Origin of the sequence: Acidovorax sp. (genome assembly GCF_016783915.1) — a bacterium.
In the GTDB taxonomy this organism is placed as follows: Bacteria; Pseudomonadota; Gammaproteobacteria; order Burkholderiales; family Burkholderiaceae_C; genus Acidovorax.
In genome coordinates this window covers 1-57019 of the sequence record NZ_JADHVT010000008.1, presented here as the reverse complement: position 1 = coordinate 57019, position 57019 = coordinate 1, and the positions used below count along the sequence as shown (strand labels likewise).

Genomic DNA, 57019 nt, shown 5'->3' with positions numbered 1-57019 from the left:
CCATCGTTCATGGCCAGGGTGCCAGTGATGGCCTTCATGGTGGTGGTCTTGCCTGCACCGTTGGAGCCGATCAGCGAGACCAGCTCGCCTTCGCGCACTTCAAAGTCCACGCCCTTCACGGCCTGGATACCGCCGTAGGCCACCTTCAGGCCCTTGACCTGCAGCAGTACCTTGTTGGATTTTTCGGCCATTCTCAATGTCCTCCGGTGCCCAGATAGGCCTCAATCACTTTTTCATTCTTCTGCACGGTGGCAGGTGTGCCTTCGGCGATCTGCTTGCCGTAGTCCAGCACCGTCACGCGGTCACACAGGCCCATCACCAGCTTCACATCGTGCTCGATGAGCAAGATGGTGCGGTTGTCGTTGCGGATGCGGTCGATCAGCTCGCGCAGCAGCACCTTTTCGGTGGCATTCATGCCGGCGGCGGGCTCGTCCAGCGCAATCAGTTGCGGGTCAGTGGCCAGGGCCCGGGCGATCTCCAGGCGGCGCTGGTCGCCGTAGCTCAGGGTACGCGCCTTGTAGTCGGCAAACTTGCCAATGCCCACGTAGTCGAGCAGTTCCTGCGCACGCTTGGCGATGGCGGCTTCTTCTTCCTTGAAGCCCTTGGTGCGCAGCACAGCGCCCAGCAGGCCGGACTTGGTGCGGATGTGGCGGCCCACCATCACGTTTTCCAGCGCCGTCATTTCTGCAAACAAACGGATGTTCTGGAAGGTGCGCGCAATGCCCGCCTTGGCCACTTCGTGCACGGCCGTGGGCTCGTAGGGCTTGCCCGCGAGTTCGAAGGTGCCGCTGTCGGGGGTGTACAGGCCGGTGATCACGTTGAAGAACGTGGTCTTGCCCGCGCCGTTCGGGCCGATCAGGCCATACACCTGGCCTCGCTCAATGGTGATGCCCACGTCGGAGAGGGCTTGCAGGCCGCCAAAGCGCTTGGAAATGCCGGCAACCCGCAGCACCACGTCGCTGGCCGATTTCTGAATGTTCTCTGCCATGTTCTAACTTTCTGCGGTGTTCAGGTCTTCTGCGTGAGGCTCTTGCCATGGTCGGGCGCAGGCCACAGACCACGGGGACGCATCAGCATGATGATGATCATGGCCAGTGCGATCAGCAGCTGGCGCAGGATGGCGGAGTCCAGGCGGCCGTCCGTCATGGCCTGCAGGGGGCCTGCCACATAGCGCAGCACTTCGGGCAGGGCCGACAGCAGCACGGCGCCCAGGATCACACCAGGAATATGGCCGATACCGCCCAGGACCACCATGGCGACGATCATGACCGACTCCATCAGGCTGAACGACTCGGGCGACACAAAGCCCTGGAACGCACCGAACATCGCACCCGACACGCCGCCGAACGAAGCACCCATGCCGAAGGCCAGCAGCTTCATGTTGCGGGTGTTGATGCCCATCGCCTTGGCGGCAATTTCGTCTTCACGGATGGCCATCCAGGCGCGGCCGATGCGCGAGTCCTGAAGGCGGTAGCAGATGATGATGGAAACCACCACCAGGGTCAGGAAGAGGTAGTAGTACAGCGTGACGGAGTTGATGTCGAAACCGAACACCTCCAGCCGCTTGCCCAGGTCCAGGCCAAAGATCTTGACCGAGTCGATCTGACCCAGACCCTTGGGGCCGTTGGTCAGGTTGACGGGGTGGTCCAGGTTGTTCAGGAAGATGCGGATGATTTCGCCAAAGCCCAGCGTCACGATGGCCAGATAGTCGCCGCGCAGCTTGAGCGTGGGCGCCCCCAGCATGGCGCCAAAGAACGCCGCTAACAACGCCGCCACCGGTATCACGATCCACAGCGAGGTGTGCAGCCCGTTAGGGAACATGGCGGCAAACGCCGCAAAGTTGTCCGCAAGGTGCGGCGAGGCCATCAAGGCAAACAGGTAGGCACCCACGGCGTAGAACGCCACGTAGCCCAGGTCCAGCAGGCCGGCGTAGCCCACCACGATGTTCAGGCCCAGAGCCAGCAGCACGTACAGCAGGGCCAGGTCGGCAATACGCACCCAGGCGTTGCCGAAGGATTGCAGGATCAGCGGCAGCACCAGCAGCGCCACGGCGCCGATGATCCAGTTGGTTTTGGTGTTCTTCATGGTGTGAGGCTCCTCAGGCGCGATCGGCAACACGCTCACCCAGCAGGCCCGAGGGGCGCAGCGTCAGGATGATGATGAGCACGATGAACGCAAAGATGTCGGTGTAGTGGCTGCCCAGCAGACCGCCCGTGAGCGTGCCGATGTAGCCCGAGCCGATGGCTTCGATGAGGCCCAGCAGGATGCCGCCCACCACCGCGCCGGCCAAGTTGCCGATACCGCCGAACACCGCAGCCGTGAAGGCCTTGAGCCCGGGCAGGAAGCCCATGGTGTGCTGCGCCGTGCCGTAGTTAGAGGCATACATGATGCCGGCGATGGCCGCCAGAATGGCGCCGATGATGAAGGTGGCCGAGATCACCATGTCGGGCTTCACGCCCATCAGGGATGCCACGCGGGGGTTCTCAGCCGTGGCGCGCATCGCACGGCCCAGGTTGGTGTGGTTGACCAGATAGACCAGCGAGGCCAGGGCCACCGCCGTCACACCCAGAATCAGGATCTGCGTGGGCGTGATGTACGCACCACCCACCTGGAACGGCGTGCTGGGCAGCAGCGTGGGGTACGGCTTGTAGTTGGGCTTCCAGATGATCATGGCCAACGTCTGCAGCAGGATCGACATGCCGATGGCAGTGATCAGGGGGGCGAGACGGGGACTTGTGCGCAGTGGCTTGTAGGCCACTTTTTCGATCACGAAATTGAGCGTGGCAGCGACCACGCAGGCGATGAGCGTGGCCAGCAGCAAGATGACCCAACCCGGCGCGCCGGGCATGGCAGCCTGCATCATTCCAATACAGCTCCAGCTGGTGAGGGCGCCGATCATGAGCACCTCGCCGTGGGCGAAATTGATGAGTTGAATAATGCCGTACACCATCGTGTAGCCCAAGGCTATCAAGGCGTACATGCTGCCGAGTACCAGACCGTTGATGATCTGTTGCAGCAAAATGTCCATAAGAGAAGTCCTTCGTTTGTGACGTACCCACCGCTTTGGCACCGGAATCGGTACAGCCTTGTGGGCCCGACTGCCATCTAGCAAAAAACCCGCCAGGAATGCAGCTGTGCGGGTTTGTGGACGGGATTGTAGCGAGTAGTCACAACCGCCCCAATCCAAGCCGGGCGGGGTTTTCCCTCGGGTTTTCGTCACATCAGCGCGCCACGCACTGCATAAGGAATTTTGATGCACGCAAGATAATTGATGTGCAAACTTATTACCTTGATCATGCCGAATCGGCATAAAGCGCGCTGCGCAGTGCGTTGGGGCCGCCGCAGGAGGTGCGCGGCCACCTCGCCCAGCCAGCCAGACTACCGATCACGAGGCGGTGTCTGAATCTTGTACGCCAGGCGTGGCCGCTGCGGTATTGCGGTCGCGCAACTCACGCAGCTTCAGTGCGATCTTGATCTCCAGGCCCCGCTCCACGGGCTGGTAGAAGCCGGGTTCCGGCATGCCTTCGGGCAGGTAGTTCTCACCCGCCGCAAAGCCACCCTCCTCGTCGTGGGCGTAGCGGTAGCCCTTGCCGTAGTCGAGCTCTTTCATCAACTTGGTGGGCGCATTGCGCAGGTGCATGGGCACTGGGCGTGTGCCATCCTGTTTGACCCAGGCCCGCGCCGCGTTGTAGGCCTTGTAGACCGCGTTGGACTTGGGCGCCACCGCCAGGTACACCACGCATTCGGCCAGTGCCAGCTCGCCTTCGGGACTGCCCAGGCGCTCGTACACCTCGCTGGCGTCCAGCGCCAGGCGCAGTGCGCGCGGGTCGGCCAGACCCACGTCCTCGGCTGCCATGCGCACCAGGCGGCGCGCCATGTAGCGCGGGTCGGCGCCGCCGTCCAGCATGCGCACCAGCCAGTACAGCGCGGCGTCGGGATCGGAGCCCCGCACGGACTTGTGCAGCGCGCTGATGGTGTCGTAGAACTGCTCGCCACCTTTGTCGTAGCGGCGCATGCGCTCGCCCAGCACCTTGAGCAGCCAGGCATCGGTGATCTCGGGAAGTTTCTCCTGCGCGGCCGCCATGGACAGGGTTTCCAGCGTGTTGAGCAGGCGGCGCGCGTCGCCATCGGCGTAGGCCACCAGGCGGTCAATTGCTATATCTTCTATAGCAGGCAGCGCATGTTCTTTCTGCGCCAGCGCCACTATCTGCTTCAAATCCTGCTCGGACAGCGGCTGCAGCACGTACACCGCTGCACGCGACAGCAGTGCGGAGTTGACCTCGAAGGACGGGTTCTCGGTGGTGGCGCCGATGAAGGTGAACAGGCCCGACTCGACATGCGGCAAAAACGCGTCCTGCTGACTCTTGTTGAACCGGTGCACTTCATCGACGAACACGATGGTGCGCTGCTGCATGAGCCCGTCGCGCGCGGCCTGAGCCTGCTCTACGGCCTCACGGATGTCCTTGACCCCACCCAGCACGGCGCTGATGCTGATGAACTGCGCATCGAACGCATCGGCCATCAGGCGCGCAATGGTGGTCTTGCCAACGCCGGGCGGGCCCCACAGGATGCAGCTGTGTGGTCTGCCGGACTCAAACGCCAGCCGCAGCGGCATGCCCGGGCCCAGCACATGCTGCTGCCCGATCACCTCGCCCAGTGTGCGGGGCCGCAGGCGTTCAGCCAGGGGCTGGTGGGTGGAAGGGTGTACCGAGGAAGGGGCGGAGGCACCGCGTGCTGCCATGTTCGTATCCTGTCTACATCACGCTGATTTTGAAGCCAAACTGGCCTCTAGCGCCCAAAAAACATGCACCAGCAGCTATTCTTTTGAGAGCAAAACCTACTGCTTCACGACATCCGCCCCAGCCGGAGGCTTGAACTGGAACGTGCTGGCAGGCAGCGCCGTATTGGCCTGCATGCCGGTAAAACGAATCAGCGAACGCTGGCCAAAGCTGTCCAGGATGTCCAAGGCCGCAAGCTGCTCGCCCGCAAAGCCCACACGCACGCTCTTGAGCTGGCCGTCCTTGGTCTTGGGGCTGGCCAGTACCCACCGCAGGCCGTCCGCATCGGGCGAGGCCTCCAGCGTGAACTCGGCCTTCAGCGCCGACAGGTCGGGCGCGGACGCCAGCAGTGCTGCGGGCGTGCTGCCCAGGGCCTGGGATTGCGAGCGCTGCGTGACCTGGTTCAGGTCCACGTCGTACAGCCAAAGGGTCTGGCCGTCGGCCACGATGGTCTGCTCGAAAGGTTTTTTGTAGACGAACTTGAAGCGCCCGGGGCGCTGGAATTCAAAGCTGCCGCTCGATGTCTTGGTGCGCGCGGTCTGGCCATCCTTGGGGGGCGAAGTCACGGTCTGGGTGAAATCGGCCTTACCCGTCTGCGTGCCCTTCATGAAGGACTCCAGGCTTTTTAACCCGTCAGCGCTAGCCACGCTTGCCGCAGCAGCTATCAAAATTGCAGTAGCGATCTTTTTCAACAGAAACTCCTGTGGGGTAGGGTCCGGCCTTGCGGTCCGGCCGGTCATTCGCTGCGGTTGGGTACCAGCACTTCGCGCTGGCCGCTGGTGGTCAGGCCACTGACGAGTCCGGCCTTTTCCATGTCTTCCAGCAAACGCGCCGAGCGGTTGTAGCCAATGCGCAGCTTGCGCTGCACGTACGAGATGCTGGCCTTGCGGTCCTTGAGCACCACTTCGACGGCCTGGTCGTACATGGGGTCCTTCTCGCCCCCTTCGCCACCACCGCCCTCCCCTGACAGATCACCCTCGCCATCCACAGTTCCACCTTCGAGCACGCCTTCTATGTAGTCCGGCTCCCCTTGCTGCTTGAGGTAACTGACGACACGGTGTACTTCTTCGTCCGACACAAAGGCGCCGTGCACGCGAATCGGCAGGCCCGTGCCGCTGGCCATGTAGAGCATGTCACCCATGCCCAGCAGCGCCTCGGCGCCCATCTGGTCGAGGATGGTGCGGCTGTCGATCTTGGAGCCCACCGAGAACGCGATGCGGGTGGGGATGTTGGCCTTGATCAGGCCGGTGATCACATCCACGCTGGGGCGCTGGGTGGCCAGGATCAGGTGGATGCCGGCCGCGCGCGCCTTTTGCGCCAGGCGGGCGATCAGTTCTTCGATCTTCTTGCCCACCACCATCATCAGGTCGGCCAGCTCGTCGATGATGACCACGATGTGTGGCAGGCGCTGCAGCGGCTCGGGCTCTTCGGGCGTGAGGCTGAAGGGGTTGTAGATGAACTCTTCGCGCGCCTTGGCCTCGTCGATTTTGACGTTGTAGCCCGCCAGGTTGCGCACACCCAGCTTGGACATGAGCTTGTACCGCCGCTCCATCTCGGCCACGCACCAGTTCAGGCCGTGGGCCGCCTGCTTCATGTCGGTGACCACGGGCGCCAGCAGGTGCGGAATGCCTTCGTAGACCGACATTTCCAGCATCTTGGGGTCGATCATCAGCAGGCGCACATCGCGTGCCTCGGCCTTGTACAGCAGCGAGAGGATCATCGCGTTGATCCCCACCGACTTGCCCGAGCCCGTGGTACCGGCCACCAGCACGTGCGGCATCTTGGCCAGGTCGGCCACCACCGGGTTGCCCACGATGTCCTTGCCCAGGCCCATGGTGAGCATGCTCTTGGCCTCGTGGTAGACCTGCGATCCCAGGATTTCGGACAGACGGATGGACTGGCGCTTGGCGTTGGGCAGCTCCAGCGCCATGTAGTTCTTGCCGGGGATGGTCTCGACCACCCGGATGGACACCAGGCTGAGCGAGCGCGCCAGATCCTTGGCCAGCCCCACGATCTGCGAGCCCTTCACGCCGGTGGCGGGTTCGATCTCGTAACGGGTGATCACCGGGCCGGGCATGGCGGCCACCACGCGCACCTCCACGCCAAAGTCCTTGAGCTTTTTCTCGATGAGGCGGCTGGTCATCTCCAGCGTCTCGGGGGCCACGGTTTCCTGGCGCTGCAGGGGGCCATCGAGCAGGTCTACCAGGGGCAGCTTGCTGTCCGGCATCTCGGTGAACAGGGGTTTCTGGCGCTCCTTCACCACGCGGGTGCTCTGTGGCACATCCACCAGAATCGGCTCGATGATTTGCACGGGCTCGGGGTGGTGCACCTCGCTTTCGGTGCGCTCCTCCAATACCACCACTTCGCGCTCGCGGGCCGCCTTGCGGCCCACGGCGACATCCTTGGCCACCTCGCGTTTTGCCAGGCGCGACTGCACCAGCGCATCAAGGCGCCCGCCGAGAAACTCCGCCACATGGCCCCACGAGAAGCGGAACACCAGGGCCGCCCCCGCCACCGCCAGCACGATCGCCAGCAAGCCGGAGCCCGTGAAACCCAGCCACTTCACGCCAGCCGGTCCCACCAGGTAACCCAGCACACCACCAGCATGCCCAGGCAGGAACGACTCAAACCGGTACAGACGCGACCATTCAAGCGCCGTGCTGGAACACATCAGCACCACCAGACCACCCCAGAACGTGGCCCGGCGCACCAGAGGGCTGGCGGCGCCCGCCACCACTTCGCCCCCGCGCATCCAGCGCGCCAGCGACGACAGCCAGGCGCGCACGCCTGCCGCCACGCACCACCACACTGAAAACCCCAGCGCAAAGTAGCTGCCATCGGCCAGCCAGGCGCCAAAGCGCCCCGCCCAATTGGCAACGGAGCGTGCGTCGCGAGCGCCCGAGGTGGACCAGGCCGCATCCTGCGCCGAATAGCTGACGAGCGCCAGCAGCCAGAAAACCAGGGCCAGCAAGCCCACCACCAGGGCGATTTCGTGGCCAAAACGGGCGGCGCCCGTGCGGGGCGGCGACTTGGCAGCCGCCGATGCATTCAGGGTATTGAGGGAATAGGTCATAAACGTGCGGGGTGAGCTTACCCCATGCGTTGCGCTGGGCGCACCACCCGGCGCAGGGTCCACCCCCCGGCTTTCAGCCCAGCGCGTTCAGCCGGTCCTTGAGCAGGGTGGCACCGCTGGGCAGCGCCTCGATGAAGCCGCGCTCCTCCAGGTCTTTCATCACGCGGCTGACCATTTCGCGGGAAGCTCCGACCATCTTGGCCAGGTCCTGGCGGGAGATTTTGTCCTTGATCAGCAGCTGCCCCTGCGCATCGGGCACCGCAAAGTCCAGCAAGGCATGGGCCACCCGGCCGTACACATCCAGTAACGCGAGTGACTCAATCTTGCGATCAGCATGGCGCAGGCGCTTGACCAGCCCGCGCATCACCACCAGCGACATGGACGCGTTCTCGGTGAGGCAACGTGCAAACTCCGCACGCCCCAGCATCAGCACGTCGGTCTGCACCTCCGCACGCACCGTGGCCGAGTGGGGTTCGTTGTCGATGATGCTCATCTCGCCCAGGTAGTCGCCCTGGGCCAGGGTGGCCAGAATCACCTCACGCCCCCGGCTGTCCGACGTCATGACCCGGGCGCGCCCTGTGAGCAGTATGAACAAGGCATTGGACTTTTGCCCCTGCTCCACCAGAGCCTCGCCACGCTTGAAGCGGCGCTTGATCACCGCACCGCTGATCACCTCGGCCTGCGCCACGGTCAGCAGCGAGAACAAGGGCACCCGGCGCAGCAGGTCCAGGTTGGACAACATCGTCGACATGAAACATCTCCTTTCAGGGCGCGACCCAGCCGGAGCCGCAGCGGTCATGCAGGGGTTATCAATGGGTTCTTACAATCACCGTGATTGAAAACGGGGCCACTCTTGCGAGCGGACGCCGGTTGATACTCGGCGGCTCGACCCCCAGCTTTCCCAACAGCGCCCCATGTAGCGGGCGCAAAACACAGGCTTTTACCATGTCCACCACCCAACACGCGAAAGTTCTGATCCTTGGCTCGGGCCCAGCGGGCTACACCGCAGCGGTTTATGCCGCCCGCGCCAACCTGAACCCGGTGCTCATCACCGGCATGGCCCAGGGTGGCCAGCTGATGACCACCACCGAGGTGGACAACTGGCCTGCCGACGTCCACGGCGTGCAGGGGCCGGAGCTGATGCAGCGTTTTCTCGAGCACGCCGAGCGCTTCAAGACCCAGATCATCTTCGACCACATCAACAAGGTCGATTTCAGCAAACGCCCCTTTACGCTCACCGGCGATAGCGGCACCTACACCTGCGACGCATTGATTCTGGCCACTGGCGCATCGGCCAAATACCTGGGCCTGCCCTCGGAAGAGGCCTTCATGGGCAAGGGTGTGTCCGGCTGCGCGACCTGCGACGGGTTCTTCTACCGCGAGCAGGATGTCTGCGTGGTGGGCGGCGGCAATACGGCGGTGGAAGAAGCGCTGTACCTCTCGAACATCGCCCGCAAGGTCACACTGGTGCACCGCCGCGACAAGTTCAAGGCCGAACCCATTCTGGTGGACAAGCTCAACGAAAAAGTGGCAGCGGGCAAGATCGAGCTCAAGCTCTTCAACACGCTCGACGAGGTGCTGGGCGACAACACCGGCGTGACAGGCATCCGCATCAAGAGCACAAAGGACGGCAGCACGGAAGACATCAAACTTCAGGGCTGCTTCATTGCCATCGGCCACGCGCCCAACACTGAGATCTTCCAGGGCCAGCTGGAGATGGAGAACGGTTACATCATCACCCAGGGCGGGCTCAAGGGTTTTGCCACCCAGACCAGCGTGCCCGGCGTGTTCGCCGCCGGCGACGTGCAGGACCATGTGTACCGCCAGGCCATCACCAGTGCTGGTACGGGCTGCATGGCTGCACTGGACGCCCAGCGCTTTTTGGAACAAGAGTCTTGATGAAAAACTGAGCAGCAGGCTATAATCTGCGGCTTTGCTGAATTCGGCCCGTTTTTGCGGTCCTTCGAAACAGGCAAATCGGGTTACCGCCACCCTTTCTGGCGAGGTGAGGCCGCAAGCCAACCTGGGCAAACAGCCCAGGGCTCAGCGAGCGGCCGTTAATAAGTATCGGAGTGTCCTCATGGCACGCGTCTGCGACGTAACGGGCAAGAAGCCCATGACTGGGAACAATGTTTCCCACGCCAACAACAAAACCAAGCGCCGGTTCCTGCCGAACCTGCAATACCGCCGTTTCTGGGTTGAGAGTGAAAACCGCTGGGTTCGCCTGCGTGTTTCGAGCGCTGCCCTGCGTTTGATCGACAAGAACGGTATCGACTCGGTGCTCGCAGACCTGCGTGCCCGTGGCCAGGCTTAAGGAGTAGCACCATGGCAAGCAAAGGCGGACGCGACAAGATCAAGCTGGAATCCACTGCGGGTACCGGTCACTTCTACACCACGACCAAGAACAAGAAGACCATGCCCGAGAAGATGCTGATCATGAAATTTGATCCCAAAGCTCGCAAGCATGTGGAATACAAGGAAATGAAGCTGAAGTAATTCAGTCTCTTTCTTGTCATCCAAAAAGCCGCCCGGCATCCAGCCCGGCGGCTTTTTTCATGGACGACTCTCACGCGCGACCTGCCGCGCACCCCGCCCCCTGCCGCAGCAGTCCAACCTCCATCGACCACTTGCTCCCCGCCAGCTTTTCGCGCTGAACCCACAGCCAACAAAAACCGCTGAAGGCACAAGGCCCTGCAGCGGTTTGGGGGGAGGTGCGCCGGGGTCAGTGGTCCGACCGGCTGCGCCACCAAGGCGTTACATCAAACCCGTGCAGCGCGCAGACGGATGGAGAACTCGCGCAAGGCCGCCACACCGCTTTCTTCCGCCCGGCGGCACCAGGCTTGCAGGTCCGCAGTGAGCTGCTCGCGGGATTGGGAGGTGTTCAGCCACAACTGACGCAGCTCTTCGCGCATGGTCACCATCTTGTCGAGCGTCGGAGATGCAGCGCGGGCCTGCGCCAGCTGGGGCAAGGCACCTGCTGGCACCTTCTCGGTATCGCGGTGCAGCCAGCGCTTGGCGGCCTTGAGCACCGATACGTCGGCCTGGCGCGCCTGCAGCGCGGCAATCTCATCCTTGCAAGCCTGACGCACGCCGCGCGCATAGCCAGCCATCACTTCGTAGCGGTTGGCGATCAAGGCCTCCAGCGTCTTTTCATCGGCCACGGGCTTCACATCGCCCAGTTGCAGCTTGGGCGGCACCTTCTTCACATTGGCCCAGCCAATTTTCTTCATGAGGCTGATGTACACCCAGCCAATGTCGAACTCATAGGGCTTGACCGAGAACTTGGCCGACGTGGGGTAGGTGTGGTGGTTGTTGTGCAGCTCTTCACCGCCAATGATGATGCCCCAGGGCGACAGGTTGGTGCTGGCGTCCTGCGCCTCGAAGTTGCGGTAGCCCCAGTAGTGGCCCACACCATTGACCACCCCTGCTGCCCAGAACGGAATCCAGAGCATCTGCACCGCCCACACCGCGGCGCCCAGGGCGCCAAACAGGGCCAGGTCCAGGATGAGCATGAGGCCCACGCCTTGCCAGCCGTAGCGGGTGTACACATTCCGCTCCATCCAGTCATCGGGCGTGCCGTGGCCGAACTTCTTGATGGTTTCCATGTTCTTGGACTCGGCGCGGTACAGCTCGGCGCCGCGCCACATCACGGTATCCAGCCCGCGGGTCTGGGGGCTGTGGGGGTCGTCCACGGTTTCGCATTTGGCGTGGTGCTTGCGGTGGATGGCCACCCATTCCTTGGTGACCATGCCAGTGCCAATCCACAGCCAGAAGCGGAAGAAATGCGAGGGGATAGCATGCAGGTCCAGCGCACGGTGCGCCTGCGCGCGGTGCAGGAAGATCGTGACCGCCGCAATGGTGATGTGGGTCGTGGCAAGGGTGTACAACACGATCTGCCACCAGGCCAGGTTCCACAACCCATGTCCCAGCCAGTCAATGGCGGCGTTCAGTACAGCCCAGTCGGGTAACAGCATATTCACAAAAACCTTACTACAGAGAACCCGCTCACCAACGAAACAGGTGGTTAATTTTAGATGGCCTGCCTCTGAACGGATCAGGGGAATCCACAGTATTTACGCTGGTTTAGAGCCATACCCCCAGCATTTCAGTCCTTCTTGGCCCAGATGGCGGCAAAAAACCCGTCGGTCTGATGCAGATGGGGCCACAAACGCAAATAGCTATTGCCCGATGCGCCGCCGCTGCACAAACCCTTGGCGCCCTCGACCTTGAGCTGCTCCAGCAGTTCACCAGCATCCAGCAGCTGAAAGTCGGGGTGTGCGGCGCTGAAGGCCTCGGCAATGGCCTCGTTTTCTTGCGGCAGGATGCTGCAGGTGGCATACACCAGACGGCCGCCCGACTTGAGCAGGCGGGCTGCGCTGTCCAGGATGGCCGTCTGCTTGGCCACCAGCTCATCGATGGCCTTGGGCGACTGGCGCCATTTGAGGTCGGGGTTGCGCCGCAAGGTGCCCAGGCCCGAGCAAGGCGCGTCCACGAGGACGCGGTCGATCTTGCCCGCCAGACGCTTGACGCGGTCGTCGCGCTCGTGCGCGATGGCGGCGGGGTGCACGTTCGACAGGCCGCTGCGTGCCAGGCGGGGCTTGAGCGCATCCAGACGGTGTGCTGACACATCGAACGCGTAGAGGCGCCCGGTGCTGCGCATGCTCGCGCCAATGGCGAGCGTCTTGCCCCCTGCGCCGGCGCAGAAGTCCACCACCATCTCGCCACGCTTGGCGTCCAGCAGCAAAGCCAGCAGCTGTGAGCCCTCGTCCTGCACCTCGATGGCGCCCCGTGTGAAGGCATCGAGCTTGGTCAGCGCAGGCTTGTCGTCAATGCGCAGGCCCCAGGGCGAATACGGCGTAGGGACTGCCTTGATACCGGCCTTGGCCAGCTCCTTTTGCACATCGGCACGCTTGTCCTTGAGCGCGTTGACGCGCAAATCCAGGGGTGCGCTTTGGGCGAGACTTTCCACCAGCGGCCAGAAACCATCGCCCAACTGGTCCTTCAGGGGTTTGACCATCCATTCGGGCAGGTTGTGGCGGTGGCGCTCCATGAGGTCATCGACCGTGACAGCATCGCACTGGTCCAGCCAGTTCTTTTCCTGATCGGTCAACGCGCTCTTGAGGAAGTCGCGCGGGCCGTAGAAGCCTAGGATGGCCAGGCGGCGCTCCTTGGGACCCGAGCCCGACGGAGCCATGTGGTCAAACAGCAGCTTTTTGCGCAGCACGGTGTAAACCGTTTCAGCCAGCGTGGCGCGCTCGCGCGGCCCCAGGCCCCGGTTGTCGCGGAAGAAACGTGACACCACCGCGTCGGCGGGGTGTTCAAACGTGAGGGTGAGCCTGACCAGTTCGGCACAGGCGTCGAGAAGAACTTTGGGATGCATCCCCCGATTGTCCCATTCCCCGCCGCGAGGGCCCGCTCGACGCCTTTTCTTTGGCGGTCCATTGCCCTGGCAGCGCAGCGCCCCAAAGCGCTGCAGAACGGGTATGCAACAAAGTCAGCGCTGGGATTGATCGCTCTTCTTCTTCAGCGTGAGTAGATCGGTTCAAACGCCGAGCGCTCGATCTGCTGCAGCGTCGGCGACTCTCCCGCCCACAGCACCAGCGCGGGGCCGGGCAGGCTCAGGTTGCGCTCCAGCGCGCGGCACAGGTGGTAGCGGCTTTCATCGTCCATACCCGGCAGCTCTACGAACACCAGGTAGGCCCTGCGCTGGGGGTATTCGCGCAGGTTCTTGCGCACCAGCCAGCACCGGGCCAAAGGAGCGCAGCGGGCCAGTTCGGACTGCAGCTCGGCCAGTTCGAAGGAGCTCAGGTCGTGCCGCACGATCTGGCTGAAGAACGACGTGCCCGACAGCTCTTCCCAGGCCCGTTCTTCAGACTCCTGCGCGCGCTCCAGCCGCTTGCGCCACTGCTTGAAGACGGCTGCATCGTGATCCAGCCCCAGGCGTGGCGTCTCCAGCTCGGCCAATGCCGTGCGCGCGGCCCAGTAGCGGTCGCTGCTGCCCGTCTCCCACAACCGGTGCAGCAACTGGAGCTTGCCCTCGCGATCATCATCCGCCAGGCAAGGCACCAGTCCACGCAGGGCAGCGGGGTATTCGGGGCTGCGCTGCAACGCCAGCTCGTAGAGTGCACGCACATCGGCATGCGGGTCCAGGTGGCGCTTGAGGCGGGCCAGCTCCACCAGGTCGGCGGCACTGCTCTGCGCCGTCGATGCACCCAGGGCCTCGGCGCGTGCGCGCACGCGCCCCAGCCAGGCGTGGTGCTGCTTCCATTCGCTGGCGTTGTTGCGGCACCATTGCTTGTCGAAATGCGCCACCCAGCGCTTGGCATCAGGCCCCAGCAGGGCCAGCGCGTTGCCGCGCGACCAATCGGGCAGCGTGGGGGTGGCATCCAGTGCCTCGATGCGGTCGCGCAGGCCGGGGTGGGTGTCGTCCAGATTGCTCAGGCGCTTGAGCGCCTGGCGCAAGGAGTCGTTGGCAAAGGCTGCGTCGGGGGCCTTGGCCAGGGCACGGCGCATGCTGCGGTAGGGCCCCACCGGCAAGGGGTTGCCCGCAGCTGCACACCAGTGGTTGCCCCAGAACTCCGCTTGCAGCCACGCGCCCCGTATCTCGATCTCGGCCAGGGCCGCAGCGGTCACATCTCGGCCCAGCAGCTTGCCGGCAATGCGGTCGGCCTCGTACTCGTCCTGGCGAGCCAGCGCAAAGGTCTTGGCAGAAAAGCGCGGGAAGTACCAGCGCATGAACAGCTGCGTGGCGGCAGCCACCGGCCCCTCGTCATCAGCCAGGCTGTGGTTCAAGCGCATCCATGACAGGCGCGTGCGGTAGATCCAAGCGGCAAAACGGCCATGGTCGCCACGCAGGTGGCCGTATTCATGCGCCAGAACCGCCAGGAAACGCGGCCGGTCCAGCGCCATCAGCAAGGGCAGGCCAATGCTCAGGTGGTTGACAGCGCCGCCCAGCAGCCCAAAACGCGGCAGTTGCTGGATGCTGGCGTTGAACTCGTCGGTCAGCGTGACCTTGTGGATGGGTGGGCCTTTGATCTTGCGGCGGATGCGCGCCAGCGCTTCAAACAGGTCGGGAGCATCCAGCGCTGTGATCTCCACGCCCTGGGGCTCATCAAACCGCACCCACAGCGCACGCAGGCTCACCCACAGCAGACCTCCGGCACCCAGCAGGGCCAACAGCATCGCGAAACGAAAGCGCCCTTGCAGCAACTGGGGCACCACCCACAGCAAAATGCCAACGGACAGTGCCATACACCCCAGCACCCATGCATAACCCAGGGCGGCAAACGCAGCCACACTGCGGCGGTATGCGCGACTGTTCTCGGCGCTGGCATGCTCGCTCATGCGCACCATGTGCACAAAATCTGCCTGATCCACGGGCGTCCCTCACTCTGGTTGTTTTTTTCAGCCGCCATCCTAACCACTCACGCCACCAAAGCACCATGACCGACGACGACCTGCCCGACCTCATCCGCACGCCCCCCGGCCTGTATCGCCACTACAAGGGCATGCTCTATGAAGTGATCGACACCGTGCGGCACAGCGAGACGCTGGAGCCCATGACGCTGTACCGCGCGTTGTATGGCCAGCGCGGCCTGTGGGTGCGGCCGGCCGCCATGTTTGAGGAGCAAGTGCTCATCGAAGGCGTACTGCGCCCCCGGTTTGAGAAATGGGAGGGTGAAGCCCCGCCGCCTGAACCCCGCTGATATCAAGCGACCGTGCGCGGGAACACCGCCGCCACCACCAGCCCACCGCCCGGTGCATTGCGCAGGGAAAGTTGCCCACCGTGGCGCCGGACGATGTCGCTGGCGATGGTGAGCCCCAACCCCACCCCGCCGCTCTGGCGATTGCGCGAAGCCTCGACGCGGTAGAAAGGCTCCATGACCCGGTCCAGCTCTTCGGGAGTAATGCCCGGGCCATGGTCACGCACCTCGATGGTCAGGGCGTCCGCCGCGTCGTGCAGCGTGACCTCGGCGCTGCCGCCGTAGCGCACGGCATTGCCCACCAGGTTGTCCAGGCAACGCCGCAGTGCCACGGCCTGCACGCGCAAGGGGGCAGCCTGCCCCGCCACGGTGACGGCGTGACCCATCGCCACCTGGTCGTCCGCCATGCTGTCCACCAAGGCCTGCACATCCAGATGCACCCAGGCCTCCGCACCCGCCACGCCGCGCAGGTAATCCAGCGTGGAGGCAATCATGGCGTCCATTTCGGCAATGTCGCGCCGAAACAGCTGCTGCGCCTGGGCGTCGCCCAGGCTTTCGGTGCGCAGCCGCAGCCGCGTCAGGGGCGTGCGCAAATCGTGCGACACGGCCGCCACAAAGCGGTCGCGCTCGGCCAGTTGCTGGCGGATGCGCGCCTGCATCTGGTTGAACACGCGGCTGGCGTCGCGGCATTCCAGCGTGCCGTCCTCGGGCAAAGGGGGGCGGTGGATGTCGCGCCCCAGCTCCTGCGCGGCCGTGGCCAGCCGGCGCATGGGGCGCGACAGCCAGCGCGCGGCCCACCACGCCGCAGCCACCAGCGCAGCCAGGCGCACGCTGATGTCCAGCAGCAGGCCCAGCTGCAGCGAGGACGGCGCGTTCCATATGCCTAAGCCCTCAACCGGCCTTGGCGGCGGGAACGAATGCCCATCGGCAGCCACCGCATGCGGCGGCGGGCCCGGTGGAGGCCCTGGGTGGGCGGGGCGCAGCTCGAACATCAGTGTCAGCGCCAGCACATGGCTCACGATGACGGCGGCGATGAGCAGCAGGGCGAGCCGACCGAACAGGGTGTCAGGCATGCAGCGCTGGACTGCAGCGCGCAGCTGCGATTGCGTGGGCGTCAGTGGGGCCACCCTACCTGCCCTTGCAGCGACTGCACGTTGAACAGATACCCGGCACCGCGCACGGTGCGGATCATGGAAGGCGACCGCGGGTCGTCCGCAAGCTTGCTGCGCAGGCGTGACACCAACAGGTCGATGCTGCGTTCGAATGCATCCATGGCCCGGCCGCGGGCCTGCTCCATGAGCTGGTCGCGGCTGAAAACGCGGCGCGGCATGCGCAAAAAGGTGCACAGCAAACGGAACTCGGCATTCGACAAGGGCACCACCATGCCCCCGGGCGACACCAGATGCCGCTCCAGGCTGTGCAGCGTCCAGCCATCAAACCGCACCACTTCATCAGGCCCCTGCCGCACAGGTGCCTCGGCGCCGCGCGTGCGGCGCAGCACGGTCTGGATGCGGGCCACCAGCTCACGCGGCTCGAAGGGTTTGCCCATGTAATCGTCCGCGCCCATCTCCAGCCCCAGCACGCAGTCATACGGGTTGGCGCGCGCGGTGAGCATGATGATGGGCACCCGCGAGCGCTCACGCAGCTCCCTTGCCAGCGTGATCCCGTCAGTGCCGGGCAGCATCACATCCAGCACCACCAGGCCGATGGGCTGGGCGGCCATCTGGGCGCGCATCGTCTGCGCGTCACAGGCCGCGTGGGCGGCATAGCCAAAGCGGGTCAGGTAGTCGGTGAGGAGTATGGTGATCTCGACATCGTCGTCCACCACCAGGATGTGTTGCATGGGCAGGCACAGGCACAAAAGAACGCACCAAGTTTAGGGAGGCTTAGCACCCTGCGCGGGGCAATCTGGCGGGCCTTTGCCCCCCTGTTCATGCCTTGCATCTGCCCTTTGTATCGGCCTTGGTACAAAGCGGACAAACCCTGGAGACACGCGCACCCAAGAATGGGATCGGGCCATGGCTGAGGGCTTCCGCAGTGGAGGGCCCGGCACCGGTCCACCTTTGGAACGAAAGGAACAACGATGACGACCATCAGTAGCGTCAGCAGTGCCTGGTCCAGTGCGAGCGTGCAGCGGGCATCGCGCCCGGGGCCTTCGCCGGAGCGGCTGCTGTCCAAGATCGATACCGACGGTAGCGGCGGCGTGAGCGACACCGAATTGCAGGGCCTGCTGGACAACGTGGCGAAGAAAACCGGCGTCAGCAGCCAGACCAGCGCGGCCGACCTGGTGAAGCAATACGACGCCAACGGCGACGGCAGCCTGAACGCCGACGAGCTTGGCAAGACTCTGCAAAGCGTGCTGCCACCGCCCCCCTCCACCATGGCATTTGCCCAGTCGCGCGGTGGCGAAGGCAGCAGTTCGGCCACCAACGCCACGGGCCAAGCGGGCGACGACCTGTTTGGCAAGGTGGACAGCGACGGCGATGGCGCCGTGAGCAAGACCGAGCTGCAGGCCCTGCTGGAGGCCATGTCCGGCGGCACCGCCAGCCAGACCGGCGTGAGCAGCGACGACGTGTTCAGCCAGCTGGATACCGATGGTGATGGCAGCCTGACGCAGGCCGAGTTCGATGCGGGTCGTCCCTCAGGCCCCGGCGCGGGTGCCGAGGGCATGCAGGCCATGGGCGGCATGCCACCACCTCCGGGTGGTCCGAGGGGGGCAGGTGGCGCTGACGCCGCATCCGACAGCAGCTCGGCGACCAGCTACGACCCCCTGGACACCAACGAGGATGGCGTGGTCTCGGCCGCCGAGCGCCTGGCGGGAGGAACCAGTACGGCCGAGCAGGACGCCATCACCGCGCTGTTCAACGCCATCGACACCGACGGCGATGCCAGCATCAGCGCCAGCGAGTCGAAGGCGTTCATCGACCAGCTGACCAGCCAGGTGCAGTCCACCACCACCAGCACCAGCACCGAGTCCACCGGCCGCAACGACCTGGCGCGGCTGGCCGACTTTGCGCGACAGCAGTACGAACGCGCCGCCAGCGACTGGCGCACGGCGTCGAACACCAGCAGTCTGAGCGCCGTGGCCTGACAAGGTGTGAACGACCAGGCGGCGCCCTCCGGGACGCGCCCCTGATTTCTGGCCGCACAGTGCGATTCGCCCGTCAGTTGACGAGCTGTGCGAGCCAGAATCCGGCCCCGGGGTTGGTGGGTGGGCCCTGGGACACGAAATCTGATTCAAATCGGCCAGATGCGCTAGTGCATCATGCCTTGATAGCTATAAATTTAGCAGCATTAACCCTGTCAGCGAGGGAGCGGTGGGCACGCCACGCGCCCAGCCTGCCTCGCCCCGACCTCCCCCCCTACAGGGAGCGCACCAGCGCCCGCACGGCGCGGGGGTAGATCACATGCTCCTGGGTCAGCACCCGGGCGGCCAGCGTCTCGGCGGTGTCGCCCGGCAGCACCGGCACCACGGCCTGGTCGAGAATGGGGCCCACATCCAGCTCTGCTGTCACCTGGTGCACCGTCACGCCCGCAAACTTGCAGCCCGCGTCGATGGCGCGCTGGTGCGTGTGCAGCCCGGTAAAGGCTGGCAACAGCGAGGGGTGGATATTGATGAGCCGCCCGGCGTAGTGCGCCACAAATCCGGGCGTCAGAATACGCATGAACCCCGCCAGCACCACCAGCGTAGGCTGGTGGCGGTCGATGGTGGCGGCCAGTTCCGCATCGAACGCCTCGCGGCTGGCAAAGGCCTTGTGGTCTAGCGCCTCGGCGGCGATACCGTGCTCGCGCGCAAACACCAGCCCCGCAGCATCCGGTTTGTTGCTGATCACGGCCGCCACGCGGGCGCCATAGCGATGGGCCCAGTTCTCTTGTTGCGCGGTGCGAACGATGGTGGCCATGTTCGAGCCGCCGCCAGAGATCAGAATGACGATGTTCTTCATAAATTGCCCCGGATTATCCCAGCCATGCCTTTTGACCCTGCGACCCGCCCCCTCACCCCCAACGAAGCCCGCGTGCTTGCCACCCTGATGGAAAAGGCGCGCACCGTGCCCGACAGCTACCCCATGTCGCTCAACGGCCTGGTCACGGGCTGCAACCAAAAAACCAGCCGCGACCCGGTGATGAACCTGAGTGACGCCGAGGCGCAGGAGGCGCTGGATTCGCTCAAGCTGCTGACGCTGGCGTTTGAAAGCAGCGGCAACCGCACCACACGCTGGGAGCACAACTTCCAGCGCGGCGTGGGCGTGCCCGAGCAGTCGGCCGTGCTGCTGGGCCTGTTGATGCTGCGCGGCCCGCAGACGGCGGGCGAGCTGCGCATCAACGCCGAGCGCTGGTACCGGTTTGCCGACATTTCGTCGGTCGAAGCCTTTCTGGACGAGCTGCAGGAGCGCAGTGCCGAAAAGGGTGGCCCGCTGGTCGTGCAGCTGCCCCGCGCTCCTGGCGCGCGCGAGCAGCGCTGGGCCCACTTGATGTGCGGGCCGGTGGATACCACCGCCAGCCATTCAGCGCCCGGGAATACGGCAACAGCCGCATCGCCCGCATTGCAGGCCCGTGTGGACGCCCTGGAGGCCGAAGTGGCGAGCCTGCGCAACACCGTGCAGCGCCTGTGCGCCGAGCTAGGCATTTCCCCTGACTTCAGTCCAATGTCGCCACCCGGACAGGAATAAAACGAACGACCGTGCTACAAATGCGTAATCATTAGGAGACGCACCGCATGGATCTCGCATTCACCCCCGAAGAGCAGGCCTTTCGCGAAGAGATTCGCGCTTGGGTTCACGCCAATCTGCCCAAAGAAATCTCTCACAAGGTCCACAACGCCTTGCGCCTGACCCGCGAGGACATGCAGGGCTGGGCCAAGATTCTGGGCAAAAAAGGCTGGCTGGGCTTTGGCTGGCCCACAGAATTTGGCGGCCCCGGCTGGACGGCCGTGCAAAAGCACCTGTTTGAAGAAGAATGCGCCCTGGCCGGCGCGCCCCGCATCGTGCCGTTTGGCCCGGTGATGGTGGCCCCGGTGATCATGGCGTTTGGCAATGCCGAACAGCAAAAGCGCTTTTTGCCTGGCATCGCCAGCGGCGAAGTGTGGTGGAGCCAGGGCTACAGTGAACCCGGTTCTGGCTCGGACCTGGCCTCCGTCAAGACCCGCGCCGAGCGCGTGGGCGACAAGTACATCGTCAATGGCCAAAAGACCTGGACCACCCTGGGCCAGTACGGCGACTGGATGTTCAACCTGGTGCGCACCAGCACCGAGGGCAAGCCGCAAACCGGCATCTCCTTCCTGCTGCTGGACATGAAGTCCAAGGGCGTCACCGTGCGCCCCATCAAGCTGCTGGACGGCGAGTGCGAAGTGAACGAGGTGTTCTTCGACAACGTCGAAGTGCCCGCCGAAAACCTGATCGGCGAAGAGAACAAGGGCTGGACCTACGCCAAGCACCTGCTGAGCCACGAGCGCACCAACATCGCCGACGTGAACCGCAGCAAGCGCGAACTGGAGCGCCTCAAGCGCATTGCCAAGACCGAAGGCGTATGGGACGACCTGCGCTTCCGCGACCAGATCGCCCTGCTCGAAGTGGACATCGTCGCCCTGGAAATGCTGGTGCTGCGGGTGCTGTCGGCCGAGAAGTCAGGCAAGAACTCGCTCGACATCGCAGGTCTGCTCAAGATCAAGGGCAGCGAGATCCAGCAGCGCTATGCCGAGTTGATGATGCTGGCCGCCGGCCCCTTTGCCATGCCCTTCATCGAAGAAGCCATGGAAGCTGGCTGGCAAGGCAACTTCCCAGGCGGTGTCACCGCCAACGCACCGCTGGCATCCACCTACTTCAACCTGCGCAAGACCACGATCTATGGCGGCAGCAATGAAGTTCAACGCAACATCGTCGCGCAGACGGTTCTGGGCTAAGGAGACAAGAACATGGATTTCGATTTTTCTGACGACCAGGAACAACTGCGCGACGCCGTGCGCAAGTGGGTGGACAAGGGCTACACGTTCGAGCGCCGCCGCGCCGCCGTGGCCGCTGGCGGTTTTGACCGCGCCGCATGGAACGAGCTGGCCGAGTTGGGCCTGACCGCCCTCACCGTGCCCGAAGCGCACGACGGCATGGGTCAGGGTGCCATCGATGCGATGGTCGTGGCCGAAGAACTGGGCCGCGGCATTGTGCTGGAGCCGATTGCGCAAGCCTTCATTGCCAGCAGCGTGCTGTCGCACTACGCACCGGCCGACGTACAGGGCGCATGGCTGCCCCGCGTGGCCAGCGGTGAAGCCCTGGTGGTGCTGGCCCAGCAGGAGCGAAAGGCGCGCTACCGCCTGGACGTTTGCGATGCAAAAGCGGCCAAGGCGCAATCAGGATATGCGGTAACAGCTATCAAAAGCGTAGTACCTGCGGGCGACAAGGCCGACGCCTTCATCGTGCCTGCGCAGCTCGACGGCCACATCGCCCTCTTTCTGGTCGAACGCACTGCCAGCGGCGTGACCACGCAGGGCTACGTCACGCAAGACGGCAGCCGCGCCGCTGAGGTGCACCTGACCAACGCCCCTGCCACGCTCATCACCACCGACGGCCTGGCCGCGCTGGAGCTGGCTGTGGACACTGGCATCGCCGCAGCCTGCGCGGAAGCCGTTGGCGTGATGGACAAGACCGTGGCCATCACGGTCGAATACATGAACCAACGCAAGCAGTTTGGCGTGTTCATTGCCAGCTTCCAGGCACTGCGCCACCGCGTGGCCGACATGAAGATGCAGCTGGAGCTGGCCCGATCAATGAGCTACTACGCCAGCCTCAAGCTCGGCGCCCCCGCTGCCGAACGCCGCGCCGCCATGGCCCGTACCAAGGTCCAACTGGGCCAATCGATGCGTTTTGTGGGCCAGCAGGCTGTGCAACTGCATGGCGGCATCGGCGTGACGGACGAATACATCGTAAGCCACTATTTCAAGAAGCTCACGCAGTTGGAAGTGACTTTTGGCGACACGCTGCACCACCTGGGTGAAGTGTCCGCCCGCATGCAAGACACCGCAGGCGTGTTCGCCTGATGTGAACTGACGCAGCCGCGTAACACCCGCAGACGATGCTCGTGGATTCCCCAGTCCACGGGCATTTTTTCTTTTTGGAGACACCCCCATGAATCACGCATTCCTGTTGCCACGCCGATCCCTTTTGCTGGCTGCCGCTGCGGCCGCCACCCTGGCGCTGGCAGGCTGCGCTACCAAGAGCCCCAGCCTGGCCGAGGCGCCGCCCATCGTCTTTGTGCATGGCAATGGCGACACCGCCGCGCTGTGGCAGACCACCGTATGGCGGTTCGAATCCAACGGCTGGCCACGCGAGCGCCTGCACGCCATTGACGTGCCCTACCCCCTGTCGCGTGATGAGGACGCCAAACCGCAGGCGGGCCGCACGTCGGCCTATGAGCATATGGCCTACCTGAAGGCCGAGGTGGACAAGGTGCTCAAGATCACGGGCGCCCGCCAGGTGGTGCTGGTAGGCAACTCGCGCGGCGGCAATGCCATCCGCAACTACATCTACAACGGCGGCGGTGACAAGACCGTGAGCCACGCCATCCTGGGTGGCACCCCCAACCACGGTGTGTGGGCGATCCCGGGGTTCCGCGAAGGCAACGAGTTCTCGGGCACAGGCCCGTTCCTCAAGGCGCTGAACGCCCCCAAGAATGCGGCGGGCGACGAGGTGAGCGGCCCCGTGAAATGGCTGACCATCCGCTCGGACAACAACGACAAGTTCGCCCAGCCCGATGGCCTGTGGATCGGCCAGAAAGGCACGGCCACCAACGTGACCGCCGCCGGCCCCGAACTCAAAGGTGCCACCAACGTGGTGATTCCGCGCATCGACCACCGCGAAACGTCGTACTCGCCCGCCGCGTTTGAAGCCACCTACCGCTTCATCACCGGCAAGGCTCCGGCACGCACCGACATTGCGGCCGAAAAATCCGTCGTGCTCAACGGCAAGGTCACCGGTCTGGGCGTGGACTCTGCGGACCCCAAGACCGGCAACTTCAGCAACAACCTGCCCCTGGCGGGCGCGCAGCTGGAGGTGTACGCCACCGACCCCGCCACGGGCGCCCGCGCGGGCAATGCCTTGCTGCGCAAAACGGTGGGTGCGGATGGCCAATGGGGCCCGCTGGCCGTCCCCACCGGCTCGCCCATCGAGTTTGTGATCGCCGCCCCCGGCTACGCCACCACCCACATCTACCGCAGCGGCTTTCCGCGCAGCAGTGATCTCATCCACCTGCGCCCCGAACGCATCGCCGACGCAGACAAGGCCGCCGAATCCATCGTCACACTGAGCCGCCCCCGTGGCTATCTGGACCCGGCGCGCGACAAGATGCTGCTGGATGGCACCCCACCTGCTGGTGTGCCCGCTGGGGCAGGTGTTGCATCTGCCAAGGTCAAGCCTGCGGGCGGCGTGCGCGCTATCGCGGCAGAGTTCAACGGAGAGCGCTTGGTGGGGCAGACTTGGCCTGCGGCCAGCGGCCACCTGGTGTTTCTCGAATTGACTTACTGATGGAATAGGCGCTGCCCGGTGCCTGTGCTGCACGCAGGACATCACCAAGAGCGGTCAAGATGGCCCCGATGGCTAGGCGCTCCGTCGCAGACAGTACGAAGGGCCTGTCAACCCTCTTTTCGGGGTCGCGAAGGCCCTTGCGGGCGTGCCAATCTAGGCGCGCGACGCCGCGTGCGCTCTTGCACACGTAAGGAGCGGAACGACGAGTGGCGCGCCCGCAGGGGCCTTCCCTTCGGGTTGCCCGGCCTGGGGGCGGTCTGCGGCGTTGCCCGCGCTTGCAAGGTGCCTACCTTGCTGCGCACAGGCGCCTTGCATCCCGCCCCCAGGTCGGGAAACGCGATCCCCGAAAAGAGGGTTGGCAGGCCCTCACGGCAAGACGGAGCAACGACGCCAGCGGGGCCATATTGGCCGCTTCGCCAACTAAGCCAACAGTCTGGAAGACTTTGGCACGTGGGCCATCAGGAACTCCATCTGATCGGCAAGGATGCGCCGGTTGCGCAGGATGAAGTCTTCCCAGAGGCTCGGCACATAGGGCGCATACAGCAACGGCATGTGCGCCTGCTCAGGCGTGCGAGGACCTTTGCGGTGGTTGCAGGGGCGGCACGCCGTGACCACGTTCATCCAGTGGTCCTGGCCGTTGCGGGCAAACGGCACGATGTGCTCGCGCGTGAGGTCTTCTTCGTGAAAATGCCCGCCGCAGTAGGCACACACATTGCGGTCGCGGGCAAACAGCTTGCTGTTGGTCAGGCTGGGTTTGAGCTCAAAAGGGTTGATGCTGGGCACGCCCTTGGTGCCGATGATGCTGTTGATGGCGATCACCGATTGCTCACCCGTGATGGCGTTGTGCCCGCCCCGGAACCGGGCGATCTGGGCACCGGACTCCCAGCGCACCTCACCAGCGGCGTAGTGAATCACCGCCTGTTCGAGTGAAATCCACGATTGGGGCAGCCCTTGGGCTGACAGCTTCAAGACCTTCAAAACACGCCTCCTGGAACACAAAGTACACAAGGATCGGAACGCAGATGTCTCGCGGGCAGCCCTGCGCGAGGCCAGCCGTGGGTCACAATATACTCCGTTTTCATGACAAATTGGCGTCCTGCGCTTATTGCGCTTGCACAGACCGCTATCAAAAAGATAACAAACCGATGAAGATCTTTCGCGGATTCCACCACCCTGGCATCGCCGATGCGTGTGCGCTGACCATCGGCAATTTCGATGGCGTGCACCGGGGTCACCAGGCCATGCTGGCCCTGTTGAACAGCGAGGCAGCACACCGGGGAGTGGAAAGCTGTGTCCTGACTTTCGAGCCCCACCCACGCGACTACTTTGCCGGGGCCCACCACAAGCCCGAACTGGCACCAGCCCGGATCGGCACCTTGCGGGACAAGCTCACCGAACTGGCCCGCTGCGGCGTGCAGCAGACCGTGGTGCTACCGTTTGACGCGCTGCTGGCAGCCCAGTCGCCCGACGCTTTCATCGACGAGGTGCTGGTGCATGGCCTGGGCGCACGTTACGTGCTGGTGGGCGACGATTTCCGCTTTGGCCGCCAGCGCGCGGGCGACTACGCCATGCTGGACGCTGCCGGGCAAGCCAAGGGCTTTGACGTAGCGCGCATGAACAGCTACGAGGTGCATGGGCTGCGCGTGTCCAGTTCCGCCGTGCGCCAGGCCCTGGCCGCAGGCGACATGGAGGCGGCCGCGCGCCTGCTGGGGCGGCCCTACACCATCAGTGGCCATGTGGTGCATGGCCGCAAGCTCGGGCGCGAGCTAGGCGCCACGGCAGAAGGCGCGGGCGATGGCTTTCGAACGCTCAACTTGCGATTTGCCCACTGGAAGCCTGCCGCCAGCGGCATCTTTGCCGTGCTGGTGCATGGCCTTGCTGGCGAGCCCTTGCCGGGAGTGGCCAACCTGGGCGTGCGCCCCTCCCTGGACCCCAATGACGTGAACGGCGGCCGCGTACTGCTAGAAACCCATTGCCTGCACTGGCCTGCGGAACTGGGCGCCGAAGGGGCGTACGGTAAAATCGTGCGTGTGGAACTGCTGCACAAACTGCACGACGAACTGAAGTACGACAGTCTGGACGCCCTGACGACGGGCATCGCGAAAGACTGTGCGGATGCGCGCGCCTACTTTGCATCGGCCCACGCCGCCCCCAACCACACCGAGACCCGGCGCCAGACCACGCGCGACCGAATTTAGGGGGCTGCCTGCGCAGCGCCTGCCCTGCAGGCCCGACACCTCCCGCGTTTCGCTCCCTCTTTCCCCGCATTGCCCCGGGCCTGCCCCGGAATGCCCCGTTTTAAGGCTCCTTCATGTCCGACAACGCCAGTACCCCCGCATCCACCGCCCCGGACTACCGCAGCACGCTGAACCTGCCTGACACCCCCTTCCCCATGCGCGGCGACCTGCCCAAGCGCGAGCCGGGCTGGGTCAAGGACTGGGAAGACCAAGGCATCTACAAGCGCCTGCGTGATGCCCGTCGGGGTGCGCCCAAGTTCATCCTGCACGACGGCCCGCCCTACGCCAACGGCCAGATCCACATGGGCCACGCGGTCAACAAGATCCTGAAGGACATGATCACCAAGGCGCGCCAGCTCGAAGGCTTTGACGCGCTGTACGTGCCTGGCTGGGACTGCCACGGCCTGCCGATCGAGAACGCCATCGAGAAGAAACACGGCCGCAACCTGAGCCGCGACGACATGCAGGCCAAGAGCCGCGCGTTCGCCACGGAGCAGATCGCGCAGCAGATGGTGGACTTCAAACGCCTGGGCGTGCTGGGCGAATGGGACAACCCTTACAAGACCATGAACCCCGCCAACGAAGCGGGCGAAATCCGCGCCTTCAAGCGCGTGATGGAGCGCGGCTTTGTGTACCGTGGCCTCAAGCCCGTGTACTGGTGTTTTGACTGCGGCTCGTCGCTGGCCGAGTTCGAGATCGAGTACCAGGACAAGAAGAGCACCACGCTGGATGTGGCCTTCAAGTCGCACGACCCCGCCAAGCTGGCCGCCGCCTTCGGCTTGCCTGCCTTGACCAAGGAGGCGTTCGTCGTCATCTGGACCACGACCGCCTGGACCATCCCCGCCAACCAGGCCCTGAACCTCAACCCCGAGATCAGCTATGCGCTGGTGGACACGGGCGAGCGCATCCTGCTGGTGGCCGAGCCGCTGGTAGCCTCGTGCCTCGAGCGCTATGGCCTCACCGGCAGCGTGCTGGCCACCACCCTCGGCAAGAACCTGGGCGGCATCGAATTCCAACACCCGCTGTACGACGTGGCCAGCGAGGACGGCAGCTTTGGCTACCGCCGCCTGTCGCCCGTGTACCTGGCCGACTACGCCACGGCCGACGACGGCACCGGTATCGTGCATTCCTCGCCCGCCTACGGTCTGGAAGACTTCAACTCCTGCCGCGCGCATGGCATGGCGCTCGACGAGATCCTGAACCCCGTACAGGGCAACGGAACCTACGCGGCGGACTTCCCGCTGTTTGGCGGCCAGCACATCTGGAAGGCCGTACCCGTCATCATCGAAGCGCTGCGCAACGCAGGCCGCCTGATGACCACCAAGGACATCACCCACAGCTACCCGCACTGCTGGCGCCACAAGACGCCGGTGATCTACCGCGCGGCGGCCCAGTGGTTCATCCGCATGGACGAGGGCGAAGGCGTGTTCACAAAGCCCGGCATGAAGCCCGCCAAGACGCTGCGCCAGATCGCACTGGACGCGATCGAGCACACCAGCTTCTACCCCGAGAACGGCAAGGCCCGCCTGCACGACATGATCGCCGGGCGGCCCGACTGGTGCATCTCGCGCCAGCGCAGCTGGGGCGTGCCCATCCCGTTCTTTTTGCACAAGGATTCGGGCGAGCTGCACCCGCGCACCATGGAGATCATGGACCAGGCGGCTGACATCGTGGAAAAGGGCGGCATCGAAGCCTGGAGCCGCGTGACGACCGAAGAGATCCTGGGCGCCGAAGACGCGCCGCACTACACCAAGAGCACCGACATCCTGGAAGTGTGGTTCGACTCCGGATCCACCTTCAGCCATGTGCTGCGCGGCACGCACCCCGAGGTGCACCATGACACCGGCCCCGAGGCCGACCTCTACCTCGAAGGCCATGACCAGCATCGCGGCTGGTTCCACAGCTCGCTGCTGTTGGCCTCGGCGCTGGAAGGCCGTGCGCCCTACCGCGGCCTGCTGACCCATGGCTTCACCGTGGACAGCCAGGGCCGCAAGATGAGCAAGTCGCTGGGCAATGGCATCGACCCGCAGGAGATCAACAAGAAGCTCGGCGCCGAGATCATCCGCCTGTGGGTGGCCGCCAGCGACTACTCGGGCGACATCGCGGGCGACGAGAAGATCCTGGCGCGCGTGGTGGATGCCTACCGCCGCATCCGCAACACGCTGCGCTTCTTGCTGGCCAACGTGAGCGACTTCAACCCCGCCACAGACGCCGTGCCGTTCGACCAGATGCTGGAGATTGACCGCTACGCGCTCACCCGCGCGTCCGAGTTCCAGGCCGAGGTGCTGGCGCACTACAAGGTGTACGAGTTCCACCCCGTGGTGGCCAAGCTGCAGCTGTACTGCTCGGAAGACCTGGGCGGCTTTTACCTGGACGTGCTCAAGGACCGCCTGTACACCACGGCACCCAAGAGCCTGGCCCGCCGCAGCGCGCAGACCGCGCTCTACAACATCACGCACGCCATGCTGCGCTGGATGGCGCCCTTCCTGTCGTTCACGGCCGAAGAGGCATGGAAGGTGTTCGGCAGCTCCGATTCCATCTTCCTGGAGACCTACGGCAACATCGCAGGCGTGGGCGCTGGCGCCGACGAGGGCTTGCTGGCCAAGTGGGCGCGCTTGCGTGAGATCCGCGACGCAGTGAACAAGGAGATCGAGGCCCTGCGCGCCGCCGGCCAGGTAGGATCGTCGCTGCAGGCGACGGTCACGCTCACGGCTGCGCCCGAAGACCACGCGCTGCTCGCCAGCCTGGGTGATGACCTCAAGTTCGTGTTCATCACCTCCGCTATCGAATTGGTAGCTGGTAGCGCTTTGCAGATCAGCGTCAAGCCCAGTTCAGATGCGAAATGCGAGCGCTGCTGGCACTACCGCAGTGATGTGGGCAGCGATGCCGCCCACCCCACCATCTGCGGCCGTTGCACCAGCAACCTCCATGGGGACGGCGAAAGCCGGGCGCACGCCTGATGGCCCGCACAGCACAAGCCGGGCGCACCGGCGCGGGCATGTGGCCCTGGCTGGCGTGGGCGGTGCTCCTGATGGGGGCCGATCAGATCACCAAGACGCTGATCCTCAACCACTACCAGCTGGGCGACTCCACGTTCATCACCAGCTTCTTCAACATCGTGCGCGCCCACAACACCGGGGCGGCGTTTTCTTTCCTGTCGGACGCGGGCGGCTGGCAGCGCTGGCTGTTCACCGGCATCGGTGTGGTGGCCACGATCTTCATCGTGTGGCAGTTGCGCGCCCACCCGGGCCAGAAACTGTTCAGCTTTGCGCTATCCAGCATCCTGGGCGGAGCGGTAGGCAACGTGGTGGATCGGCTCATGCACGGCTATGTGGTGGACTTTTTGCAGTTCCACTACGCGGGCTGGTACTTCCCATCGTTCAACCTGGCGGATTCGGCCATCACGGTGGGCGCGGCCTGCCTGATCCTGGACGAGCTGCTGAGAGTGCGGCGCGAGCGCTGAGGCCGCCCCCTGACTTCCCCCCCAATACGGCCCGCTGCATGCGGGCCGTGCTGTTTGGGACACCGCAACGCACCCAGCACCGACATGGGCATCTGCTCCAGCGCTATGGATTCAGGAGTATGCTTATGTGTCAGTTTTATGACAGTCCGTGTGTGCGGTTCTTGCATTGGTCCACGGGGTCTGGTCGTAGCAGGGTTTGCGCCCATCACAAGAAGAAGAAACAACGGTTTTCATGAAGCATCTCCTCAATCTCCTGGCAGCCGTGGCGCTGCTGATCTGGGGCACCCACCTGGTGCGCACCGGCATCCTGCGGGTTTTTGGCGCCAACCTGCGCCAGCTGATTGCGCACAGCGTCAGCAGCCGGTTCACCGCCGTGCTCTCAGGCATCGGCGTGACGGCCGTGGTGCAGTCGAGCACGGCCACCGCGCTCATCGTGTCGTCCTTTGTGGGCCAGGGCCTGGTGGGACTGCCCGCCGCGCTGGCCGTGATGCTGGGCGCCGACGTGGGCACCAGCGTGATGGCCGTGGTGTTCTCCATGGATCTGTCGTGGCTGTCGCCCCTTTTCATCTTTGTGGGCGTGGTGCTGTTCATCTCGCGCAAGGACACCGCCGTGGGCCGCGTGGGCCGGGTGCTGATCGGCCTGGGGCTGATGCTGCTGGCGCTGCGCCTCATCACCGAATCGACCACGGTGCTCACCCAGTCGCCCACCGTGCGTACGCTGCTGGGCGCACTCACCAGCGATCTGCTGCTGGAGATTTTTACCGGCGCCATTCTGGCCATCGTGGCGTACTCCAGCCTCGCCACCGTGTTGCTCACAGCGGCGCTGGCGGGCTCGGGCGGTATTCCGGCGGACGTGGCGCTGGGTCTGGTGCTGGGCGCCAACCTGGGCAGCGGCGTGCTGGCGGTGTTGACCACCATGAAGTCCAACGTGCAGACACGCCAGGTACCACTGGGCAACCTGTTCTTCAAGATCATTGGCGTGCTCATCATGACGCCGCTCACGGGCCTGTGGCTGCAGCATGTGAGGCCTTACGTGCCCGAAACCGCCGCCCTGGTGGTGCTGTTCCATCTGGCCTTCAACGTGGTGGTGGGCATTGTCTGCATCGGCCTGACCGGCACGGTGGCTCGCACCGTGCAGCGTCTGCTGCCTGTCGAAAAGGCGCAGGCTGCTGCGGGCACCCGGCCCCAGCATCTGGACCCTTCGGCCCTCGCCACTCCATCCCTTGCCATCTCATGCGCCGCGCGCGAAGCCCTGCACCAGGCCGACGTGGTCGAATCGATGCTGCTGGGCCTGCACAAGGTGATCCGCACCGACGACCTGCAACTGGCGGAGAACCTGCGCAAGCTCGACGACGAGGTGGACGGCCTGTATTCGGCTATCAAGTACTACATGACCAAGATCTCGCGCGAGGCCCTGGACGAACGCGAGGGCCGCCGCTGGGCCGACATCATCAGCTTCACCATCAACATGGAGCAGATCGGCGACATCATCGAGCGCGTGCTCATCGACATCGAGGACAAGAAGATCAAGAAGGGCCGCCAGTTCTCCGAGGCGGGCATGGAAGAGATCAACGAGCTGCACGCCCGCCTGATCGACAACCTGCGGCTGGCGATGAGCGTGTTCTTGAACGGCAGCGTGCGCGATGCGCAAAAGCTGCTCGAAGAAAAAGCGCGTTTTCGCGACCTGGAACACGCCTATTCGGCCACCCACCTGGCACGCCTGTCGGACAACACGGTGCAGAGCATCGAGACCAGCTCGCTGCACATCGACCTGATCAGCGAACTCAAGCGCATCAACTCGCTGTTGTGCTCGGTGGCCTACCCCATCCTGGAATCGGCCGGTGCCCTGGCGCCCAGCCGCCTGCGCACGCTCAACGAACAAAGTTGAAGCCTTTTGGGCTGCAGGCGCATATTCTCCATACGCTTTCAGCTACATAAAATATAGCAAACTGGCGTCTACGCACTGCGCTGCGCATAGCGCTGCGCCAGCACCGCACACACCATCAGCTGCATCTGGTGGAACACCATGATGGGCAGCACGATGGCGCCCACCGCGTGCGACGCAAACAGCACCTTGGCCATGGGCACACCGCTGGCCAGGCTCTTCTTGGAGCCGCAGAACACCAGGGTGATTTCGTCCTCCTTAGAGAAACCCATGCGCCGCGCGACCCAGGTGGTGGTCACCAGCGCCAGGGTCAGCAGCACGGCGCACACAACCACCAGGCCCAGCAGCGCAGACGCGGGCAGCTGCCGCCACAACCCCTCGACCACCGCCGCACTGAAGGCAGTGAACACCACCAGCAGGATGGAGCCCTGGTCCACCAGCTTGAGCGCGGCCGCCCGGCGTTGCACAAAACCGCCAATCCACGGACGCAGCAGGTGGCCCGCCACAAAGGGCACCAGCAGCTGCAAGGTGATGCGGCCGATGTTGGCCAGCGTGTCATGCTGCGCAGCACCCGCCTGCTGCTGTGCCTCGGGCAGCAGCAGACCCACCAGCAGCGGTGTGATCACAATGCCCAGCAGGGTCGATGCCGACGCGCTGCAGATGGCCGCAGGCATGTTGCCGCGCGCCATGGCCGTGAACGCAATGGCCGACTGCACGGTGGCTGGCAGCACGCACAGGTACAGGATGCCGGTGTAAAGCCCGGGCGTGACCAGCGGCAGCAGCACCGGCCGCAGCGCCCAGCCCAGCAGCGGGAACAGCACAAACGTGGTGCCCACGACCACCAGGTGCAGCCGCCAGTGCGAGAGCCCCGCCACAATGGCATCCCGCGAGAGCTTGGCCCCGTGCAAGAAGAACAGCAGCGCCACAGCGGCGACGGTGATGCCCTCCAGCGCCTGCGCCACCACGCCCGATGCAGGCAACACACTTGCGAGGGTGACGGTGCCCAGCAAGGCCAGGGTGAAGTTGTCAGGGAGAAAACGGGAACGGGCCATGGGTGACAGCGCAGCGGCAGCGCAAAAAAAATGCAAAAGGACATGGGGCACACAAACCCCAAAGACACGCATTGGACCGCAGCCTGATTCCAAAGAGAAATGGATTTCTCTGATGGATTTATGATTCGAGCGCATGAATATCACCCTGCGCCAGCTGCATGTGTTTCAGTCGGTGGCCGCCACCCGCAACTTCAGCCGCACCGGCGATGCGGTGGGCCTGACCCAACCAGCCGTGAGCCGCTGCATCACCGAGCTGGAAGCCCAGCTGGGCCTGAAGCTGCTCAACCGCACCACGCGCGAAGTGACGCTGACCGATGCGGGCCAGCGCCTGTCGGCACGCCTGCCGCGTGTGCTGGAGGAGCTGGAGAACACGCTGCTGGACGTGAGGGAACTGGCCACAGAGCGGCGCGGCCGCGTGCGTGTGGCCAGCAGCCCCACGCTGTCGGCCAACCTCATGCCCGACTGCATCGCCGACTGCCAGCGCACCCTGCCTGGGCTGGAGCTGGTGCTGCTGGACCGCATCCAGAGCGCAGTACTGGCCAGCGTGCTGTCGGGCGAGGTGGACTTTGGCGTGGTCATCGACCCCAGCGAGCGCGACGCGCTGCACTGCGAGACCATCCTGACCGAACCCTTTTGCCTGGCCTGCCCACCCGGCCACCGGCTGGCGGGCAAACGCCAGGTGCGCTGGACCGACCTGCAAGGCGAAGCGCTGGTGCTGCTGGACCACGACTCCGGCAGCCGCCGCCTGATCGACCGCGCCCTGGCCGAGCACGGCGTGACCTGCACGGTGGCCCAGGAGGTGGGCCACCCCACCACCATCTTCCGCATGCTGGACGCAGGCCTGGGCATCTCGGTGATCCCCACCCTGGCGCTCCCGCCAGAAGGCCTGACACGGCTGGCGGTGCGCCCCCTGGTGCCGCGCGTGGACCGCGAGATCATGCTGGTACACCGGAGGCACCGCGCGCTCTCGCCCGTGGCGCAGGCGGCCTGGGACCTGGTGAAAACGGTGGCGGTGCAGCGCAACACCCAGACGCCAGGCAGAAGAATCCAGTGAGAGCAGCCCGCGCGCATGGCCAACGGCCGGCTGCGGGCTTAAAGAAGAGCTCCACACACCGCTGGATGCAGCCGTGCGGGCCACGTTACAGGGCCTGGGCTGCGTCCCGGCCAGCGCGGGGAACGCCTGCAACGCCCACACCACACCGGCGACTACACCCCTAGAAACCCCGCAATCACCAGCCCGGCTTCCAGGGTGAACAAACCCTGGGCCACGCGCTCGCGCACCACATCGAGGGGGAGCAGCTCAAAGTGCTCAACCTCACCGTCCTGGTTGTCGGGCTCCATGCCCTGAGGCACCTGGGCACGGAACCAGTCAATGCGCTCGACCATGAAGCCCGCGCCACCGCCCTCGCGGCTGGGGCGGCTGAACAGCACCTGCCCACCGTGCGCCACGTCGGCCAGCGCTTCCACCCGCAGGCCGGCCTCTTCCCAGGTTTCACGGGCCAGGGCCTGCGGCAGAGAGTCGGCGGCCGAGACCATGCCGCCCATCAGCGTGTCCCAGAGCCCGGGATTATTGGGTTTGGTCAAGGAGCGCTTTTGCACCCACATGCGTCCATCAGGCGCCAGGCCCACCAGGTGCACAGCACGGGTGGCCACGCCCAGCACGCGCACCGCCCCGCGCTCCACGGTGCCGATGACCTCGCCCGCCGGGTTGGTGACCGCCAACTGCTCGTTGCGCCAAGGGCCACACAGGCCCGCATCGCGCAGCGCGGCCGCCAGGGTGTTGAGGGCATCCGTGGTGTCAGCGGGTGATGCCTGCAAATGCCAAGCACGGCCCTCAGAATGCTCTGCTTCTGATAGCTGGTAGCACTTATGAATCAAGCGCTTCAGGCTGATCTGACTGAAAAACCCCGGCGCTACCGAGCCCACCACCTGCCCCGCCACCACCAGGGGCTGGCGCGGCTGGGCCGGGGGCTGCTGCGCCGCCCGGCGCGCACCTGCCAGCCACTGGTCGAACGTGGGCGTCTGAACAGCCGCGGTCACAGCGTGAGGATGGTGCAGCCGGTGGTCTTGCGCGCTTCCAGGTCGCGGTGCGCCTGCTGCACATCGGCCAGCGGGTAGCGCTGGTCGATATGGATCTTCACCTGCCCGCTGGCCACCACGGCAAACAGGTCGTCGGCCATCGCCTGCGTGGCCTCGCGCGTGGCGATGTGGGTGAACAGGGTCTGGCGTGTAACGTAGAGCGAGCCCTTGGCGCCCAGGCTTCCGGGCGCAAACGGTGCCACCGGGCCCGAGGCGTTGCCGAAGCTGGCCATCAACCCGAAGGGGCGCAGGCACTCGAGCGACTTGTCCCAGGTGTCCTTGCCCACGGAGTCATAGACCACCTTCACGCCCTTGCCGCCAGTGATCTCCTTCACCCGCGCCGCAAAGTCCTCGGTGCTGTAGTTGATGGCATGCGCCGCGCCGTTGGCCAGCGCCAGCTGGCACTTGGCATCCGACCCCGCCGTGCCGATGAGCTGCAGGCCCAGCGCCTTGGCCCATTGGCACGCGATCAGGCCTACACCACCCGCAGCAGCATGGAACAGCACATGGTCACCGGGCTGCAAGCCTTCCACGGGCAGCGTCTTCTTGAGCAGGTACTGCGCCGTCAGGCCCTTGAGCATCATGGCCGCACCGGTCTCGAAGCTGATGGCATCGGGCAGCTTGCACACGCACTTGGCAGGCATCACGCGCACTTCACAATAGGCGCCGGGCGGGTTGCTGGCATAGGCGGCGCGGTCGCCCACCTTCAGGTGCGTGACGCCCTCGCCCACCGCCTCGATCACGCCCGCGCCTTCCATGCCGATGGTGGCGGGCATGCTCAAAGGGTACAGGCCCGTGCGGTGATACACGTCGATGAAGTTCAGACCGATGGCGTGGTGGCGGATGCGGACCTCGCCGGGGCCAGGCTCGCCCACGGTAACGTCAACGATGTGGAGTTCTTCGGGACCACCGTGCTGGCGGATCTGAACGGCAAGGCTCATGGCAAACGTCTCCTCAAACAAAAAAATGGGGCTGGAATCACGACGGCGGCCATCCTGCCACGAATCGCGTGTGGTTGCCGAAGGCCCGTGAGGCATCGATCTGCACTGGGGCCTTGTGCCCCAGGCGCAGCATGGCCCGGCCCGCACCGTTACAGTGCAGCCCCATGACTCAAAAAATCACACCCGGCACGGCCGTGCTGCTGGTGATTCCGCCCCTGCTTTGGGCCGGCAACGCGGTGGTAGGGCGGCTGGTGCATGACCTGATTCCCCCCATCACCCTGAACTTCATCCGCTGGGTGCTGGCCTTTGCCATCCTTCTGCCCCTGGCCCACGGCGTGCTGCGCGCCGACAGCCCCCTGTGGCCCCACTGGCGCCGCTATGCGCTGCTGGGGCTGCTGGGCATCGGGGCCTACAACGCGCTGCAGTACATGGCGCTGCAGACCTCCACACCCATCAACGTGACGCTGGTGGGCTCCAGCATGCCAGTGTGGATGCTGGCTGTGGGTGCCCTGTTCTTCGGGGCCACAGTGACCCGGCGGCAGGTGCTGGGGGCACTGCTGTCGGTGTGTGGTGTGCTGCTGGTGCTCAGCCGGGGCGAGTGGTCGCAGCTGCTGGCCTTCCGCCTGGTGCCGGGGGACCTGTTCATGCTGCTGGCCACCATCTCGTGGGCGTTCTACAGCTGGCTGCTGTCGCGCACCACCGAGCCCTCCAGCATCCGGGGCGATTGGGCCGCATTCTTGATGGCGCAGATGGTGTTTGGGCTGGCCTGGTCGGGCAGCTTTGCTGGGGCCGAATGGGCCAGCGGGCGCACGCACATCGAATGGGGCTGGCCGCTGGTCGCCGCCCTGGCCTTCATTGCCGTGGGACCTGCGGTGGTGGCCTACCGCTGCTGGGGCGTGGGCGTGCAGCGCGCCGGGCCTGCGGTGGCGGGGTTTTTCATCAACCTCACGCCGCTGTTTGCCGGGGTGCTGTCGGCGGCGTTTCTGGGCGACACGCCCAAAGCGTTCCACGCTGTCGCGTTCACGCTGATCGTGGGGGGCATCGTGGTGTCGTCACGGCGCTGACGGATTCAATTTTTGATAAATATCGGCAGTAGCGCCGGTATCTGTTGCCCTAGCCGCTATACAAAACGTAGCACACAGCGGTGCTCAGCTGCACCGCTCAGCCTGGCGCAATGGCGGTGGTGGTGGACTCCATCAACGCCTCCAGATCGGCCACCGGAGTGGGCCGCCCCAGCAGGTAGCCCTGAAAGTACACACAGCCATGCCGGGCCAGGAAGTCCTTTTGTGCCTCGGTTTCCACCCCTTCGGCAATCACATCCAGCTCCAGGTTGCGTGCCATGCCGAGGATGGTCTGGACGATCACATCGTCGGTATGCCGCACCCCCAGGTTGCGCACAAAGGACTGGTCGATCTTGAGCTGGTCCAGCGGCAACCGCGTGAGATAAGCCAGCGATGAATAGCCGGTGCCAAAGTCGTCCACCGAAAAGCGCACGCCCTTGGTCTTGAGCGTGCCGATCTTGGCGATGGTGTCGTCCACGTTGTCCAGCACCAGCGACTCGGTCAATTCGAGCTTGAGCAAATGCGGGCGGGCGCCGGTCTCGCGCAGCACCTCCACCACCCGCGCCACAAAGTCGCGCTGGCGAAACTGCCGCGCACTCACGTTGACCGACACCTGCAGGTGCCGGTAGCGTTCGTCCCCTTGCCAGGCCGCCAGTTGCTCGCAGGCGGTACGCAGCACCCAGTGGCCCATGGGCACGATGAGTTCGCTCTCTTCGGCCACGCCAATGAATTCGCCAGGGGGGACCAGCCCGCGCTCCGGGTGTTGCCAGCGGATCAGGGCCTCGGCGCCCACCATGCGGCCGTCCAGATGGAACTGCGGCTGGTAGTGCAGCACAAATTGCCGCCCCGTGAGCGCCATCTGCAGGTCAGTCTCCAGCTGTGCACGCATGCTGATGACGATCTGCATCTGGGGGTCAAAAAAGCACAGTGCGTTACGCCCCTGCGATTTGACCTGGTACATGGCGATGTCGGCCTCCTTGAGCAGATCCACCGAAGAGTGCACGGAGCCACCCATCAGCGTGGCGCCGATGCTGGGCGTGCTGTGGTGCGCGTTGCCACCCAGCGTGTAGGGCACGTTGAGCTTGCGCAAGATTTTCTCGCCCACCCGGCGCGCCTGGGCTGCGGCCTCATCGCGGTGGACCGACAGGTCGCTGAGCATGACCACGAATTCGTCGCCCCCCAGGCGCGCCACCGTGTCCTCGCGCCGTACGCAGGTCTTCAGGCGCTGGGCCACCTGGCGCAGCAGCATGTCGCCCACCTCGTGGCCCCGCGTGTCATTCAATGTCTTGAAGTGGTCCAGATCCAGGAACAGCAGGGCCCCGTACTGTCCACTGCGCACGCTGGCGGCAATGGCCTGCTGCATGCGGTCCATCAGCAAGCGGCGGTTGGGCAGGTTGGTCAGTGGGTCGTAAAAGGCCAGGCTCTCGATCTCGGTGCTGGCCTTGCGCAGCGCAGTGACGTCGTGGTAGCTGATGACCAGCCCGCCGTCGGGCGTGGAACGTTCGGTGATCTGAATGGTGCTGCCGTTGGCGTAAGACTGTTCGCGCGGCTCGGGTTGATGCTTTTGGCGATGCAGACGCTGGTCTACCCACCGCTTGCGCTCGTCGTCGGACATGCGGGGCACATGGTGCTCCACCGTGGCCTCCAGCACCGCGCGAAAGGGCACCAGCGGCGTGATGACGCCGTGCAGCCAGGGGAGAATCGTCTCCAGCTGGCGGTTCCACTGCACCACGCGCTGCTGGCTGTCCAGCAGCAGGAAGCCGCTCACCATGGACTCCAGCGCCTGATCCAACGTGGCCTTGGACTGCGCGATGGCCAGGCGGGCCTGGGACATCCGGTCCACGTAGCGCAGTGCCAACCCCCCTGCCGCAAAGATCATGGCAATGAAGAGTGCGGTGGTCAGTGCAATGGCCTCGCGCTGGTCACGCCAATTGGCCAGCGCCGCGTCCAAGGGAATGCTGGCTGCAATGCGCAGGTCTTGGTACAGGATGGGCCGGAACACCACCAACGATGGCTCGCCGGTCAGACGCGCCGGGGCCTGCCAGGCCATACCCTGATCGGACAGATCGCCGATAGGCGGCGTGAGGGTGGGCACTGTCACGTCTTCGCGGTTGGGCACGCTGAGCAGCAGTTGCCCGGTGGCGCGCTCCAGCGTCACCTGCAGGCCGCTTATGTCCACACCCTGCACCAGCACCGAGCTGAGGGCCGATACCGGCAGCTCGGCCACGGCCACCACCCGCGAGCTGTCTGCCATGCGCAGGTGGCGCGCAAAGTACAGCACCCGCTCGGAACTGGCGAAGCTCACGACCGGCGCGCTGACCATCAGCATGGACACAGGTTGCTCCAGCACGCTCTCCAGAAAACCGGCAGGCAGCTGTACCTGCAGGCTTCCGCCAGCGGGGTCGGACGATGCCACGGTCTTGCCGGTGCCATCGAGCACCGCCACATAGCGCACCATGAGGTTCTGCCGGGCCGACCCACGCAGCCGCTGGCTGGCAGTGTCGGCGTCCACCCATGCCGTCATGGCGTTGGACAGGCCCAGCAGCTCGTCCATGCTGGCCAGCAGCACGTCCACAGCCAGCAGAGAGCGGTTGAGGGCAGCCTCCGCACCGGCCACAAAGCGAGTGGCTTGTGCCTCGCTATCGGCCAGCGCGGCCTGGCGGGCGTTCCATGCCAGGGCGCCGGCCACCGCCACCACGGCCGCCACAAACACGGCAGCGCCCGCCCAGACATAGGCCTTGATGCGCGAGGGTACGGCGGACTCTGTCATTTCGCAGGCGCTGCCTGCAGCCCACGCGCGGGCCCGATGGTCTGGTTCCAGACCTGTGCGCAGCGAGCGCCACAACGCTGCACCCAGCGCGGCAGTACGGTGGATTCGAGGATCTCCTGGCGGCTGCGCTCATCCTGGGGCGACACAGGCACCACCACCATGCTGCCCTTGGTACCGCCGCTGCAGGTGGACGCGCCCCGGTTGCAAGCCAGGCCGTCGGCGGTTTCACGCTCGGACTCGGCCCAGATGGCGGCCTCCAGGCGGGGCAGCTCGCGCTTGAGCAGCGTGCGCAGGTCGGCCGGCAGCGCCGCCCAGGCGGCCTGGTTGGCACCGAACACCGCCAGCCCCCAAGTCACCGGCAGGGTATGCACGTGGGTGGTGAGCGCCGGCAGGCCAAGCATGTTGCCCGACATGGTGCCGGTAATGGCGCATTCGGTATTGCCCGCGGTCAAGCTGGGCACGATCTGCGAAAAGCTCGTCAGCACGGGTACCCCGCCCAAGGCACCCACAAAGTCGGCCTGGCTGGCCGACGACACACGCACGCGGCGGCCAGTCAGCTCGGCCAACGTACGCAGTGGCTTCTTGCAGAACACCACCTGCGCCGGGTACACGTAGATGGCGAGTGCCTCGACGCCATGCTGTTCGCGCAACGCCTTTTCAAGGTAGGGGCGAAACGCGGCCAGCGTGGTCTTGAGCGTGGCAAGGTCGGGGTTCAGCCCGGCCAGGTCGGGCGCGGTGTATTCGGGGTATTGCGCGGTGAACGAACTCATCAGGGTGGTGCCAAAAGGAACCACACCCAGCTGCAACAGCCGCAGCATTTCGGCCCCGGGCACGCCGGCCCGGTCAAACGGCACGATCTCGGCCTGGAAACGCCCGGCGCTCAGTCGAGAAAGCTCTTTGGTCCAGAAAGGCTCTTCCTGCCGGATGTACTGGCTGAGACCAGCCAAACCGCCCACGATGCGCAACCGGTACGGAGCTGCCGGTGTGGTGCCCGCCCCTGGCATGTTGGCCGCATCGGCTGCCTGCACCGCACCCAAAACGCCCAGCACCATACACAGCAGGACGCAGTGGCGTTTCAGGCGCAGCAGAAAGGGTGTGTGGGCAGGGTGCATGACGGCGGACAGTAGCAGGCGCTGGCCCGCAGTATTCCACCAATTATTCAGCGTGCCGCCAAAGCTGTCGGCAAAACACCACGGGCGCAAACCCGTTCTGCGGAAGCACTGCGCCCGCCCAGCCCACCGGGCCACGCCAGGCCCGGCCTGCGTCAGAACGTGCCAGGGTAGGCACCGCCATCAGCGAGCACGTTCTGCCCGGTCATGTAGCCGGCCTGAACGCTGCACAGGAAGGCGCAAATGGCGCCGAACTCTTCGGCGGTGCCGTAGCGCCCAGCCGGAATCTGCGCCTGCTGCGCAGAGCGTACGTCCTGGACGCTCTTGCCCGCCTTGCTGGCGGCTGCAGTGACGGTGGCGGCGAGCCGGTCGGTGTCGAACTTGCCGGGCAGCAGGTTGTTGATGGTCACCCCACGCGCTGCGATCTTGCTGCGCGAGACACCCGCCACAAACCCCGTAAGACCACTGCGAGCGCCGTTGGACAGCCCCAGGATGTCAATGGGCGCCTTCACAGCGCTGGAGGTGATGTTGACGATGCGACCGAACCCTCGGGCAGCCATGCCATCCACCGTGGCCTGGATCAGCTCGATGGGGGTCAGCATGTTGGCATCCACAGCCTTGATCCATGCATCGCGATTCCAGTCCCGAAAGTCGCCGGTCGGCGGGCCACCTGCGTTGGTGACCACGATGTCAAAGTCACGCCCCGGTCCTCCGGCTACCGAGAACACCGCCGCACGCCCCTCGGCGGTGGTGATGTCTGCAGCCACAGCCAGCACCTGCGGTGATACACCCTTTTGGCCGCTAGCGCCGGTTACATTTGCACTTTCAGCTATTAAAAGAGTAGCAGCCTGGTTTAACGCCTCGGCGTTGCGGGCGTTGATGACCACATGGACACCCTCGCGCACCAGCGCCTGTGCGCAGCCATAACCCAGCCCCTTGCTCGCGCCACACACCAGCGCCCATTTGCCTGCAATACCCAAATCCATAACAATCTCCGGTTTCTCGCTGCGTGCCGCAGCCACAACAAATCATAAGTGGAGAGTTACAAAATGATCCGGCTGCACTGCAGAGCCCTGGCTCCCTGGCTGGCATCGGCCGCGATGGCCCTGGTGCCCTTTCTGGCAGGCACAGCACATGCCCAGGAGGCGGCTGTGGTCAAACGCGCCACTCAGCTGCGCGACAGCCCAGCAGAAAGCGGCGCCAGCGTGGCCCCCCTGGAAGCCAACTCCGTGGTCACGCGCACGAGCGAGCGCAAGGGGCCCTGGACCAAGGTGAGTACGCCACAAGGCGCCACAGGCTGGGTCCACATGTTTGACCTGGGCCCGCAGTCTGGCGCAGCGCCCACCAGTGGAAATGCCGCCACCAGCGGGATGCGCGGCTTGGGTGGCCTGTTTGGCGGCAATGGCGGCAACACAACGACGGCAACTTCCACCGTAGGCATCCGGGGTCTGGGCGCCGAAGACATCGCCAAGGCACAACCGAACCCTGCCGCCGTGAACCAAGCCGAGGGCCTGCGTGTCAATGCCGACCAGGCTCGCCAGTTCGCCAGCAACGCAGCGCTGCAACCACGCAACGTGGCCCCGCTGGCTGAGCCGCCCCGGTCCTCCTCCAGTGGTGGATCAGGGGCGACAGGCTCGTCCAACAACCCGTCCGACCCCAATTTCAGCCCCAACTGAGCGAGAGCTGTCATGCGCCTGCCCCAATCCCTCCGCCGCACCCGGCTGCTCGCAACGGCGTGCACAGCCCTGGCCCTGACCCTGCTGCCCAGCCAGGGGCAGAGCCAGGGTGTCATGAACCTGCTCAATGCCCTGGGCGGCGGTGGCAGCACCAACAGCAGCACCGGCGGCGGCCTGCTGGGTGCCATCACCGGCGGGGGCAGCCCCGCAGGCCAGGGGGATGACCTCATCAGCATGCTCACCCGTTCGGTCGAGAGCATCGATGAACCCCGCGAAATCGAGATCGGCCGCCAACTCTCGGCCGTGCTGCTGGGCAGCAAACCCCTGCACCCGGACATGGCACTGCAGCGCTACGTGAACCAGCTCGGGCGCTGGATCAGCCTGCAATCGCCCCGCCCCAATCTGCCCTGGACCTTTGTGGTGCTGGATGACCCCGGCTACAACGCGTTTGCGGCACCGGGTGGTTATGTGTTCGTGACCAAGGGATTGATCGACCGCTGCGCCGACGAGGCCGAGCTGGCTGGCATCCTGGCCCACGAAATCACACACGTCACCGCCAAACACCACCTGTTGGCCATTCGCAAGACAGCACAGTCGGGCATGCTGACCCAGCTGGTGGCGTCCCAGATCAAGACCAATGCCGTGGGCAACGTGGTGGCCTCGCAATTTTTGGCACTGGGGCGCAACCTGTACGCACGCGGCCTGGACCAGACCGATGAGTACGACGCCGACCGCACCGGCGTGGCCCTGGCCACCCGCGCTGGCTTCGACCCGTATGGACTGGTGTCGGTGCTTCAGCAGCTGCGCACTGCCACCCCGGACAACCCGGCCTTCACGCTGGCGCTGGCCACCCACCCGCCAGCCCAGGCACGGCTGGAGCAGCTGGAGATGGCCATGGGTAAAAACCTCGATGGTTTCACGGGGGCGGCCCCGGTAACAGTAGCCCAGCGCATGAACCCCAAGGCCCCTGCCGCAGCCACAGCAGCTCCATCGCCAGCTGCCCCGGCCGAGGCGCCGGCCCGCAAGTCAGCACCCAGGAAAAAGACATCGTAGAACGCGCGAGAAGGCCCTGGCTGCGCGACGCCAAGTGGCTGTGGCCACGGCCTTCAGGCCCTTCGCGCCATGCGCGTGAAGGTGAAGATGCCCGCGACTACCAGCACCGTACCCGCTGCCACCCACACCGTGAAGGGTTCGCCCAGAATCCACACGCCCATGAGGATGGTGGACAACGGGCCCACCATGCCCGTCTGCGCGGTCATGCCAGCGCCAACGCGCTCAATGGCCATCATCACCATCAGCACGGGCGCGGCAGTGCACAGGGTAGCGTTGAGCACTGACAACCAGATCACCTCTGGCGCCACCACCGCCGCACTCAGCGGTCGCAGCACCACAAACTGCAACAGGCAGCACAGGCAAGCCACGGTGGTGGCAAGCCCCACCAACCGCAGCGCGCCCAAGCGCTGCACCATCTCGCCGCTGTAAACCAGATAGATGGCATAGCTGACTGCACTCAGGAACACCAGCAAGGTGCCCCAGGCCGCGTTGGCGCCTTGCAGGTTGGCCTCGTGACCAAACACCAGCACCACGCCGCAGTAGCTCACCAGCATGCCTGCCGCCTGCGCCCAGCGGATACCGCGCCCGTACAGCACCCAGCCCAGCAGCACGACCAGCGTGGGGTTGAGGTACAGAATGAGCCGCTCCAGGCTGGCACTGATGTAGGCGAGCCCTGCAAAGTCGAGAAAACTCGCCAGGTAATAACCGGTGACACCCAGGCCCAGCACTCCCAGCCAGTCCTTGCGGGTGAGCGGCGGCTTGCCCCGGCTGGCCCACCAGGCCATCACGGCGAAGATGGGCAGCGCAAACAGCATGCGGTACATGATGAGCGTGACTGCATCCACCCCATAGCGGTAGGCCAGCTTGACGATGATGGCCTTGCCGCTGAAGGCGATGGAGCCAAGGAATGCCAGCACGAGGCCAGATGCAACGCTCTTCTTCTCAATGGTCACGGGTATGAAGGGGCGCGAAGCGCCCGCTGGAGTATTTGCCCGGCAGCGGTCGCCGGAGCGTTGCGCCCAGTGTGACACGGCAGGGCCGGCGCAGGCCATCGAACCTCTGCGCGGGCGCCCCCTTCATCAACGATGGCTGACGAGCCGAAGTGCGCTCCGTGCTGTTCGACGAATCGCCGGGCCTACCGCCTCAATGGTGCTTGTGGAACACCCGCTGGTGCAGCCGCCGCAGTGACCACCACACCCCCACTGCTACCACCGGAATCGCCAGGGCTGCCGTGGTCTCTGCCGACAACGGCCACCCCAATTTTTGCGCGCCCTTGGCCAGGTAGCTGACCAGCCCGACGATGTAGTAGGTGATGGCAGCCACGGACAATCCCTCCACCGTGGACTGCATCTGCAGCTGCAGATCCTGCCGGTGGTTCATGGTGGTCAGCAACGCCTGGCTGCTTTGCTGCTGCTCGATTTCTACCCGGGTGCGCAGCAGGTTGCTCATGCGCGATACACGCTGCGACAACGCATCCTGCCGACGGGTCGCCCACTCACAGGTGCTGCGCGCGGGGGTCAGGCGCCGGTCCATGAACTCCCGGATGGTCTGCATGCCCGCCAGGCGCGACTCGGCAATGTCCTGGATACGGCGGTCCAGCAATTCAAAGTAGGCACTGCTTGCCGAGAAGCGCGAGTGCGTGGCTGCGTACTGACTCTCCACCTGCCCGGCCAGGCGCGTCAGCCGGTCCAGCAATGCGGGCTCGTCATCACGGTTGGCCGTGCGGATGGCTTCAGCCAGCGCCGCCAGTTCGCGCTCAGCAAAGGCCAGCACGCTGGCAGCCTCGCGGGCGGCGGGCAGGCCCAGCAAGGCGGCCATGCGGTAGGTCTCGATTTCCAGCAGGCGCTGCACCAGACGCCCCAGGCGCCTTGGTGTCATGCCTCCTGCCAGCAGCACCATGCGCGAGAAACCGTCAGCGTGGATCGCAAAGTCGGTGTACACCTCGCCATGCCCATCGGCCACGGTGGACGCCACCAGCGTGTCTTCGTGCAGCACATGCTTGACCAGAGAGCCCGATCCAAAGGTATGTGTGGGCAGCACCCACAGGTTCAGGCTGCACAGGCACTGGCCGGGCAAAGCTGCAAGCCAGTCGTGCGGAACGGAATCCACGGCACTGACCGGCTCCCGTTCTCCAAAAGCCTCCACCGGCGCCGGGACCATGAAGGTCCAGGTGACGAATTCGGTGTGCATCTCCCAGCGCATCCGAAAAGCGCCCAGGTCCATCCGCAAGTGGGTGGTGTGGGCGTCGGGCAGCGCCATGTGGTGGTCCCGCAGGAGCGCGGCCACATGGGCCCGGCTGGCCTCGCGCCCTGCCGCATCGGCCAGCATCACGATGTGCGCGATGGCCAGCGGGGCGTTCATCGCCTCAGGCGGGCGGGCGTGGATTTCGTTGTGCAGCATCGCCCGGTGCGGGTGCTGCGTGGGATGAAACGGTGTAGACATGCGGACCTCTGCCCGCAATTGTGTACTGGCGACAGCAGTGCCAGTTGGACGCCACTGCCCAAAAAACAACGGCACCCGAAGGTGCCGTTGATCAGGGTGAGAAAAGAATCGGAACCGATCAGTCTTCCACAAACGCTTCTTCGCGCTTGTTCTTCACCGAAGGCAGCAGCACGATGATGAGCAGCAGGGCCGCAGCCGCCAACAGGCCGGCCGACAGAGGACGCGTCACAAACACGCTCCAGTCACCACGCGACAGCAGCAGCGCACGGCGCAGGTTCTCTTCCATCATGGGGCCCAGAATGAAGCCCAGCAACAAAGGTGCAGGCTCAGTGCCCAGCTTGTGGAAGATGTAGCCAATCAGACCAAACGCACCCACCATCCAGATGTCGAAGGTGTTGTTGTTGGTCGAATACACACCCACCGCGCAGAACAGCACGATGGACGGATACAGCCAGCGGTAAGGCACGGTCAGCAGCTTGATCCAGATACCGATCAGCGGCAGGTTCAAAATCACCAGCATGGCGTTGCCGATCCACATCGAGGCGATCAGGCCCCAGAACAGCTCGGGGTTGCTGGTCATCACCTGGGGACCAGGCTGGATGTTGTGGATAGTCATGGCACCCACCATCAGCGCCATCACGGCATTCGGCGGGATACCCAGCGTCAGCAGTGGGATGAACGAAGTTTGCGAGCCGGCGTTGTTGGCAGACTCGGGGGCCGCCACACCGCGGATGTTGCCTTGGCCGAAGGGCACTTCGCCAGGACGCAGCTTGGTCTTCTTTTCCACCGTGTAGGCAGCAAAAGCGGCCAGCAAGGCACCACCACCGGGCAAGATGCCCAGAGCAGAACCCAGCGCTGTGCCACGCAGCACAGCAGGGATCATGTTCTTGAAGTCTTCCTTGGTGGGGAACAGACCTTCCACCTTGGCAGTGAACACCTCACGCTCATCGTCGGGACGCGAGAGGTTGGCGATGATTTCACCGTAACCGAACACACCCATCGCGATGGTCACGAAACCGATGCCGTCGGTCAGCTCAGGGATATCGAAGCTGAAACGCGCCACACCCGAGTTCACGTCGGTCCCCACCAGCCCCATCAGGAGGCCCAGCACGATCATGGCCACGGCCTTGAGCAGCGAGCCCGAGGCCAGCACCACGGCACCGATCAGGCCCAAGGTCATCAGCGAGAAGTATTCGGCGGGACCGAACTTGAACGCGACTTCGGTCAGCGGAGGCGCAAAGGCCGCCAGGATCAGCGTACCCACGCAGCCCGCAAAGAACGAACCCAGGCCCGCAGCCGCCAGCGCCGGCCCTGCTCGACCCTTGCGCGCCATCTGGTAGCCGTCAATCACGGTCACCACCGATGAGGACTCACCGGGTAAGTTCACCAGAATGGCGGTGGTCGAACCACCATATTGCGCGCCGTAGTAGATACCGGCCAGCATGATCAGCGCGGCGACCGGGGGCAGCGCATAGGTGGCGGGCAGCAGCATGGCGATGGTCGCCACCGGGCCGATGCCTGGCAGCACGCCGATGAGCGTGCCGAGCAAACAGCCCACAAAACAGTAAATCAGGTTCTGGAAGGTGAAAGCAACACCAAAACCCAACGACAAGTTGTTAATAAGATCCATGGTCGGTGCTCCTGCTTAACCTGCGATGAAACTCGGCCACACAGGAAACTGCAGCTTGAGCGCCCACACAAAAGCCACATAGCTGCCGATGGCCAGCACGGTGGCGAGAACAAATACGGCCTTGGCGTTGAACTCATTGCCAGCCAGGCTGGAGATGAAGGTCAGTGCATAGATGCCCACGATGAGCCCCATGGCCGGGATGCCCAGGCTGGGCAAGCCGCCGAGCAGGATGCCGAAGGCAAAGTTGGCGGCCAAGATGAAGAACAGCGGCTTCCAGGCCCATTTGCCGATCTTGTCGCCGTCGGCGGTTTCCACGGTCAGCGCCTTGAAGGTGATCACGCTGCCGATGATGGCCAGCAAGACCCCCAGCAACAACGGGAAGTAGCCGGGGCCCATGCGCGCGCCCGTCCCCACGTTGTAAGTGGTGGCACCCCACGCAAATGCGACCCCGACGCCCATGAACATGAGCCCGGACGCAAAGTCTTTATTACTCTTGATTTTCACGAATTGTCTCCTTGACGGAATTCTCGACTGCGCGATTGTGCTGGCAAGGCGGGGGCGGCGCGATGTGGATTCCACCTACATCCGGTAACGCTCCACCCACACCGACAACAGCACCTCACCCCGCCAGACCGTCTCAAAAACCTGAAAAGAAGGGCAATCGGGGAAGATTGCCCAGAGCGCAACCTCGCGCGCCCCGTCGCTCACTCCAGGGGCGGTGTGGCCGAAATCACCTCTTCCATGGTGGTCAGCCCCTCTGCCACGCGCAGCGCGCCCGCCAGGCGCAACGGACGCATGCCATCTTGCACGGCCTGCCGGCGCAGCACATCACTGGAAGGCGCCTGGGTGATCTTGTCTTTGAGCGCCTCGCTGACGGTGAGTAATTCATAGAGCCCCATGCGACCCCGAAAGCCCCCCATGCGGCAATCCACACAACCAACCGGCTTGTACGGGTGGTAGCTACCGCTGATCTTCCAGGGCTTGACCACCTCGGTCAGGGCTTCGCGGCTAGCGGCCTCATCCTTTTGTTTGCACTGCTTGCACAGCGTGCGCACCAGCCGCTGGGCCAACACACCCAGCAAGGTGGCATTGATGAGGTACGACGGCACACCCAGCTCCATCATGCGGGTGATGGCGCTGGGGGCATCGTTGGTGTGCAGGGTGGAGAACACCAGGTGGCCCGTCAGCGCCGCCTGGATGGCCATCTCGGCAGTCTCCAGGTCCCGGATTTCGCCCACCATGATGATGTCGGGGTCCTGCCGCATCAGCGCGCGCAGGCCTTCAGCAAAATTGAAGTCGAGCTGCGGCTGTACCTGGGTCTGGTTGAAGCTGGGCTCAATCATTTCGATCGGGTCTTCCACCGTGCTCACGTTGACCTCTTCGGTGGCCACGCGCTTCAGGGTCGAGTACAGCGTTGTGGTCTTGCCCGAACCCGTGGGGCCGGTCACCAGGATGATGCCGTGCGGCCGCTTGACCAGCGCCTCCCAGCGCTGCGCATCGTGCTGCGCAAAGCCCAGGGCATCGAGGTCCTTGACCGCGTTGTCGGGGTCGAAAATGCGCATGACCATCTTTTCGCCAAACGCAGTGGGCAAGGTGGACAGGCGCATTTCCACCTCTTCCCCCCGCTGGTTACGGGTCTTGATGCGGCCGTCCTGGGGGCGGCGCTTTTCCACCACGTCGATACGGCCCAGCAGCTTGATGCGCGCCACCATGGCGTTGTGCACACCCATAGGCATCTGGTAGACCGGGTGCAGCACGCCGTCGATGCGAAACCGGATCACGCCCTGGTCGCGGCGCGGCTCCAGGTGGATATCGCTCGCGCGCTGGTCAAACGCGTACTGCCAGAGCCAGTCCACCACCTTGACCACGCCCTGGTCGTTGGCGTCGAGCTGCTTGTTGCTCTTGCCCAGCTCCACCAGCTGCTCAAAGCTGTTGCCGCCCGAACTGCCTCCGGCCTTTTGCGCCGCGCGCACCGACTTGGCGAGCGCAAAAAATTCAGCCGTGAAGCGGTGGATGTCCTGCGGGTTGGCCACCACCCGGCGCACCGAGCGGCGGGACTGGCGTTCCACTTCGGCCACCCAGTCGTCGATGAAGGGCTCGGCCGTGGCCACCACCACTTCTTTGCTGGTCACCTGCACAGGCAGCACCTTGTGGCGCTCCGCATAGGTGGCGCTCATGGTGTCTGCCACACGCCCCACATCCACCTTGAGCGGGTCGATGCGCATGTAGGCAAGACCCGCCCGTTGAGCCAGGTACTCGGTCAGCGCCTCGATGTCGAGCGGCTTGCCGTCGCTGGATCGCTCCATGGCCACGTTGGCCAGGCGCACCAGGGCGTGCTGGGAGCTCTCGGCCTGCGAGCAGCGGGCGATGGTACGCTGCGCTTCCTCGCGCGAGATCACCTTGTCATCGCTGAGCCACTGCACCATGCGGCGCCAGTCCACCGGGCCAATGTGCGAAGCCGACTTCAGCCGGTCAGGCGTCACGACAGGAGCATTCATTGCAAGATTCCTTTCAGGGGTTCACCGGCTTGAACACCCGCAGCCACTTGGTGGTGGGCAGGTCCCAGCGCGTCTGGATGGCCTCAGCCCGCTCGGCCAGCTCCGCACGCTTGGGCCGCGTGGGGGTGCGCTGTGCCAGCACCACCGTATTGCCTTCGCGCGTGGGCTTGAACGCCCACAGCGCCTGGTCACCAAACGCCTGCGCCATGCTCTGCAGGCTGCGGTCAAAGCTCGACGCACGGCCAAACAGGTTGACCGTCATGCAGCCCGTATCCGTGAGCAAAGCGCGGCAGTCGGCATAAAAGTCGGGGCTGTCGAGCACGGGAGCTGCTGCTTCGTGGTCATACAGGTCCACAGCCAGTGCATCCACCGTGCCAAGCCACATGGGGTTCTGGATTTCCTTGGCAGCATCGGCCAGCACCACACGCAGCTTGGGGCCGTCGGGCGGCAGCTTGAACCACTGGCGGCACACGGCCAGCACCTGCGGGTTCAGCTCGATGGCGGTGGTGCAGATGCGCAGCTTCTTGTGACAGAACTTGGTGATGGCCCCAGCCCCCAGGCCCAGCTGCATGGCATGGCCCTTGGACACCAGGGCCAGGTCGGCAAACAACAGCCAGGCCATCATGCGCTGCACGTATTCGAGCTCCAGGGCAAAGGGCTCGTCAATGCGCATGGAGCCCTGGATCCAGGGCGTTCCCAGGTGCAGGTGGCGCACTTCGCCATCGTCGGACACGCTGACTTCGGGCAGTTCTTGCAGGGTTTCTTTTTTTCGGGCCATTCACAGCAATCCGTGCCGGGCCATGACATCGGCCCAGGCGGTCAATTTACGTTCAAAACTCCAGGAGGCATTGGCCGGGCTGGTCGATGGCAGCCTGACCGCCTCAATGGGCGGTGCAGCGGGCCGTACCCCTGCATTCCCCCCATCATGCGGCAAGAGCGGTAAGTGCCTGGAAGCGCTCAGCCCGGCGAGCACCGCCTGGGCGTGTCGAAAACTCTCCGCACCGTTGTGCGCCAGCGCTGCCAGCTGGGGGCACACGCTGCGCAGCGCGGCAAAGTCGTTGAGCCGGGCGTTACGGATACTGGTGTCCAGGCTGCCCTCGCGCTCGCAGCTCTGGTACACGTCCCACAGGCCCAGGCCGCGATCCAGCAGCCAGGCGCAGCGGTCCGCATAGCCATCCGGCCCCGCCGGGGGCAAGGGATGCTGGGGCCACACAGCCTGCAGGATTTTCCAGAAATGGTTCTGGGGATGGGCGTAGTACTGACGGGCCTGCAATGATGCAGCCCCAGGAAAGCTGCCCAGCACCAGCACCACGGTATGCGCGCCGGCCACCGGCGCCAGACCGTGCCAGCGCACTGACGACCCGGTGGAATCAGGGGTAGAGGCCAGGGACGGTCCGGCTGCAGAGGGGGCGAAGGGCATGGTCCAATTTTGGGCCCAAAGGGCAGCCAACCCCGCCCTGCATCACAAAAAAGATAGCTGTGAGCCCTTTGCCACAGGGCGCAAAGCTCCCAAATTTCTCCATATTGATCGCCCTGTTGATCGGCCCGCCGATCGCTCTAGAGATCCGACCGTTCATCCTGCAACGCTCGCCCGTCCGCCAGCAGTCGCTCCAGCCGTGGCAACGCAGCCATCGCATTGGCCCTGGTATTGCGGGCCAGCGCCTGCATGGACTGGCCGCGCAGTTGTGCCACGACCGCCGCAATGCCTGGTAGCTCTCCCGGGCTGTTTCGGCCCTGGGCCTGACCTGCGGCGCGCTCTGCGGCGGTGGTGTACAGCCAGTGGGGCGGAATATCGGGCGCGTCGGTTTCCAGCACCAGCGCATCCCGAGACAGTTCGGTCGCCAGGCGGCGCAACTGCAAGGCGCGGTCATAGGTCACCGCTCCGCCAAATCCCAGCTTGAAGCCCAAGGCAACAAACGCCTGGGCCTGCTGCAGGCTGCCGTTGAAGGCGTGTGCAATGCCACCGCGCACAGGCAGGTCCCGCAGGCCCTTCAGCAGCTTGTCGGCGGAACGCCGCACGTGCAGGATCACCGGCAGGTCGAACCGCCGGGCCAGTTGCAGCTGGGCACGGTAAAACCGCTCCTGGCGCACCGGGTCAAGACCCGGCACAAAATAGTCGAGGCCGATCTCGCCGATCGCCACCAGGCGCGGGTCTGCGTGGTGCTGCTCCAGGTACTCGCCCAGATGCCGCAGGTCCTCATCCTCAGCGCGCCCTGTGTAGAGGGGGTGAATGCCCAGCGCATAACTGTCCCCATGCTGGTGCGCCAACGCCCGCACGGTGTCCCAGTTGCTGCGCTCCACGGCCGGGATCACGCAGTGGCACACCCCCTGGGCCGCCGCCTGAATGCGGACCGCGCTGCGGTCGACATCGAACTCGGGCGCATCGAGGTGGCAGTGTGTATCGATCCAGGCGGTCATGCGCCGATGATGCCCGATGCAGCGAACTGGGCCTGCAGAGCCTGCGGGTCCTGTGTAGCCCTGCATGTGCATTTGCCCGCAAACCGTGCTACTGTCATTTGCGTGCGCCAAGCCCTGGCGTGTACGAGCAAAGGTGACAGGATGCCCCGGCCCGCCCTCTACAGCAGCTCCCGCCCCGCCCGCAGCCGCACGCCTGCGGCGGTGGATGCCACCGATCCGGCTGCGCCTGCTGCCCAGGCACCAGACGCTGCAGCCCCCTTGCCGTCCAGCCAGGCTTCACCCACCCTGCCGCCGGCCTCGCACCCACCTGCCCTCAAGCGCCAGCTGGTGGCCCTGTGGGCTATCGTGGTGCTGCTGGCAGCCCTGCTGGCGGCCAGCGCCTGGCAGCACAGCCGCACCGCCCCCCGCAAGATCACCCAGGACGATATTGACGCTGCAGTGCTGCGCACACTGGAGACCACCACCCCGCCCTCTGCCGCCGCCCGTGCCGTGGAGAGCATCGGCCCCTCGGTGGTGCGTGTGGTGGGCTACGGGCGCAGCAAGAACGGCAAGGAAGAGGTCGAGCGCGGCATTGGTACGGGCGTGGTGATTGTGGACAAGGGCATCATCCTGACGAACCTGCACGTGGTAGCCGGCGCAGACCGCATTGGCATCACCTTCCACGACGGGCTGGAAACCACGGCCAGCGTGACCGGCGCCCAACCCGAGAACGATCTGGCCGTGCTGCAGGCCCACAAAGTGCCTGACGACCTGGAGGCCGCCACCCTGCGGTCCACCCAGGACCTGCGCCCGGGCGATCATGTGGTGGCCGTAGGCTTTCCCTTCGGCATTGGCCCATCGGCATCGGCGGGCGTGGTGTCCGGCCTCAAACGCGAGTTCACGTCGCCCGAGGGAAAGCGGCAGCTCAGCAACCTGATCCAGTTCGACGCGGCTGCCAACCCAGGCAACTCCGGCGGCCCACTGGTGACGATGGACGGCGAGGTGGTGGGCATCGTCACCGCCATCCTCAACCCCACCCAGGCGCGCACTTTCATCGGTATCGGTTTTGCCGTGCCCATTGAAAACGCCGCCTCGGCCATCGGCATGCCGCCGTTCTGATCCAGAACCCCATTCATTCCATTCCGCCATCGCAAGGAGCACCATGTCATCCAGCACGTCGCCCAATGCATCGAATGCCGCCACTGCCACGCTGATGGAGCAGGTGCTTTACGAGGTCAAACGCGTGGTGGTCGGGCAAGACCGCTTTCTGGAGCGCGTCATGGTTGCCATGCTGGCCCAGGGCCACCTGCTGGTCGAAGGCGTGCCGGGCCTGGCCAAGACGCTCACCGTCAAGACGCTGGCCAGCACCATCCAGGGCAGCTTCAAGCGCATCCAGTTCACGCCCGACCTGGTGCCCGCCGACCTGGTGGGCACGCGCATGTACAACCAGAAGACCGGCGAGTTCAGCACCACGCTGGGCCCCGTCTTCACCCACCTGCTGCTGGCCGACGAAATCAACCGCGCGCCTGCCAAGGTACAGAGCGCGCTGCTGGAGGTGATGCAGGAGCGCCAGGTCACCATTGCGGGCGAGACCCACAAGGTGCCCGAGCCCTTCCTGGTGATGGCCACCCAGAACCCCATCGAGACCGAAGGCACCTATGCGCTGCCCGAGGCGCAGGTGGACCGCTTCATGATGAAGGTGCTGCTGGGCTACCCCACCGAGGAGGAAGAGTTCGTGATCGCCCAGCGTGCGCTCGACCTGCCCGTGCAGGTGCTGCCCGTGGCCACCACGGCGCAGCTGGCAGCGCTGCAGGCCGAATGCCGCACCGTGTATGTGGACCCGTCGATGCTGCAATACGCCGTGAAGCTGGTGGCAGCCACCCGCGAGCCCGCACGACATGGCCTGAAGGACCTGGCCGGCTACATCAGCTGCGGCGCCAGCCCGCGCGCCACCATTGCCCTGGCCGAGGGCGCTCAGGCCCTGGCCATGCTGCGCGGGCGCAACTACGTGCTGCCCGAAGACATGACCGATCTGGCCGCCGATGTGCTGCGCCATCGCGTGGCGCTGTCGTACGAAGCGCTGTCCGACGGGTTGGATGCCGACGCACTCATCCAGCGCATCATGGCCAAGATCCCGGCACCAGCACGTCCCTTGCATCACGAGCAAAAAGCTGCTTGAGGTGTCATCGCCATGAACAGCAAGCCGCCTGCAACCTCCGCCACGGTGCACACCCTGCCCACATTGCCCGGGCAGGCCGACCGGCTGCTGCGAGAGCTGGAGTGGAGGGTGATCCGCCGCCTGGACGGCCTGCTGCAGGGCGACTACCGCACGCTGATGCGCGGCAGCGGCCTGGACCTGACCGACCTGCGCGAATACCAGCCGCACGACGACGTACGCCACATCGACTGGAACGTGACCGCACGGCTGAACACCCCCCATGTGCGCGTGTTCACCGAAGACCGCGAAATGTCGGCCTGGTTCCTGCTGGACCTGAGCCCGTCCATCAGCTTCGGCCCCACAGGCCATGCCAAGCGCGACATCCTGACCGGCTTTGTGGCCGTGCTTTCGCGCCTGCTCACCCGCCACGGCAACCGTGTGGGCGCCGTGCTCTACGGCGGTGCCAGTCCGAAGGCCGAACGCGCAGTGGATGCCGTACTGCCCCCGCGCAGCAGCCGCGCCCATGTGCTGCACCTGGTGCACAAACTGCTGCCGTCCAAAACCCCGGTGCCACCGCACAAGACGGGTGGCGGTGCCACCGAACTGCACCGGCTGCTGCAGACCGGCCTGGCCACGCTCAAGCGCCGATCCACCGTGTTTGTGGTGTCCGACTTCATCAGCGCGCCCGGCTGGGAAAAGCCCCTGGCCCAGCTGGCCCAGCGGCATGACGTGGTGGCCGTGCGCCTACTCGACCCGCTGGAGCTGGAGCTGCCCGACGTGGGCCTGGTCACGCTGCGCGATGCCGAAAGCGGCGAGCAACTGCAGGTGGACACGCACGACGCGGGTTTTCGCCGCCGCTTTGCCCAGCTGGCCGCCGACCGCGAGGCGGCGCTGCGCGAGGGCCTGACCCGCGCGGGCGCCGACACGCTGGAGCTGTGCACCGACGACGATCTGGTTGACGCCCTGCTGCGCTTCATGGACCTGCGCCAGCGCCGGGTGCGGGCGCACAGCAACCCCCTCGTCCCCGCATCGGCATCCGCAGGCCCTGCCGCAACGGCTGCCGCCGCCTGACCTATCGATTGATCACCCGCCGCACACGCTGTACTCGCCACCAAGGACACACACCATGGTTTTTCTCTGGCCCACCCTGCTCTGGCTGCTGCTGGCTGTGCCCCTATTGGTACTGCTGTACTGGTGGCTGCTGCACCGTCGCAAGAAAACAGCGCTGACCTACTCCAGCCTGTCCCTGGTGCGCGAGGCCATGGGCCCCGGCCAGCACCTGCGCCGCCACATCCCGCCCGCGCTGTTCCTGCTGGCCCTGGTGGCGCTGCTGCTGGCCGCTGCGCGCCCGCTGGCCGTCATCACCCTGCCCTCGCAGGACCAGACCATCATGCTGGCCATGGACGTGTCGGGCAGCATGCGCGCCGCCGACGTGGAGCCCGACCGCATCACCGCCGCCCAGAACGCCGCCAAGGCCTTCATTGCCGACCTGCCGCGCCATGTGCGCGTGGGCATCGTGGCCTTTGCCGGCAGCGCCCAGCTGGCCCAGCTGCCCACCCAGAGCCGTGAAGACCTGGTCAAAGCCATCGACAGCTTCCAGCTGCAGCGCGGCACGGCCACGGGCAACGGCATCATGCTGTCCCTGGCCACGATCTTCCCCGACGCGGGCATCGACATCGCCGCCCTGGGCGGCCGCCAGGCCATGCGCCCAAAGCCCATCGAAGAGCTGGGCAAGCAGCAGGACCCCGCCAAGACCTTCACGCCCGTAGCCCCAGGCTCGTACAACTCGGCCGCCATCATCATGCTCACCGATGGTCAGCGCACCACAGGCGTGGACCCACTGGAAGCCGCCAAGTGGGCGGCCGACCGGGGGGTGCGGGTGTACACGGTGGGGGTGGGCACGGTGCAGGGCGAGACCATTGGCTTTGAGGGCTGGTCGATGCGCGTGCGGCTGGACGAAGAAACCCTGAAGGCCGTGGCTGCGCGGACCAATGCCGAATACTTTCATGCGGCGACGGCGGCAGACCTGAAAAAGGTGTACGAGACGCTGAGCTCGCGGCTGACGGTGGAGAAGAAGGAGACGGAGATTTCTTCTTTGCTGGCGTTGTTGGGGGCGGTGCTGGCGTTGGTGGCGGCGGGGTTGTCGGTGTGGTGGTATGGGCGGGTGATGTGATCTTTTTTGGGTGATTTTGGCTGGATGCGCTAGTGGGATATGGGCTGGTAGCTATTGATTTTGTAGTGTTTGGTGGCGTGTGCTGATTGGACCGCATGCTGGTGTTGAGGGCGGAGGCCGGGAGTCGCCCGGCATGCGAGTCCCTTTCTTTCGCGTCGCCGAAAGAAAGGAACCAAAGAAAGGGCGACCCCACTGTCTGCGTCCCCTGCGCTTCGCTACGGGGCAACCTGCGGTGCTCGGGTTTGGCGGGGTCTCGCTCGAACTCGCTCCGTTTCACTTCGCTCAGACAATCGCGAGCCCTGATCCGCCAAACCCTGCGCTCCTCGGCGCA

50 protein-coding genes (1 of these 50 cut by a window edge) are annotated in these 57019 nt (G+C 65.0%); 21 read left to right on the top strand and 29 right to left on the bottom strand.

Going from position 1 to position 57019, the window contains the following annotated elements; genetic code table 11:
- The 8 genes from ISS20_RS03440 to ISS20_RS03405 form a co-directional block, all read right to left on the bottom strand.
- Nucleotides 1-191: the beginning of an ABC transporter ATP-binding protein gene (locus tag ISS20_RS03440; protein WP_291433728.1), read on the bottom strand. The gene continues 538 nt to the left of window position 1, outside the view; the window shows 191 of its 729 coding nt (coding positions 1-191); its start codon is at nucleotides 189-191; the stop codon falls past the left edge of the window.
- A 2-nt stretch (nucleotides 192-193) separates the two neighbouring features.
- The gene (locus tag ISS20_RS03435) at nucleotides 194-988 is read right to left on the bottom strand and encodes an ABC transporter ATP-binding protein (protein ID WP_291433727.1); all 795 of its coding nucleotides are present in this window, start codon (nucleotides 986-988) and stop codon (nucleotides 194-196) included.
- A gap of 20 nt (nucleotides 989-1008) precedes the next feature.
- Nucleotides 1009-2085, bottom strand: coding sequence for an ABC transporter ATP-binding protein (locus tag ISS20_RS03430; RefSeq protein WP_056061055.1), 1077 nt, complete (start codon nucleotides 2083-2085; stop codon nucleotides 1009-1011).
- A 13-nt stretch (nucleotides 2086-2098) separates the two neighbouring features.
- The gene (locus tag ISS20_RS03425) at nucleotides 2099-3028 is read right to left on the bottom strand and encodes a branched-chain amino acid ABC transporter permease (protein WP_291433724.1); all 930 of its coding nucleotides are present in this window, start codon (nucleotides 3026-3028) and stop codon (nucleotides 2099-2101) included.
- 357 nt (nucleotides 3029-3385) lie between these two features.
- Nucleotides 3386-4741 carry a replication-associated recombination protein A gene (locus ISS20_RS03420; RefSeq protein WP_291433721.1) on the bottom strand — a complete coding sequence of 452 codons (1356 nt, stop codon included), beginning with the start codon at nucleotides 4739-4741 and terminating at the stop codon, nucleotides 3386-3388.
- A 96-nt stretch (nucleotides 4742-4837) separates the two neighbouring features.
- On the bottom strand, nucleotides 4838-5470 hold the full coding sequence (gene lolA / locus ISS20_RS03415; protein WP_291433720.1) for an outer membrane lipoprotein chaperone LolA: 633 nt from the start codon (nucleotides 5468-5470) through the stop codon (nucleotides 4838-4840).
- 44 nt (nucleotides 5471-5514) lie between these two features.
- Nucleotides 5515-7851: a DNA translocase FtsK gene (locus ISS20_RS03410; protein ID WP_291433719.1), complete on the bottom strand. Its 2337-nt coding sequence runs from the start codon at nucleotides 7849-7851 to the stop codon at nucleotides 5515-5517.
- A 73-nt stretch (nucleotides 7852-7924) separates the two neighbouring features.
- Nucleotides 7925-8602 (bottom strand): Crp/Fnr family transcriptional regulator, encoded by a 678-nt coding sequence (locus ISS20_RS03405; protein ID WP_056061043.1) that lies wholly within the window; start codon nucleotides 8600-8602, stop codon nucleotides 7925-7927.
- A 194-nt stretch (nucleotides 8603-8796) separates the two neighbouring features.
- On the opposite strand from ISS20_RS03405, the gene trxB reads away from it, so the two are divergent.
- The 3 genes from trxB to rpmG all read left to right on the top strand — a co-directional run bounded on the left by trxB (nucleotide 8797) and on the right by rpmG (nucleotide 10347).
- Nucleotides 8797-9750: a thioredoxin-disulfide reductase gene (gene trxB, locus ISS20_RS03400; protein WP_291433716.1), complete on the top strand. Its 954-nt coding sequence runs from the start codon at nucleotides 8797-8799 to the stop codon at nucleotides 9748-9750.
- Nucleotides 9751-9931: 181 nt separating this feature from the next.
- Complete coding sequence (gene rpmB, locus ISS20_RS03395; RefSeq protein ID WP_015013086.1) at nucleotides 9932-10165, top strand: 50S ribosomal protein L28; 234 nt, start codon at nucleotides 9932-9934, stop codon at nucleotides 10163-10165.
- Between the two features lie 11 nt (nucleotides 10166-10176).
- Complete coding sequence (gene rpmG, locus ISS20_RS03390) at nucleotides 10177-10347, top strand: 50S ribosomal protein L33 (RefSeq protein ID WP_008904999.1); 171 nt, start codon at nucleotides 10177-10179, stop codon at nucleotides 10345-10347.
- A 263-nt stretch (nucleotides 10348-10610) separates the two neighbouring features.
- Here the strand turns inward: rpmG and ISS20_RS03385 are convergent, their stop codons facing one another.
- From ISS20_RS03385 to ISS20_RS03375, 3 genes are all read right to left on the bottom strand, one after another.
- The gene (locus tag ISS20_RS03385; protein WP_291433691.1) at nucleotides 10611-11825 is read right to left on the bottom strand and encodes a fatty acid desaturase; all 1215 of its coding nucleotides are present in this window, start codon (nucleotides 11823-11825) and stop codon (nucleotides 10611-10613) included.
- 131 nt (nucleotides 11826-11956) lie between these two features.
- Nucleotides 11957-13231 carry an RsmB/NOP family class I SAM-dependent RNA methyltransferase gene (locus ISS20_RS03380; RefSeq protein WP_291433689.1) on the bottom strand — a complete coding sequence of 425 codons (1275 nt, stop codon included), beginning with the start codon at nucleotides 13229-13231 and terminating at the stop codon, nucleotides 11957-11959.
- 143 nt (nucleotides 13232-13374) lie between these two features.
- Complete coding sequence (locus ISS20_RS03375) at nucleotides 13375-15228, bottom strand: M48 family metalloprotease (protein WP_291433687.1); 1854 nt, start codon at nucleotides 15226-15228, stop codon at nucleotides 13375-13377.
- Nucleotides 15229-15293: 65 nt separating this feature from the next.
- Here ISS20_RS03375 and ISS20_RS03370 point away from each other — a divergent pair, with 65 nt between their 5' ends.
- On the top strand, nucleotides 15294-15557 hold the full coding sequence (locus ISS20_RS03370; RefSeq protein WP_291433685.1) for a DUF1653 domain-containing protein: 264 nt from the start codon (nucleotides 15294-15296) through the stop codon (nucleotides 15555-15557).
- 2 nt (nucleotides 15558-15559) lie between these two features.
- Here ISS20_RS03370 and ISS20_RS03365 read toward each other — a convergent pair whose 3' ends face one another.
- Nucleotides 15560-16627 carry an ATP-binding protein gene (locus ISS20_RS03365; RefSeq protein ID WP_291433683.1) on the bottom strand — a complete coding sequence of 356 codons (1068 nt, stop codon included), beginning with the start codon at nucleotides 16625-16627 and terminating at the stop codon, nucleotides 15560-15562.
- A gap of 41 nt (nucleotides 16628-16668) precedes the next feature.
- Entirely contained in the window at nucleotides 16669-17397 is a 729-nt protein-coding gene (locus ISS20_RS03360) for a response regulator transcription factor (RefSeq protein WP_291433682.1), read from the bottom strand.
- A gap of 240 nt (nucleotides 17398-17637) precedes the next feature.
- Between ISS20_RS03360 and ISS20_RS03355 the strand changes: the two genes are divergently transcribed.
- Complete coding sequence (locus ISS20_RS03355) at nucleotides 17638-18645, top strand: EF-hand domain-containing protein (RefSeq protein WP_291433680.1); 1008 nt, start codon at nucleotides 17638-17640, stop codon at nucleotides 18643-18645.
- A gap of 271 nt (nucleotides 18646-18916) precedes the next feature.
- Here ISS20_RS03355 and purN read toward each other — a convergent pair whose 3' ends face one another.
- Nucleotides 18917-19498 (bottom strand): phosphoribosylglycinamide formyltransferase, encoded by a 582-nt coding sequence (gene purN, locus ISS20_RS03350; protein WP_291433678.1) that lies wholly within the window; start codon nucleotides 19496-19498, stop codon nucleotides 18917-18919.
- Nucleotides 19499-19522: 24 nt separating this feature from the next.
- Between purN and ISS20_RS03345 the strand changes: the two genes are divergently transcribed.
- From ISS20_RS03345 to ISS20_RS03330, 4 genes are all read left to right on the top strand, one after another.
- Complete coding sequence (locus tag ISS20_RS03345; protein ID WP_291433677.1) at nucleotides 19523-20224, top strand: YceH family protein; 702 nt, start codon at nucleotides 19523-19525, stop codon at nucleotides 20222-20224.
- A gap of 47 nt (nucleotides 20225-20271) precedes the next feature.
- Nucleotides 20272-21453 carry an acyl-CoA dehydrogenase family protein gene (locus ISS20_RS03340; protein ID WP_291433676.1) on the top strand — a complete coding sequence of 394 codons (1182 nt, stop codon included), beginning with the start codon at nucleotides 20272-20274 and terminating at the stop codon, nucleotides 21451-21453.
- A 12-nt stretch (nucleotides 21454-21465) separates the two neighbouring features.
- Entirely contained in the window at nucleotides 21466-22581 is a 1116-nt protein-coding gene (locus tag ISS20_RS03335; RefSeq protein WP_291433675.1) for an acyl-CoA dehydrogenase family protein, read from the top strand.
- 88 nt (nucleotides 22582-22669) lie between these two features.
- Entirely contained in the window at nucleotides 22670-24064 is a 1395-nt protein-coding gene (locus tag ISS20_RS03330) for an alpha/beta fold hydrolase (protein WP_291433673.1), read from the top strand.
- A 420-nt stretch (nucleotides 24065-24484) separates the two neighbouring features.
- On the opposite strand, the gene ISS20_RS03325 is transcribed toward ISS20_RS03330, so the two are convergent.
- Complete coding sequence (locus tag ISS20_RS03325; protein WP_291433671.1) at nucleotides 24485-25042, bottom strand: HNH endonuclease; 558 nt, start codon at nucleotides 25040-25042, stop codon at nucleotides 24485-24487.
- Between the two features lie 167 nt (nucleotides 25043-25209).
- Here ISS20_RS03325 and ISS20_RS03320 point away from each other — a divergent pair, with 167 nt between their 5' ends.
- The 4 genes from ISS20_RS03320 to ISS20_RS03305 all read left to right on the top strand — a co-directional run bounded on the left by ISS20_RS03320 (nucleotide 25210) and on the right by ISS20_RS03305 (nucleotide 31652).
- Nucleotides 25210-26262 (top strand): bifunctional riboflavin kinase/FAD synthetase, encoded by a 1053-nt coding sequence (locus tag ISS20_RS03320; RefSeq protein ID WP_291433668.1) that lies wholly within the window; start codon nucleotides 25210-25212, stop codon nucleotides 26260-26262.
- Between the two features lie 113 nt (nucleotides 26263-26375).
- Nucleotides 26376-29261, top strand: coding sequence for an isoleucine--tRNA ligase (gene ileS, locus ISS20_RS03315; RefSeq protein ID WP_291433666.1), 2886 nt, complete (start codon nucleotides 26376-26378; stop codon nucleotides 29259-29261).
- Complete coding sequence (lspA, locus tag ISS20_RS03310; protein ID WP_291433664.1) at nucleotides 29261-29764, top strand: signal peptidase II; 504 nt, start codon at nucleotides 29261-29263, stop codon at nucleotides 29762-29764. The genes ileS and lspA overlap by 1 nt, the downstream gene beginning before the upstream one ends.
- A 232-nt stretch (nucleotides 29765-29996) precedes the next feature.
- Nucleotides 29997-31652 carry a Na/Pi cotransporter family protein gene (locus tag ISS20_RS03305; protein ID WP_291433662.1) on the top strand — a complete coding sequence of 552 codons (1656 nt, stop codon included), beginning with the start codon at nucleotides 29997-29999 and terminating at the stop codon, nucleotides 31650-31652.
- A 68-nt stretch (nucleotides 31653-31720) separates the two neighbouring features.
- Here ISS20_RS03305 and ISS20_RS03300 read toward each other — a convergent pair whose 3' ends face one another.
- Entirely contained in the window at nucleotides 31721-32701 is a 981-nt protein-coding gene (locus ISS20_RS03300; protein WP_291433660.1) for a bile acid:sodium symporter family protein, read from the bottom strand.
- A 133-nt stretch (nucleotides 32702-32834) separates the two neighbouring features.
- On the opposite strand from ISS20_RS03300, the gene ISS20_RS03295 reads away from it, so the two are divergent.
- Nucleotides 32835-33755 (top strand): LysR family transcriptional regulator, encoded by a 921-nt coding sequence (locus ISS20_RS03295; protein WP_291433658.1) that lies wholly within the window; start codon nucleotides 32835-32837, stop codon nucleotides 33753-33755.
- A gap of 152 nt (nucleotides 33756-33907) precedes the next feature.
- Here the strand turns inward: ISS20_RS03295 and ISS20_RS03290 are convergent, their stop codons facing one another.
- Entirely contained in the window at nucleotides 33908-34741 is an 834-nt protein-coding gene (locus ISS20_RS03290; protein WP_291433656.1) for a DUF4743 domain-containing protein, read from the bottom strand.
- Complete coding sequence (locus tag ISS20_RS03285; protein WP_291433653.1) at nucleotides 34738-35721, bottom strand: quinone oxidoreductase; 984 nt, start codon at nucleotides 35719-35721, stop codon at nucleotides 34738-34740. The genes ISS20_RS03290 and ISS20_RS03285 overlap by 4 nt, the downstream gene beginning before the upstream one ends.
- Before the next feature lie 164 nt (nucleotides 35722-35885).
- Between ISS20_RS03285 and ISS20_RS03280 the strand changes: the two genes are divergently transcribed.
- Nucleotides 35886-36785 (top strand): DMT family transporter, encoded by a 900-nt coding sequence (locus ISS20_RS03280; protein WP_291433651.1) that lies wholly within the window; start codon nucleotides 35886-35888, stop codon nucleotides 36783-36785.
- 97 nt (nucleotides 36786-36882) lie between these two features.
- Here ISS20_RS03280 and ISS20_RS03275 read toward each other — a convergent pair whose 3' ends face one another.
- From ISS20_RS03275 to ISS20_RS03265, 3 genes are all read right to left on the bottom strand, one after another.
- Complete coding sequence (locus tag ISS20_RS03275; RefSeq protein WP_291433649.1) at nucleotides 36883-39552, bottom strand: EAL domain-containing protein; 2670 nt, start codon at nucleotides 39550-39552, stop codon at nucleotides 36883-36885.
- Nucleotides 39549-40556, bottom strand: coding sequence for a TRAP transporter substrate-binding protein (locus ISS20_RS03270; protein ID WP_291433743.1), 1008 nt, complete (start codon nucleotides 40554-40556; stop codon nucleotides 39549-39551). The genes ISS20_RS03275 and ISS20_RS03270 overlap by 4 nt, the downstream gene beginning before the upstream one ends.
- Nucleotides 40557-40816: 260 nt before the next feature.
- Nucleotides 40817-41647, bottom strand: coding sequence for an SDR family oxidoreductase (locus ISS20_RS03265; protein ID WP_291433647.1), 831 nt, complete (start codon nucleotides 41645-41647; stop codon nucleotides 40817-40819).
- 63 nt (nucleotides 41648-41710) lie between these two features.
- Here ISS20_RS03265 and ISS20_RS03260 point away from each other — a divergent pair, with 63 nt between their 5' ends.
- Together ISS20_RS03260 and ISS20_RS03255 are read left to right on the top strand one after the other, a co-directional pair.
- A complete protein-coding gene (locus ISS20_RS03260; protein WP_291433645.1) occupies nucleotides 41711-42337 on the top strand; it encodes an SH3 domain-containing protein in 627 nt (208 codons plus the stop codon).
- A 12-nt stretch (nucleotides 42338-42349) separates the two neighbouring features.
- Nucleotides 42350-43390: a M48 family metalloprotease gene (locus ISS20_RS03255; protein ID WP_291433643.1), complete on the top strand. Its 1041-nt coding sequence runs from the start codon at nucleotides 42350-42352 to the stop codon at nucleotides 43388-43390.
- 53 nt (nucleotides 43391-43443) lie between these two features.
- Here ISS20_RS03255 and ISS20_RS03250 read toward each other — a convergent pair whose 3' ends face one another.
- The 8 genes from ISS20_RS03250 to ISS20_RS03215 form a co-directional block, all read right to left on the bottom strand.
- Complete coding sequence (locus ISS20_RS03250; protein ID WP_291433641.1) at nucleotides 43444-44343, bottom strand: DMT family transporter; 900 nt, start codon at nucleotides 44341-44343, stop codon at nucleotides 43444-43446.
- 190 nt (nucleotides 44344-44533) lie between these two features.
- Nucleotides 44534-45832 (bottom strand): DUF3422 family protein, encoded by a 1299-nt coding sequence (locus tag ISS20_RS03245; RefSeq protein WP_291433640.1) that lies wholly within the window; start codon nucleotides 45830-45832, stop codon nucleotides 44534-44536.
- A gap of 118 nt (nucleotides 45833-45950) precedes the next feature.
- Nucleotides 45951-47462, bottom strand: a complete 1512-nt coding sequence (locus tag ISS20_RS03240; RefSeq protein ID WP_056060945.1) for a tripartite tricarboxylate transporter permease — start codon at nucleotides 47460-47462, stop codon at nucleotides 45951-45953.
- Between the two features lie 15 nt (nucleotides 47463-47477).
- Nucleotides 47478-47966: a tripartite tricarboxylate transporter TctB family protein gene (locus tag ISS20_RS03235; protein WP_291433637.1), complete on the bottom strand. Its 489-nt coding sequence runs from the start codon at nucleotides 47964-47966 to the stop codon at nucleotides 47478-47480.
- A gap of 200 nt (nucleotides 47967-48166) precedes the next feature.
- Nucleotides 48167-49960, bottom strand: coding sequence for a GspE/PulE family protein (locus ISS20_RS03230; RefSeq protein WP_291433635.1), 1794 nt, complete (start codon nucleotides 49958-49960; stop codon nucleotides 48167-48169).
- Nucleotides 49961-49973: 13 nt separating this feature from the next.
- Complete coding sequence (locus ISS20_RS03225) at nucleotides 49974-50738, bottom strand: spermidine synthase (protein WP_291433633.1); 765 nt, start codon at nucleotides 50736-50738, stop codon at nucleotides 49974-49976.
- Nucleotides 50739-51380 carry a DNA-deoxyinosine glycosylase gene (locus ISS20_RS03220; RefSeq protein ID WP_291433631.1) on the bottom strand — a complete coding sequence of 214 codons (642 nt, stop codon included), beginning with the start codon at nucleotides 51378-51380 and terminating at the stop codon, nucleotides 50739-50741.
- Nucleotides 51381-51517: 137 nt separating this feature from the next.
- Nucleotides 51518-52378 carry a TatD family hydrolase gene (locus ISS20_RS03215; protein WP_291433629.1) on the bottom strand — a complete coding sequence of 287 codons (861 nt, stop codon included), beginning with the start codon at nucleotides 52376-52378 and terminating at the stop codon, nucleotides 51518-51520.
- Between the two features lie 141 nt (nucleotides 52379-52519).
- Here ISS20_RS03215 and ISS20_RS03210 point away from each other — a divergent pair, with 141 nt between their 5' ends.
- From ISS20_RS03210 to ISS20_RS03195, 4 genes are read left to right on the top strand one after another with little or no spacing between them, the layout of a single operon-like run.
- Nucleotides 52520-53476: a trypsin-like peptidase domain-containing protein gene (locus ISS20_RS03210; protein ID WP_291433628.1), complete on the top strand. Its 957-nt coding sequence runs from the start codon at nucleotides 52520-52522 to the stop codon at nucleotides 53474-53476.
- 43 nt (nucleotides 53477-53519) lie between these two features.
- Nucleotides 53520-54536 (top strand): MoxR family ATPase, encoded by a 1017-nt coding sequence (locus tag ISS20_RS03205; protein WP_291433626.1) that lies wholly within the window; start codon nucleotides 53520-53522, stop codon nucleotides 54534-54536.
- Between the two features lie 12 nt (nucleotides 54537-54548).
- Nucleotides 54549-55586, top strand: coding sequence for a DUF58 domain-containing protein (locus ISS20_RS03200; protein ID WP_291433624.1), 1038 nt, complete (start codon nucleotides 54549-54551; stop codon nucleotides 55584-55586).
- Nucleotides 55587-55641: 55 nt separating this feature from the next.
- The gene (locus ISS20_RS03195; RefSeq protein ID WP_056060921.1) at nucleotides 55642-56688 is read left to right on the top strand and encodes a VWA domain-containing protein; all 1047 of its coding nucleotides are present in this window, start codon (nucleotides 55642-55644) and stop codon (nucleotides 56686-56688) included.
- The last annotated feature ends 331 nt before the right edge of the window (nucleotides 56689-57019 follow it).

What these genes read in the sequence shown, in the direction of transcription:
- ISS20_RS03435 (WP_291433727.1), bottom strand. Translation starts at nt 988, where the DNA reads ATGGCAGAGAACATTCAGAAATCGGCCAGCGACGTGGTGCTGCGGGTT.
- ISS20_RS03430 (WP_056061055.1), bottom strand. Translation starts at nt 2,085, where the DNA reads ATGAAGAACACCAAAACCAACTGGATCATCGGCGCCGTGGCGCTGCTG.
- ISS20_RS03425 (WP_291433724.1), bottom strand. Translation starts at nt 3,028, where the DNA reads ATGGACATTTTGCTGCAACAGATCATCAACGGTCTGGTACTCGGCAGC.
- ISS20_RS03420 (WP_291433721.1), bottom strand. Translation starts at nt 4,741, where the DNA reads ATGGCAGCACGCGGTGCCTCCGCCCCTTCCTCGGTACACCCTTCCACC.
- ISS20_RS03410 (WP_291433719.1), bottom strand. Translation starts at nt 7,851, where the DNA reads ATGACCTATTCCCTCAATACCCTGAATGCATCGGCGGCTGCCAAGTCG.
- ISS20_RS03405 (WP_056061043.1), bottom strand. Translation starts at nt 8,602, where the DNA reads ATGTCGACGATGTTGTCCAACCTGGACCTGCTGCGCCGGGTGCCCTTG.
- trxB (WP_291433716.1), top strand. Translation starts at nt 8,797, where the DNA reads ATGTCCACCACCCAACACGCGAAAGTTCTGATCCTTGGCTCGGGCCCA.
- rpmB (WP_015013086.1), top strand. Translation starts at nt 9,932, where the DNA reads ATGGCACGCGTCTGCGACGTAACGGGCAAGAAGCCCATGACTGGGAAC.
- rpmG (WP_008904999.1), top strand. Translation starts at nt 10,177, where the DNA reads ATGGCAAGCAAAGGCGGACGCGACAAGATCAAGCTGGAATCCACTGCG.
- ISS20_RS03385 (WP_291433691.1), bottom strand. Translation starts at nt 11,825, where the DNA reads ATGCTGTTACCCGACTGGGCTGTACTGAACGCCGCCATTGACTGGCTG.
- ISS20_RS03380 (WP_291433689.1), bottom strand. Translation starts at nt 13,231, where the DNA reads ATGCATCCCAAAGTTCTTCTCGACGCCTGTGCCGAACTGGTCAGGCTC.
- ISS20_RS03370 (WP_291433685.1), top strand. Translation starts at nt 15,294, where the DNA reads ATGACCGACGACGACCTGCCCGACCTCATCCGCACGCCCCCCGGCCTG.
- ISS20_RS03365 (WP_291433683.1), bottom strand. Translation starts at nt 16,627, where the DNA reads ATGCCTGACACCCTGTTCGGTCGGCTCGCCCTGCTGCTCATCGCCGCC.
- ISS20_RS03360 (WP_291433682.1), bottom strand. Translation starts at nt 17,397, where the DNA reads ATGCAACACATCCTGGTGGTGGACGACGATGTCGAGATCACCATACTC.
- ISS20_RS03355 (WP_291433680.1), top strand. Translation starts at nt 17,638, where the DNA reads ATGACGACCATCAGTAGCGTCAGCAGTGCCTGGTCCAGTGCGAGCGTG.
- purN (WP_291433678.1), bottom strand. Translation starts at nt 19,498, where the DNA reads ATGAAGAACATCGTCATTCTGATCTCTGGCGGCGGCTCGAACATGGCC.
- ISS20_RS03345 (WP_291433677.1), top strand. Translation starts at nt 19,523, where the DNA reads ATGCCTTTTGACCCTGCGACCCGCCCCCTCACCCCCAACGAAGCCCGC.
- ISS20_RS03340 (WP_291433676.1), top strand. Translation starts at nt 20,272, where the DNA reads ATGGATCTCGCATTCACCCCCGAAGAGCAGGCCTTTCGCGAAGAGATT.
- ISS20_RS03335 (WP_291433675.1), top strand. Translation starts at nt 21,466, where the DNA reads ATGGATTTCGATTTTTCTGACGACCAGGAACAACTGCGCGACGCCGTG.
- ISS20_RS03330 (WP_291433673.1), top strand. Translation starts at nt 22,670, where the DNA reads ATGAATCACGCATTCCTGTTGCCACGCCGATCCCTTTTGCTGGCTGCC.
- ISS20_RS03320 (WP_291433668.1), top strand. Translation starts at nt 25,210, where the DNA reads ATGAAGATCTTTCGCGGATTCCACCACCCTGGCATCGCCGATGCGTGT.
- ileS (WP_291433666.1), top strand. Translation starts at nt 26,376, where the DNA reads ATGTCCGACAACGCCAGTACCCCCGCATCCACCGCCCCGGACTACCGC.
- lspA (WP_291433664.1), top strand. Translation starts at nt 29,261, where the DNA reads ATGGCCCGCACAGCACAAGCCGGGCGCACCGGCGCGGGCATGTGGCCC.
- ISS20_RS03305 (WP_291433662.1), top strand. Translation starts at nt 29,997, where the DNA reads ATGAAGCATCTCCTCAATCTCCTGGCAGCCGTGGCGCTGCTGATCTGG.
- ISS20_RS03300 (WP_291433660.1), bottom strand. Translation starts at nt 32,701, where the DNA reads ATGGCCCGTTCCCGTTTTCTCCCTGACAACTTCACCCTGGCCTTGCTG.
- ISS20_RS03295 (WP_291433658.1), top strand. Translation starts at nt 32,835, where the DNA reads ATGAATATCACCCTGCGCCAGCTGCATGTGTTTCAGTCGGTGGCCGCC.
- ISS20_RS03285 (WP_291433653.1), bottom strand. Translation starts at nt 35,721, where the DNA reads ATGAGCCTTGCCGTTCAGATCCGCCAGCACGGTGGTCCCGAAGAACTC.
- ISS20_RS03280 (WP_291433651.1), top strand. Translation starts at nt 35,886, where the DNA reads ATGACTCAAAAAATCACACCCGGCACGGCCGTGCTGCTGGTGATTCCG.
- ISS20_RS03275 (WP_291433649.1), bottom strand. Translation starts at nt 39,552, where the DNA reads ATGACAGAGTCCGCCGTACCCTCGCGCATCAAGGCCTATGTCTGGGCG.
- ISS20_RS03270 (WP_291433743.1), bottom strand. Translation starts at nt 40,556, where the DNA reads ATGCCAGGGGCGGGCACCACACCGGCAGCTCCGTACCGGTTGCGCATC.
- ISS20_RS03265 (WP_291433647.1), bottom strand. Translation starts at nt 41,647, where the DNA reads ATGGATTTGGGTATTGCAGGCAAATGGGCGCTGGTGTGTGGCGCGAGC.
- ISS20_RS03260 (WP_291433645.1), top strand. Translation starts at nt 41,711, where the DNA reads ATGATCCGGCTGCACTGCAGAGCCCTGGCTCCCTGGCTGGCATCGGCC.
- ISS20_RS03255 (WP_291433643.1), top strand. Translation starts at nt 42,350, where the DNA reads ATGCGCCTGCCCCAATCCCTCCGCCGCACCCGGCTGCTCGCAACGGCG.
- ISS20_RS03245 (WP_291433640.1), bottom strand. Translation starts at nt 45,832, where the DNA reads ATGTCTACACCGTTTCATCCCACGCAGCACCCGCACCGGGCGATGCTG.
- ISS20_RS03240 (WP_056060945.1), bottom strand. Translation starts at nt 47,462, where the DNA reads ATGGATCTTATTAACAACTTGTCGTTGGGTTTTGGTGTTGCTTTCACC.
- ISS20_RS03230 (WP_291433635.1), bottom strand. Translation starts at nt 49,960, where the DNA reads ATGAATGCTCCTGTCGTGACGCCTGACCGGCTGAAGTCGGCTTCGCAC.
- ISS20_RS03225 (WP_291433633.1), bottom strand. Translation starts at nt 50,738, where the DNA reads ATGGCCCGAAAAAAAGAAACCCTGCAAGAACTGCCCGAAGTCAGCGTG.
- ISS20_RS03220 (WP_291433631.1), bottom strand. Translation starts at nt 51,380, where the DNA reads ATGCCCTTCGCCCCCTCTGCAGCCGGACCGTCCCTGGCCTCTACCCCT.
- ISS20_RS03215 (WP_291433629.1), bottom strand. Translation starts at nt 52,378, where the DNA reads ATGACCGCCTGGATCGATACACACTGCCACCTCGATGCGCCCGAGTTC.
- ISS20_RS03210 (WP_291433628.1), top strand. Translation starts at nt 52,520, where the DNA reads ATGCCCCGGCCCGCCCTCTACAGCAGCTCCCGCCCCGCCCGCAGCCGC.
- ISS20_RS03205 (WP_291433626.1), top strand. Translation starts at nt 53,520, where the DNA reads ATGTCATCCAGCACGTCGCCCAATGCATCGAATGCCGCCACTGCCACG.
- ISS20_RS03200 (WP_291433624.1), top strand. Translation starts at nt 54,549, where the DNA reads ATGAACAGCAAGCCGCCTGCAACCTCCGCCACGGTGCACACCCTGCCC.
- ISS20_RS03195 (WP_056060921.1), top strand. Translation starts at nt 55,642, where the DNA reads ATGGTTTTTCTCTGGCCCACCCTGCTCTGGCTGCTGCTGGCTGTGCCC.